Here is a 56,463-nt window from a genome sequence, read left to right on the forward strand (position 1 = left end):
TAGAGTGGCATTTCTGGTGCCAAATGCTGTAGTTGGGGAATAAAGTGTGGGAACAGGTAGGGCCCAATAGTAAAGATGGCGCCAACAGATAGGGGGCTAGCCAGCTGGTCCTTGCCGGCGCTGGCGATGTCTTTGATGGCTGCTGATTGTTCCAGAACCAGCTGGGCCTGGGCGACAATTCTCTCGCCCAATGGGGTTGCCTGCACTCGAGTTTTTGAGCGCTCAAACAGAGCGACACCGAGCTCTTTCTCCAGTTTCTTTACCGCGATAGAGAGTGTCGGTTGGCTGACGTAACAGCGCTCGGCGGCACGGCCAAAATGCTGTTCCTGGGCGAGAGTTACGATATAGCGCAGTTCATTGAGAGTCATGGTCGAGGCAATTAGATGGCCATTAGTAATAGTAATTATTCATAAATAATCGCCGCTGGCCAATACCCTGTCTCAATCTGTAAGCTGAGAGCGAATATTGGGAAAATTTACTAGTTTTGGGAATTCAGGTGGGATTGAGGCGCAAAATTTTGCTATATCTGTAAGGGGCACACCGAACGGAGATACGTCATGGGAGTTCTGTCCTGGGTCATTCTCGGGTTGATTGCCGGCGCTTTGGCAAAGTGGATTATGCCTGGGAGAGATCCTGGTGGTTGGATAGTCACTATGGTCATCGGCATTGTCGGTGCCTTTATTGGAGGCTGGCTGGGTGCCCTGATTGGGTTCGGTGGCCCAGTGACTGGTTTCGGAATTGGCGACATAATAACGGCTACGATTGGTGCGATAATTTTTCTTGCGATCTATCGCATGTTCAAAAGGCGTGGCAACTAGTCCGCCTATGGGGAGAGCCTCGGCGGCGAACTATAAGCATTCCGAATTTGAATTTGCCCAAATGACCCCAGCACCTTAGGACTGAATAGCACTGAATCAAGGGAATAAGGTGAGCAGCAAAGATTGTTCACCGGGAACTATATGACACAACAAGAAAAGCTTTGGATCCTTGGGTGTGGTGACCTCGGGGCGAGACTGGCACTGCATATAGACCGAAAGCAATACGCGGTTTATGGAATGCGGCGCAATCCCCTGGTAGCTCTGGCGAGTAAGCGCCGGGCAGATGTGGTGAATTGGCGCCGGGGGGATGCCACTAAGAAAGAGGATATTGAACGCTTGTTGTCTACGGGGGCGGATGTCATTCTCGCGACATTTACCCCCACTGAGCACACGCCAACCGGCTATCATCGCGCCTATGTGGAAACGGCAAAGGCAGTCGCTGAAGTTGTTCCGCACCTTCCATCCCCACCGCGTTTGGTTATTTGGGTTTCATCTACTCGTGTTTATGGCCAAAGCGGTGATGACTTTATCGATGAGCAAACCTTACCTCTGCCCAGTGGTTTTCAGGGAGATAGTTTGCTGGCAGCTGAAGAGATCATTCGCAACGCAATTCCCAACAGTTGCATTGTGCGCTTTGCGGGAATTTATGGGCCTGGTCGAGATCGCTTGTTGTCGCAGGTTCGCGCTGGTCGCTGCGCTCCTCCCCAGCCACCGCAATATAGCAATCGCATCCATGTCGATGATTGTATTGGTTTTTTATTGCACCTTATTGAAAGGCACAAACAGGGGTGGGTCCCGGAGCCTCTTTATATAGGCGCCGATAGCCAGCCTGTGCCGATGTACGAGCTGCAACAGTGGTTGGTAAAAGCGATGGGATATACCAGTGCCCACCTGCGCGAGATTGTGCAAACGAGCGAGCGCCGTTCGAAAAAGCTCAGCAATCAGTTGATGCTGTCCAGTGGTTACGAATTGAAGTATCCAGATTACAAGGTGGGCTATAGCGCTCTGTTGGAGTCGGAGGGCTGAGCTGCCCTCCTCAATTATTGCCACAGCATCGGCGAGAACTTCTTGCCTCAGGTCACCATAATCGCTTCGGCTTCAAAAAGGGCTCCCCGCGGCAACTCCTTGACGACGACGGTTGCCCTGGCGGGATAAGGCTCTTCGAAAAACTCTGCCATTATCTCATTTACAGCGGCAAAGTTGCTGCTGTCGGTAATGTAGAGATTGAGTTTCACAATATGCTGGAGCGATCCGTCTGAGGCCTCACAGACTGCGCTGAGGTTGCGAAAGACCTGGTGGACTTCATCGCTAAAACCTCCGCTAATCATCTGTTGTGTCTCTGGGTCCAGAGCGATTTGTCCCGACAGGTAAACAGTATTATCCACTTTTACTGCCTGGGAATAGGTACCAGCTGCGGCGGGTGCCCGGTCGGTTTTAATAACGGCTCGATTGGGCATGGGGTACTCCATTACTTATCAATATTGTTGAAAAGGAAGACCTATACGGAACTTCCGAATAATCCCTTACTTATTTGCGGGGCTTTCAGAAGTCGGTTAAATATATCGCGCTTTGAAGCCTAATGGCAGTTCCCAATGGGATTCCCTTGTGTTCCTCAAGGCCGAGCGATGCGTATGACAGAAGGGAGGTTGCGCAGGCGCTTCATAACCCGCGCCAAATGTACACGGCCACTGACTTCCAGGGTCAGGGAGATCACGCTGTTGTGAGCATCCTTCTCATCCACATTGATCTGCTCGATGCTGGCGCCCTCTTCCGTAATACGAGTAGCCAGTCGGGCAATAATCCCTCTCTCTGACTCGACTTCTACCCGCACATCACCGAGGAACTCCCCTGTCACATCCGGTGACCAGTTCACCAGCATGATGTTTTCTGGGTGCTCGCGAAAATCACCGGTATTGCGGCAGGTGTCGCGGTGTACTACTACGCCTTTGCCCGAGCTGATATGGCCGATAATGGCATCCCCGGGAATAGGACGGCAACAGCGAGCGAAGCTGATCATCATGCCCTCTTGGGCATCGATCGTTAAGGGAGAAGAGATATTGCTGGCTTCAGTCTCTTCACTGGTGACTGGCGCGAGTAATTTAGCGGCAGAGAAGGCCACTTTACTGCCCATACCTATCTCTTCCAGCAGCTTGTCCAAAGTTGCGCATTTCGCTTCTTTGAGGCCCGCTTCTAATTGCTCTGGCGATAGCGCGTCTAGGCTCGTGTCGAACTTACTGAGTGCTTTTTCCAGCAGGCGCCGGCCCAGGGTAATGGAATCGTGGTGACGCTGGTGCTTGAGGAAGTGACGGATAGCACTGCGCGCTTTGGCGGTTACTACAAAATTGAGCCAGTTAGGGTTTGGCTGTGCAGTTTTGCGCGTGAGAATCTCGACTTTTTGCCCGCTCTCCAGAGGTTGGGACAAAGGGGCCAGGCGCTGATTGATACGCACGGCAACACAGGAGTTGCCGATATCCGTGTGTACGGAATAGGCGAAGTCCACAGCAGTGGCTCCTGCGGGGAGGTCGACGATCTGTCCTTTAGGGGTAAAGACGTAAACTTCATCCGGGAACAGGTCAATTTTTACGTTTTCAATAAACTCTAGCGAGTCGCCGGCGCGCTGCTGCATCTCTAGCAGTCCCTGGACCCAGCGCCGTGCGCGCACCTGGCTGGTGCCACCGGTATTGATCACCTCATCGCCTGAGGCTTTGTACAGCCAGTGGGCAGCAATGCCACTGTTGGCCATTTCATCCATTTCCTTGGTGCGGACCTGAACTTCAATGGGCACCCCGTGCATACCCAGCAGCACTGTGTGCAGTGACTGGTAGCCATTGGATTTGGGGATAGCGACGTAATCTTTAAACTCGGAGATTACCGGTTTGTACAGGCTGTGCATAACACCGAGAACCCGGTAACAGGTATCCACACTGTCCACAATGATGCGGAAAGCGTAGACATCCATTATCTCCTTAAAGGACTTCTTCTTGGCGCGCATCTTTTGGTAGATGCTAAATAGGTGCTTTTCCCGACCAATCACCAGAGAGCTGATGCCCTCCCGCTGCAAGCGCAGTTCTATAGCATTCTGAATTTGTTCCAGCAGCTCTTTGCGATTGCCGCGGGCGGCGACCAGGGCGGCGCGCAAGCGGCTGGCACGCAGTGGGTAGATGGCAAAAAAAGCGCGATCCTCGAACTCGATACGAACGTCGTTCATACCCAGTCGGTGGGCGATGGGTGCGTAGATCTCCAGCGTCTCGCGGGCAATACGGGCACGCTTCTGCGGTTTCAGTGCGCCGAGAGTGCGCATGTTGTGCAGGCGGTCGGCCAGCTTGACCAGAATCACGCGGATATCGCGGGCCATGGCTAGCGCCATCTTCTGGAAGTTTTCCGCCTGCTTTTCTGCCGGGCTGTCGGTCTCGAACTGGGTTAGTTTCGAGACCCCATCGACCAGGTCGGCAACCTCTCCACCAAACTGCTCAGCCAGAGCTGCCTTGGGGATACCCGTATCCTCGATCACATCGTGCAACATGGCTGCCGCCAGGCTCTCGTGATCCATATGCATGCCCGCGAGAATAGTGGCAACTGCCAGCGGGTGGGTGACATAGGGCTCGCCGGAACGGCGCTGCTGACCATCGTGAGCCTGCTCCGCGTAAAAATAGGCGCGGCGAACGATTTGGATCTGGTCGGGGGGAAGGTATGAGGAGAGGCGGTGGGCCAAACTATCTATGGTGTGCAATGCCGCGCGCGCCTCTCGTAAAACTCAAAAAGTACCTAGTAAGAGACCTGATCAGACTTGCTGATCTGTTAGGTAGTTGGGGGTAACGATAGGAGCAGGTGCCTCTTCGCGTTCCGGCTCGTCGAGGATGGCGGCATCCACCAGGCCCTCTTCGATTTCGCGCAGGGCAATTACCGTGGGCTTATCGTTTTCTTCGGGAACCAATGGATCCCTGCCGCCTGTAGCGATCTGACGGGCGCGTTTGCTGCCGACGATAACGAGCTCGAAGCGGTTGTCCACATGCTCAAGGCAATCTTCAACGGTAATACGTGCCATAAACTTTCGTTTCCATTTGCTGTGCCCGAAGGCAAATTCTGTACAGGGGACCGGCTATTTTACCGGACCGGGAAATGTATGCAATTCGATCAATTGGTTCAGTGGCGCAACAGTGCCTGAAGTAGGTCGCCGTGGCGCAGTTGCTGCAGCTCTAAGCGCTGTCGCTGGGCAACGATAATCGCACGCAGCTCTGTTAACGCTTGGTCGAAGTTATCGTTGATTACCAGGTAATCTGCGGCGACATAATGGGTCATTTCGTCGATGGCCTGGTCCATACGGCGATCAATGACCGCTTGATCGTCCTGACCGCGTCCGGTGAGGCGCTCGCGCAGGGCTTCCTGGGACGGAGGCAAAATAAAAATACCCACTGCATCAGGTCGCAGGCGACGAACCTGTTCGGCCCCCTGCCAATCGATCTCTAGGATTACATCGCGACCACTGGCAAGAGTCTCTTCGATCTCAGCTTTGGCGGTGCCGTAGTAATTATCGCCATAAACTTGGGCGTGCTCAAAAAAAGCATCGCGCTCCAGCATTGCCAAAAACTCTTCCCGCTCGACAAAGTGATAGTCAATGCCATGGGTCTCACCTGGGCGCATGGCGCGAGTGGTATGGGAAACCGATACGGTAACCTGACTGTCGCTGTTTACCAGCGCTTTGACCAAGCTGGTTTTTCCTGCACCGGAGGGGGCGGAGACGGTGTAGAGAGTTCCTGTTTGCACAACTGATCCTGTTCGCGAGCAAAGAGCCCATTATAACCGAAGCTTGTGCCTGAAGATGAAAGAGTGTCGTGAAGGGACAAGGCTAGCCCCCGGCCGGAGTGGGGGTATCTGTTGGGAGATTCAGGGCACGTTACCACCTGCGCGCCTGAGCCCGGCCGGGATAGCCTCGCGGGAGTTTCTTAATCACCACCAACCACCTGTGATTAAGGGGACCTCCCTGTTGTTAATCGCTAACGAAAGTGACTCTATCCTCTTTGCGCCGGGTTGCCAACCACCACCATACCAAAGAGCTTGCGAGCAAGTAGGATATGAAGAGTGGTACATATGTATTGTTTAGTAGCGGAATAGCGCAGATGAGTGCTGCGAGTCTCAAAGTTTCGAGGCGCCCTGAAATAGGGTGACCATCCAGTATCCTTCCATTAATTGCCAGGCAAATAATCAAGGCAATAACCGAGCCCATAAGTTGCCAGAAACTCAATACGCTGGTGAACCAGAGGAGAGATAAGGTTGTGGCGGTGTAACAGAGGTGCTGTGCGAATGCGTAGTTGCGCAAACCAGGGCTAATTTCAGGGTTGAAACGTTTAAAGTTTGTCAGATCGGTAGAGGCTACTGGCATGGATTTTTCTACATCTGCGGGCCTGTAGCCGGTGGGGCGGAACCAAAGAGTGCACTTGTCCCACCAGCTTTTCGTGTGCCAGGCATCAATGGCCATGCGCTTTAAGTGTTGTAAATTGGCTGCTACAGGATCAAAGGTATTCAGGGGCTTACGCACACCGTAAAGACAGGGCTCAGTTTCGAGTTCCTGCTGGTAGGTGCCAAATAAGCGATCCCAAAGTATTAGTATTCCGCCGTAGTTTTTATCTACGTAGACAGCGTTCTGGGCGTGGTGTACCCGGTGATTCGAGGGGGTAATGACAAACCACTCCAACCAGCGGATCTTGGGTATTTTTTGTGTGTGAACCCAAAACTGGTAAATAAGATCAATTGCGCCGGCGACAATAACAATTTCTGCCGGCAAGCCAATCAATAGAAGCGGTAGATAAAATATCCAATCCAGCTGTAGCCCCCCCGAAGACTGGCGCAATGCTGTGCTCAGGTTGTAGTCCTCACTCTGGTGGTGCACCAGGTGTTCTGCCCAAAAGATGTTTACCTCGTGACAGATACGGTGCTTCCAGTAGTAGCAGAAGTCGTATGCGAGAACCGCCAGGGCCAGGTGCCAGACATTGTCGATAGACCAGTTGAAACCAACCCATTGATAGTAGGGTTGTAGCAACGTAAACAGCGGGATATAGATAACGAGGAATAAGCTTTTATAGGTAAGCCCGATAATACGATTGAGAATCCCCGTGCTGAGATTGCCAATAGTGTCATTCAGCCTGTAGAGCCCCCAGCCTTTCCAGCGATCCAGGGCGAACTCCATAAGCATGGCGGTCAGAAAAAATGGAATGGAGAAAGTAAGCAGGTCCACAGAAACCCCATATTTTTATTATTAGATAGCGTATCTATCGAACTCTGCCACACGGCTACTGGGCCGCATATGCCAGTGAAGCATGGATTCTGAAATCAGTCAGTATTCGCTAAAGGGATTTTGACGTAATTAACTTTCAGGTTTACAAAAGTGGTGCCTGATTGGCACTAATCAAAAGATTGGCAAGAGCATGCGATACGTCGAATTGGTACCACGGCTAGGTGTGACTTTTGATGTTTAGGCATGGTTTTCTTCGTGAAAGGATTTTCTTTGGAGTTTATAAATAGAAAGACCGGCAAATGCCGGTCTTTTTTTACTCTGAACGGGTCGTTATTTACTCGCTAGCTTCCGCTTCCAAAGTCACACCGCTGTAGGATTCATACCCATAGACACTGATGTACCAGGTGCCGGAATCCGGGTTGCTAATGGTGCAGCTCTCCTCGTTACCCCAGAGGTATGGACGACAGTCATATCGACGCAGAGTAGGATAGTTACCGTGGCGCACGTAGAGATCAACTTCGCCAGAGCCACCGGACATCTCTATAGTAAGGGTGGAAGTCCCCGACTCAACATCAATGGTGAAGTCATTCCAGCTGCCCTGGCTGCCAGAAAGGTTAGTTTCTGTCCAACCTGAACCATTGCTGCCACTGTCGTCATCGTCGTCGCCGCCATTACCACTATCGTCGCCGCTCGCCATAGCTACAGCTGCTGCCGCGTCCACAATACCGGAGCCGCAGTTGTTGCAAGAAGAGGGGAAGCTGCGAGCGGTGCTGGTGAGGATCGATTCAACTTCATCCGGAGTAACGTCGGGGTTAACCGAATAAATCAGCGCTGCTGCGCCGGCGACATGGGGGGCTGCCATACTGGTGCCCTGGCTGTAATAGTAGCTATCGCTACCCGCATCGGTAGAGCCGTTGTTGTAGGTGGAAAGGATACCGTCGGAATCGTTTGCGAAGCTCTGTGCGCCACCGGGTGCAGCGACATCAACCACATTGCCATAGTTGGAGTAATAAGAGCGGCCGCCGGTACGGTCAGTTGCCGCAACGGTAATAACCCCATCACAGCTGGCGGGCGAGTATTGGCTTGCGTTGGCACCACTGTTACCAGCGGCGACAACCACGGTAGCGCCGAGGCTGCGCGCAGTGTCGATAGCGCTTTGCGTGGTAGTGTCACAGCTACCGCCACCGCCGAGGCTCAGGTTCAATACTTGGGCTGGGTTTTGGTTGCTCGGTAATCCGCTGACAGAACCACCGGCACCCCAGATAATGCCGTCGGCAATATCAGAGGTATAGCCACCACAGCGTCCAAGCACACGAACGGGCACTATCTTCGCATCATAGGCTACACCGGCGATACCCATGTTGTTGTTAGTAACCCCGGCAATGGTGCCGGCTACATGGGTGCCGTGCCAGCTGCTGTCGCTCTCGGAGGGGATGCTCGGGTCGTCACCGCAGGCTTTATCTGTATACCAATCCCCTGGGTCAGTGGGATCGTCATCACGTCCATCTCCATCTACGGAGACGAAAGTGTCAGAAATCATATCGTAGCCTGGTAGGATATTGTCTACCAGATCGGCGTGGGGGAGATAACCGGTATCGAGTACGGCAACCACTACGCCATCGCCCTGGGTAACGTCCCAAGCTGAGGGCAGGTTCAAGCCGCCGGTGGACTCGTAGTAATGCCACTGGCTGAGATAGCTCGGGTCATTGGGCTCGGCCATCGCTTTCATAATCAGGTCCGGCTCTGCGTATTCCACATCCGGATCCTGTTTCAGGCTATCGATGATCGCGTTTACTTCAGCTCTACTTTTACGGCCTTCCAGGCGCATTACCTGAGCGCCAGTGGCCATACGGCGGAGGTGGCGCATCTTGTGGCCGGCGCGACGGGAAGCTTTTTCGACCGTCTCTGTGGCCATGGTGGCCGCCCTCCCAACTTTAGCGCTCTCCTTGTACTTTACGATGATGCGGTCGGTTAGCAGTGTTTTTTCCGCGTCCGCTGCGTGAGTAGCGAAAGGGGTAGCACACAGTAACGAAAACGCACTCGCCAGAGTCGTCTTTTGCAAAAGACTTTTCAATGATGATTTCATTATTGTTATATCTCCGAGATATTTTAAATCCGGCTATCAGTATTCCGATAGGCCGGAGACTCCTGAAAAACTCCGCACTAACAAAATAAATTTGCTTAACGGATAGGCCTAGAAACTGTCTTTCTCACAGTCGGTAAGTCAGTTTGACCAAAATTGGTACCAAAGTTTCAAAATGGTACTTCTTTATAACGTTCGTGAAATTATTATCCTCAGCTTAGGCCTTTAAATTTGTGTGGCTTTTGGCGACAAATTTATAAGTTTTGGGAAAAAAATCTGATAGTGAGAATTTATCTACGGGAGAGACGTGGAGGGGTTCACAGGAGGGAAATTGGATAATAAACGAATATTTTCAGATAAAAGAATTATCGTGCGTAGAAAAGGTGAATTGCTAAACGCTTCTTAGTGACGTGTACGTAGCATTTACGTAGCTTGGCTTTGGGGCCTGTTTCCTGAGGGTACCCCAGTAATGAAAACCTTTGCTGGCTACTACTGGGGTTTGAGGTTGAAAGGTTGGTGTTAGGACTTGTGTTTATCTGGCCTTGCTATAACTGGGAACTTTGGCCCACAGCTTTGCAGCCAGCAACCCAAAGATAAATCCAAATAGGTGGGACTCCCAGGAGATAAAACCACCCCGTGGTAAGACACCGAAAATAAGCCCTCCATAAAGGACGGCTACCACAATAGATATTAATAAACGGCTAAATTTCCTGCTGATAAATCCCGCAAGAAGCAAAAAGCCGAAATAGCCATAGATAACTGAGCTAGCTCCCAAATGATTACCCCTGCCAGCAAAAAGCCAAACGGCCACTCCGGTGGTGATCACAACGAACAGGGTCACTTTCAGGTAAGTTTTTACCCCGTACTGCAGCACTAAGAAACTGAAGATGCACAGAGTGAATATATTCGAGAAGAAGTGCCAGCTATTTCCATGCAGTAATGGTGCAGAAAAGATATGGGGGAGGTGGTTGATTGAGCGGGGAACAATACCAAAGTAATTAAGCGATCGGCCGCTCAGAATATTAATAATCTCAATTGCAGCAAGCACTAAAAAAATAGCGCCGACCCACTTCAGGTTTTGTCGCATAAATATTCCTTAAAGGGTGAGCTATCACAAATCCCTCTGTCTGGTGGTAGAGGGGCATCCGCAGTCTCGGTGAGAATGCCCCAGAGGGTTACTCGATGTTTTGTACTTGCTCGCGCATCTGCTCGATCAATACTTTGAGCTCTACCGCAGCCTGGGTTGTGTCGGTAACCACAGACTTTGAGGAGAGGGTGTTGGCTTCGCGATTAAACTCCTGCATCAGGAAATCCAGCCGCCGGCCGATTGATCCACCGCCGGCTAAAACCCGACGTGTTTCAGAAGTGTGCGCACTGAGGCGATCGAGCTCTTCATCCACATCAGCCTTCTGGGCCAACAGGACGATCTCCTGCTCGAGCCGGTCCTTGTCCAGCTCCACTTGCAACTCTTCCAGGCGGCTGCGCAGCTTGTCTCGCTGTGCCTCAAGAATTTGGGGAAGCAGTTCTCGAACCTTGGCCACCTGCTCTTCGATTCCCTTGAGTCGGGCCTCAATAAATTTGGCTAGCTCAGCGCCTTCTCGTTCACGGTTTGCGCGCAGCTGTCCCAGTGCCTCGCGAAAAGCCTCCAATATCGTTGCCGACTGTTGATCGGTATCCGCCTCCGGTTCACTGATAACACCGGGCCATTGGAGAATTTGCAAGGGATTGAGTGGTTGAACATCCTCGCCACCCGCTACCTGTTTTGCCGCTTGAATCAGTGCCTGGGCGAGGGGTTGATTGATTTCCAGCCCAGTGTCTTCGGCGCTATTGGTCTTCAGGCTCAGGGTCAGTTCAATTTTGCCGCGGGACAGTGTTTTGCGTAGCGTATCGCGCAGTTGTGTTTCCAGGGAGCGAGCCGCTTCGGGCAAACGGAAATGTGGTTCCAGGTAGCGATGGTTGACCGAGCGCAGTTCCCAGATAGCGGTGCCGTTTGCGTAATTGGCCTCGGCGCGTCCAAAGGCTGTCATGCTGCGCACTTTGTTCTGTTCCCGTTGACTGGCCATAGCTGATCCCCTACAGGCGTATTAATCGGCCCGGCATAATAACACAGCGTTTGGATCGCCATGCTGGGGTATATAATGCGGGGCTTTCATTCAATATTTGAGGTGGACTATGCAGCGTCCCAGTGGCCGCGCCCCTGCGCAATTGCGCCCGGTAAAAATTACCCGCAACTATACCCGTCATGCGGAGGGGTCTGTGTTGGTGGAGTTTGGTGATACCAAGGTTTTGTGTAATGCCTCTCTATCCAGTGAAGTCCCAAGGTTTTTACGCGGCCAGGGCAGCGGTTGGATTACTGCAGAGTACGGCATGCTGCCACGCTCCACAGGCTCTCGTATGCTCAGGGAAGCGGCCAAGGGCAAGCAGAGTGGGCGCACCGTGGAAATTCAGCGCTTGATCGGGCGCTCACTGCGAGCGGCGGTAGACCTGGAGAAGCTGGGTGAGAATCAAATCACCGTCGATTGCGATGTTATCCAGGCCGATGGTGGTACCCGAACTGCAGCAATAACTGGTGCCTGTGTGGCATTGGTTGATGCCCTGCGTCATATGCAGCGAGAGAAAATCATAGCCGATGATCCGCTCAAGAATATGGTAGCGGCGGTATCAGTGGGAATTTATGAGGGGGAGCCGTTACTGGACCTGGATTACCCGGAAGACAGTTCAGCGGATACCGATATGAATTTGGTGATGGCCGAAGATGGCGGCATGATCGAGGTTCAAGGCACTGCAGAGGGTGAGCCATTTACCGAAAAGCAGTTCGCTCAGATGCTGGGGTTGGGCAAGGCGGGTATTGATGAATTGATCGCTTTGCAAAAGCGGGCGCTGGACGAGTAAAGCAGCCGCCCCTTGGTTTGTATCCGGCCCTCTCCCAATAGGGAAGGGGCCGGAACTCCATGCGATTCAGACTTCGATTTCGTAGTCCATGATTACCGGCAAGTGGCTGGAGAATTTCACATTCTTATTGATTGCACCGTACTCAATGCGATTTTTCAGACCGTGAGAAACGATCTGCATATCAGTACGCCAGCCATCTCCTTCTCCGACAGTACCGCTGGGCCACCAGCTAAATTCGTCGGTATCTTTTACTACACGGCGAAAAGCATCGACATAGCCAACATCATTAAACAGCTGGTCCAGCCAGCGCTGTTCGTGACGCATAAAGCCGGGAGAATCCTGGTGATCTTGCCAATTCTGTACGTCTGCACGACGGTGAGCCATGCCCCAGTTACCACAGAAAATAAAGTCGCGGCGTTTGCGGCTTATTTTTAGCAAGTGCGCCTGCATGTCCTCAAAGAATTGGACTTTTTTCTCTAACGACGTCTCATCTGAGGCGACTGGCGCGAGCAGGGAGCCAACACTCAGTCGCTCGAAATCCGCCTGTAGATAGCGGCCGTACATATCCTCACCATTGGCGAAGCCCATGCCGAATATGATGGCTTTGGGCTGGCTTCGGGTGTAGATAGCCACACCGTTTTCGTGGGGAGTTCCCGAGTCGAAAAAGTAACTGTAATAACCGTCGGGGTGAAATATTGGGTGGTCCAATTCAGGCTCGAGAGAGCGCAGGTCCTGAAGGCAGATAATATCTGCGTCCTGCTCCGCCAACCAATCGTAGAGACCGCGTTGGGCGGCCTGATGAACGCCGTCTACCGACAAGCTTACTATTCGCATTATTAGCCCCTTACCAGCGGACTGTGTATCATTAGAAACATTATATGCATGCCTACCCCCGGGAATGCTACGGGGAGGTCTCCCTTCACCTTAGCCAATAGTTAACAATTTTCCATGCAGCAATATCAGCGCGATTTTATCCAACTTGCCCTGGATCATCAGGTTTTGTGTTTCGGCGACTTCACATTGAAGTCGGGCCGTCAAAGCCCCTACTTTTTCAATGCCGGCCGTTTCCACACCGGTGCTGCACTGGCAGCGCTGGGACAGGCCTATGCCGAGGCGATAATCGCTTCGGGAGTGGAGTTCGATGTCATTTTTGGGCCGGCCTACAAAGGTATCCCGCTGGGTGCGGTGACTGCTGTGGCTCTAGCCCAAAAGGGGATCGATAAGCCTTTCTGTTACAACCGAAAAGAAGCCAAGGATCACGGTGAAGGCGGAACCTTAGTGGGTGCGCCGCTTAATGGCAAGGTTTTGATTATCGATGATGTTATTACTGCGGGCACAGCCGTGCGCGAAGTGATGCAAATTATCGAATCTCATGGCGCAGAGGCGGCGGGAGTTGTGATTGGTCTCAACCGCCAGGAAAAGGCTAGCGAAGATTGTGAATTCTCCGCTATTCAGCAAGTTGAGAGACAGTACAATATTCCTGTGGTCGGCATCGTGCAGTTAGACGATGTGATTAGCTTTCTCGAGCAGGAGTCGAATGACAGCGATACTCTGCAGAAAATTGTGGACTACCGGCAGCGCTACGGTGTCGCGGGTCAATAAATTTTGTCCCTCCTAGCCGTGGGCCGGTTAATTTAGAGAGAAGAGCGATGCGAGTCGCCCCTTTAGTACCTCTATTGGTCAGCACCCTTTTGATGCTGGCTGTAGAGGCTTATGGCAACAATAGCCGGGTTTTGTATCGATACACTGATCACCAGGGAGTCCTGGTGATCAACGATGCTATTCCACCGGAATTTGTTCCAAATGGATATGAGATTCTCACTCTTACCGGTCGTGTAGTTGAAGTAGTTGCACCGCAGCTCAGTCCCGAAGAGTACCAAGCCGAACTTCAGCTAGAGGCCCAGCGGGAAGCGGATCGTAAGTTGCTCAAGCGCTATAACAGTATTGCGGATATTGAGAGTGCTCGGTCGCGCAAGTTGGCTGTCGTAGAGCAGGATATGGCTATCATGCGGTCAAATATCAGCAGTCTACGCCGGCAAATTGCCCAGGAAGAAGCCTCTGCTGCGCGCACGCAGCGGGGCGGCCGTGAGGTGGCTCCCGAATTGTTGCAGAGAATTGCTGATCTACAAAAAGAAATGGAAGTGCTTGAGGAGCGCCTCAGCCGGCGTGCGGCTGAAGCGGATACCATAGGGGTTGATTTCGATAAGGCGGTAGCCCGCTATACCGAACTTAATGCTGAGAGCTAGCTAATTTCTCAATGCCTGAATAATTTCGGAGGGCTGCCGCTAAACAGCCCTCATGAGGAAATGGTTATCTGGCTGCAGCCACTGTCTCACGGAAGAAACCAGCCGTTAATACGGGCCACTGTTCTGCCCAGTACTCTGTAGGCTTACGCTTAAAACCGCTGCGCACGTATTGGACGATGCGCCCCTCCGCGCTCGCCAAAAGCAGGTTGGCAGCACCACCGAGAGGAAGAGTCGGGCGCAGGTGTTCGCGCAATTCGGCTTCGCGCAAGATCTGTCTAATTTGGGTTTCCAGTCGATCAAACAACTGCAGGATTCGTCCATGCAGCCTCTCAGTTTCACCGGTAAGCGCGTCGCCTGTAAGCAGGCGAGTGATTCCTGGATTGCGTTCACAGAACGCCAGAAGAAGCTGCAGAATTTTCTGGCAGCGATTGAGAGCCGAGGGCTCCTCCTGCAGGATCATTGCGATACGGCTGAAAATGGTCTCCTCAATAAATTCGATCAGCCCTTCAAACATCTTGGATTTACTGGGGAAGTGACGATATAGCGCGGCTTCAGAGAAACCAACTTCCTTGGCCAGTGCTGCTGTTGTAATACGTGCGCCGGGACTGACTTCCAGCATATGTGCTAGAGCTTCCAGGATTTGTTGACGCCGATTGATTTTTTCGCTGCTCATTGACTGCCTTTGGTCCGCTTGGGGGGCGGAATTTAGTTTTGCTCTTGTCGTCTTATTTTGACGGCGGCGGAATCCTACCGATTCGCCGGGCTGTCTTCAATTGCCAAGGGCCTAGTGGTCCACAGTTTGCGCTTCGATGTTGGTAATCAGGGTACCCACGCCTCGATCTGTAAATATTTCGAGCAATATGGCGTGGGGCACACGGCCGTCGATGATGTGAGCGGAATTTACCCCATCCTGAACAGCGTCCAGAGCGCAGGTGATTTTTGGCAGCATGCCGCCATAGATGGTGCCATCCTGAATTAAGCCCTCTACTTCATTGGTAGTCAGTCCGGTGAGAACCTCCCCCTCCTTATCCTGCAGACCGGCGACGTTGGTAAGTAACATCAGCTTTTCTGCTTTCAATTCCTCAGCGATTTTTCCAGCGACGAGATCGGCATTAATATTGTATGAAACCCCATTGCCGTCGACTCCGATGGGCGCAATAACCGGGATAAAGTCACTGTGGACCAGCATATTGATCACATCAATATTAACTTTCTCGACTTCCCCAACCTGGCCAATATCAATGATTTCAGAGGCATGTAGTCCCGCGCTCTCATTTTTTCGGGTCAACTTTCGCGCTTTAACCAGTAATCCGTCTTTACCGGTGATACCTACCGCGCGGCCCCCATTTTTGTTAATCAAATTGACGATCTGTTTGTTGACGGTGCCCCCTAACACCATCTCCACAACATCCATGGTTTCGCTATCGGTGACTCTCATTCCGTCTACGAAGCGGGACTCAATACTGAGCTTATTTAGCAGCTGCCCGATTTGAGGTCCGCCGCCGTGCACCACCACTGGGTTCATACCTACCAGCTTCATCAGGATAATGTCTCGAGCGAAACTGTTTTGTAGTTGCTCATCCACCATGGCGTTGCCACCGAACTTGACCACAATAGTTTTGCCTGTAAAGCGCTGGATATAGGGCAGTGCTTCATTGAGGACCTGGGCACTTTTCAGCGCAGAGTTTAGATCTAGGGACATGGGCAGTTCCTTACACAGGGCGAAAGGGAATCAGGTTTGGGGTCCTGAATTGAGTCGCCAACGATTTAAAGCAAATGTGGTGGATTGTTTTCTAAGCAATAGGGGCAGTGGCCCGATGGCGGCGCAGTCTATTCCGCCGTTTTATCTTAATCGAGCAGCTGCCAGTCGGGTACAGTAATTGCGGGAGCAATCTTTCTGAGCTGTCCCATCACCTCAGTACGGATGCGCTCCAGGGCCTGTTCATTTTCAGCCTCAAAGCGCAGGGTTAGTGCGCTAGTGGTATTGGAGGCACGTACAAGCCCCCAGCCATCGGGAAACTCTATACGCAGGCCGTCGATAGTATTGATATCGGCATTGCCAAAATTCCCCTTATCGCGCAGCTGGTCTATCAGTGAAAACTTCTCAGTTTCCTCTACTGGTAGCAGGATCTCAGGGGTGCTGTGCATTTTCGGCAAGGTGTCGAGGAGTTCATCAAGACTTTGTTCGCGCAGTGCCATAATTTCTAGTACCCGCGCAGCAGCGTAGATACCATCGTCGAAACCAAACCAGCGGTCCTTAATAAAGATATGTCCGGAAAGCTCGCCGCCCAAAATGGCTTTGGTCTCCAACATCTTGGCTTTCATCGGAGAGTGTCCGGTCTTCCACATAATGGGGCGGCCCCCATACTGGCTGATTAGCTGGGATAAACTGCGACTGCTCTTAACGTCGAAGACAATATTTTCTCCCGGATTGCGCGCAAGGATATCCCTTGCCAGCAACATAACCAGTTGGTCTGCCCAAGCGATACGGCCGCTGCTTGAAATTAGGGTAACACGATCACCATCACCATCCAGGGCCACGCCCAGATCTGCTCCTGTAGCCAGAACCTTTTCAGTCAAGGCTTCGAGGTTTTCTGGCCTGGAGGGGTCCGGTGCGTGATTGGGGAAGTTGCCATCCACCTCACAATAGATCGGTGTTACTGCACAGCCGAGCTGCTCAAAGAGGCGGGGAGCCAGGTTAGAGGTGGCGCCATTGCCAGCATCGATAACCAAGTGCGGTTGCCCGGCGAGGGCGACATTATTGAAAACTTCATCGATATATTTATCGGTGATTTCTTGCTCCCGATTGGCGCCTTCCCCACTTTTGAATGGGCCTTTTTTCATCAACTGGTAGAGCCCCTGCAGTTTGTCTTCCGCCAGGGCGCGACCTTTCAGTACGATCTTAAAGCCGTTGTATTCCGCAGGGTTGTGGCTTGCGGTAACAATGACCCCGCTACTGGTATTTTTTCCTTTCGCACAAGCGTAATAGAGAAGTGGTGATGGAATCAGGCCGAGATTAATAGAGTTGCAGCCACTATCTAGAATTCCCTCAATCAGGCACTGGCTAAGTGTCTCACTGCTATTGCGTCCATCTCGGCCAACTAGTAAGAGATGTTCTCCAGCGTGCTGTGCCAGGGTGCCGAGCGCTCTACCTAGTTGATAGGCAAAAGGTTCGTTGATTTCCTGCCCGGCGATTCCACGGATATCGTAGGCGCGGAAAACATGCTGGGGATACTCAGAGGTCAGAGGCAGCTCGGGCTTGTCATCGTCACTTTCTGGCAAGTCCTTTGAACTATTTTCTTTTTCTTCGCTTTCTGAGTTCTCCGAATCAGAGTCCGAGATACTGGGTGCTGAGGCCAAGCTCTGCGGCAGAAAATCTGTATTGGAAGCCTGTGTAGTTCCTCCATCAGAGGCTTGTGGGTGCGCCTTATTAAGCTCGCTGCCACTAGCATCCTTACTTCTTTCCCATGGGGCTCTCGAATCGCGAGGTAGGAATTTCAGTAGGGCGAATAGGCTCACCAATATTCCAATACCGGCTCCGATGTAAATCCAGGATGTGGGCAGACTGTGCTGTTCGACAAAGGTTTGGGAGGGACTGAAGTGGAGGCTTAAATAGCTGTCCTCAAGTTGCTCTACAGTGTTGTAGCCTTTTCCTATGCCTGCGCGCCACAGTGTTTGTCGGTGGGCATCGGGAAACTTCTGCATTAACTGAACTTGTCCATGACTACCGCCCAGACTTTTTAAAATGTTTTCCAGCACGGAAAAGGGTTGGGTAGCCAGTAGTTGTTCATTTTCCAGGGTGATAACACTATGAAGTTGCCAGCTATTTTCCACACCTGTAGGCAGTACTTCCATCGGTTGCTCAGGTGTTTCCTGACTGCGCTTTAACAGATCGACCAAGGCAAAGTTCAGGGAGGGATTTTGCCCTGAGCCCACTCGAACCTGTTCGGAAGAAAAGGCCTGGAGGGATACCTGCTCAGGTAGTTTGGTAGATTCAATCAGTGTTGCTGCAGGGAGCTTCCTTGATCCAAGGGCCTGCAGGCGCTTCGAATAGTCTGCGACGTAAGACTGCACGACTTCAGCTAGTTCGGCAGTTTTTTGCTTGGCGGCTAGCTCAATCTGCGAATGATTGTGGGGTATTACAAGATACTGGATTAACAGATAGGCACCGCCCAGCCAAGCGACAACTACTAATAATAACGGTAAAAATAACCCTTTCTGCATGGTACCGCCTGGTTTCTTTTTGTTGTTGGAGCCCACAGATATCCCTGATTTGAGCGTAAATGTTGTCACTGAGCCTTGGAGGCGATGAGTTCAATGAGCTGTCGGGCTAGGTCGGTCTTTAATGCGGGAGCCAGTCGGCTCTGACCATCCGCATCTATCACAGTGACAGCGTTGTGATCGCTGTTAAATCCCGAATCCGATTGGCTCACATCGTTGGCAATGATCATATCGAGGTTTTTCCGCTGCAGCTTGCTCTGGGCGTGGGCGAGAACCTGTTCTGTCTCTGCGGCGAACCCGATAGTGAAAGGCCGTAGCTCAGTACGCGTGGCTATGGCTGCAACAATATCGGGATTTTTGATGAGGGCAATTGCATCATCATCTTGCCCGTCTTTCTTTTTGATTTTCTGCTCAGCGACTTGGGCCGGCCGGAAATCAGCAACGGCTGCTGCACTGATAAAGATATCGCAGTGATCGGCGGCACTTTTGGCGGCCTCATACATATCCTGGGCGCTGATAACATCGATACGATTGACCTTTGGCGGCGTATCCAAATTTACGGGGCCGGCAATCAACGTCACTTCGGCACCGGCACTCTGCGCCGCCGCAGCCAGGGCGAAGCCCATTTTTCCAGAGCTGTGGTTGCTGAGGAATCTCACTGGGTCAATGGCTTCCCTGGTAGGGCCGGCAGTGATTACTACTTTGCGGCCCTGCAGTGAGTGGCTTGTGTGAAACAGGGATTCAGTGTGTTCCGCCAGGTTTTCTGGTTCCAGCATACGGCCGGGGCCCACGTCGCCACAGGCCTGGCTACCCGCGCCTGGGCCCCAGAATATGACTCCGCGCTCCTTTAGGGTCTGAGCATTGGCTGAGGTAGCTGCGTGGCGCCACATGGCTTGGTTCATGGCTGGTGCCAGGGCCAGGGGGGCTTCGCTGGCCAAACAAAGGGTGGTTAAGAGGTCATCAGCCATACCGGCAGCCAACTTTGCCATTACCTGGGCACTGGCTGGAGCAATCAGGATAAGATCAGCCCATTTCGCCAGTTCAATATGACCCATAGCGGCTTCTGCCGAGGGATCCAACAAGTCTGTATGCACCGGGTTAGCGGATAGCGCCTGAAAGGTCAGTGGCTGTACAAACTCCTGTGCTCCGGCGCTCATTACCACTCGGACATCGGCACCGCGCTCTTTGAGCCGGCGAACCAGGTCGGCACTTTTATAGGCGGCAATTCCACCGCTGATACCTAAAAGTATGCGTTTGTCGGCCAGAGAGGACATAAATGCTGTTTCCGATTTGGTGCGAGCCGGTAAGATTAGCATTTCTGTGTCGTTTCTTATAAGACTGCAGTAGTGCTTCAAAGGTGCAGCGTGGAAGAGGTGTTCAGTAGATGTGCGATAGATAAGACACTGACTAACTGGGCTACAAATGAAAATAAAGGACTGGCCGGCAGGTGAGAGGCCTCGGGAAAAGCTGTTGGAGAGAGGGGCTGAAGCCCTGTCGGATGCAGAGTTGTTGGCAATTTTTCTGCGCGTGGGGCTACCCGGCCTCTCAGCAGTGGATCTGGCCAGGAGACTTCTCAATGATTTTGGTGGCTTGCGCCCTCTATTAGAGGCCGAGCGAGATGACTTTTGCCGCGCGCGAGGGCTCGGCGACGCCAAGTTTGCACAGTTGCAAGCGGCGCTGGAAATGGCCAAGCGGCACTTGGCGGAGACGATACAGCACGGCAGCGCACTGTGCAGTCCCGGAGCGGTCAGGGATTACCTGGCAATCCAGCTCAGGCACCGGCGCAGGGAAGTGTTCTGCTGCCTCTACCTGGATAATCAACACCGGGTGATCGCTTTTGAGGAGCTGTTCGAGGGAACTCTGAATGCAGCGAATGTCTACCCGCGCGAAGTAGTACAGCAAGCGCTGTTGAAGGGAGCTGCGGCGGTTATTTTGGCGCACAACCACCCTTCTGGTGTCAGTGAGCCCAGCCAGGCAGATATCTGGATTACCGAGCGGTTGACCCAGGCACTAGAGCTGGTGGATATCAAGGTTCTGGACCATTTGATCGTCGGTGAGGGCAAGGCGCTATCCTTTGCAGAGCAGGGATTGATGTAAAGGTGTCGTTCTCGGCGTTGAAATGTTGTACAAAACTTGCTCCCTACGGGCTCTTTTGGTATAAAACGCCGCTCTTTGCGGCCGGGCCAGATTCTGCACAGGTTCCGCCGCCATCCAGGAACCGGATTAGAATCCCGATTTTTATGTTCCCGCACTACCTTTTCCTCTTCAGGATTGGCGCCATGCGGGCACAAGCGTTTTGAAGAGGCCAACAGATGTCCAAGGTATGTCAGGTAACCGGTAAGCGTCCGGTCACCGGAAACAATGTATCCCACGCTAAGAACCGCACCAAGCGTCGCTTCGTGCCGAACCTGCACAGCCACCGTTTCTGGGTTGAATCCGAGAAGCGTTTTGTGAAGCTGCGTGTTTCCGCGAAAGGCATGCGCGTTATCGATAAGAAAGGTATCGACGCTGTCCTGACTGAGCTGCGCGCCCGCGGCGAAAAAGTGTAACGGCTGTAGCCCAGCTAATAGATTGGAGATAGAGCAATGCGTGAGAAGATTCGTCTGAATTCCAGCGCCGGTACTGGCCACTTCTACACCACTACCAAAAACAAGCGCAACATGCCTGAGAAAATGGAGATCAAGAAGTACGATCCCGTTGTACGCAAGCATGTAATGTACAAGGAAGGCAAAATTAAGTAATTGCCTACCGCTATTGTACAGAAAGCCCGGTTTTAACCGGGCTTTTTTGTGCGTATTGGAAATTGAGCAGCCAGTTTACACAGGGTAACTCCAGACGATGCCAGAGCTCCCAGAAGTAGAAACCACTCTCAGAGGCCTGCAACCTCACCTGGAGGGGCATAAAATTCGCTCCGCAAAAGTGCGCCAGCACCAGTTGCGCTGGCCCGTGGAAGCAGACTTTGAGCGCCGTGTCCGCAATGCCCGGATACTGAAACTGGAGCGTCGGGCTAAATACCTACTGGTACATACTGACAAGGGCTGCGCTATCTGGCACCTGGGAATGTCTGGCAGCCTGCGTATGGTCGAGGCTGCACAGGCACCGGAAAAGCATGATCATATCGACTGGCGCCTGGATAGTGGTCTCACACTGCGTTACCGCGACCCGCGCCGTTTTGGTGCCCTACTGTGGACAGTGGCGGACCCACTGGCCCACGACTTACTCAGCCATCTGGGCCCAGAGCCTCTCTCGGAAGAATTTAGTGGTGACTATCTGTTCGAGGCTTCGCGCAAGCGTAAGCAGTCTGTCAAAACCTTCGTCATGGATGGCCGTATCGTTGTGGGGGTGGGTAATATTTACGCCAGTGAATCTCTTTTCCTGGCGGGCATTCGCCCAGATCGACAGGCCGGTTCTATTTCCAAAGCCCGATACCAGCGCTTGGCTGAGTCCATAAAGCAGGTTCTCAGTCAGGCAATCGCCCAAGGTGGGACTACCTTGCGGGACTTTATTGGCGGCGATGGCAAACCTGGCTATTTCGCCCAACAGCTAAATGTTTATGGCCGTGCGGGTGAGTCCTGTCCCTCTTGCGGCCGAGCAGTCAAAGATATGGTTTTGGGCCAGAGAAATACCTTTTTCTGCTCTAGCTGCCAACGTTAAATCGCATCCTTCTGGCAGCTTTAGACAATACTAATATCATCGTATTGTCGATAAGGAGCTGCTTAGTGGTCATGATATTGCCTTTTCTTACGGTCACCCTGTCGATTTGGGCCGTTTGGAATGGTCGTCGCCGCTCTGCAATGGGCTGGTGGTTGTTGACCTTGCTGATCTTCATTATGTGGTGTGGATATCATATGACGCGAGCACTGTCGCTGTCTTTCTAGGGGCCGTGCCCATGATGGTGTTTATGGTCAGAAGGCTGGATAGCTTGGCGCTGTTAGCGGTAAGCATAATCCTATGGATTGCCTTGATCATGGAGTTGGTATCTCACCAACACCCCTGCCCTCTCTGTCTCTTACAACGTGTTGCCTTTGCCATGATTGGCATGGGATTGATGTTGAACCTGCGCTTTAGTATTCGTGCAGAGCATTACGGCGTTGTTATTCTTTCGTGTCTGGCCGGTCTGGCTGCTGCTGTCAGGCAGGTATTGCTGCATATCACCCCTGGCGATCCAGGGTTTGGCAGCCCAGTATTTGGCTTACATTTATACACTTGGTCTGCGCTGATTTTCTTTGTCTTACTGATCTACTGTGGCGTTGCATTAATGTTTGGCTTTAAGCGGCGAAGTTTTGCCACGAGAGAGTTTACTTTGATTGAAAAGTGCATTGCCATCTCGTTCTTCACTGTCGTGTTGGCCAATTTAGTCGCGGTTCTCCTCGAGTGCGGTCTGGGTCCCTGCACCAGTGGGTCATTTGGGTATCACTGGTTGTGGTCTCGAGGTTAGGCACACAAATGTGTCCGAGCTTTCTACACTTTTCCTGATAAGACCCGAGTCCCGGGGAATTGCGGAAAACTGTGAGGTATCCCTATGCGCCTGGCCTGCCTGCTCATTTCACTATTGTTAATTGCTTGTGAACGAGCTGAATCCCCCTCGCCGGCCACCAGTGTTGAAACCGCCCAGCACGTTTTAAGGAATGCGTATATCTATACCGTCGACCCGGCCCGCAGTGTTGCCTCGGCAATGGCTATCCGCGATGGGCGCATTGTTTATGTGGGTACAGATCGGGGGGCAGAAGCCCTTGTAGGAGAGGGAACAAAGGTCACTGATCTCAGTGGAAAAATGGTATTGCCCGGTTTTATTCAGCAAATACCTGATGTTGGTATCAGTGACAGTTTGGATTTATCCACATATAAAACTGTAGAGGGGTATGAGAATAGCGTTCGTAAATTTATTCAGGCCAACCCCGAGAAGCAGCTTGTCGTTGGCAGCGGCTGGCGTCATGTCATTTTTGCACCACACAGACCACATAAAGCAATATTGGATCAAATAAATGATTTGATCCCCATTATTCTTTTCTCAGAAGATGGCGCCAGTGTATGGACTAACTCTGAAGGTATTGCCGCAGCTGGGATTGATATGGAGTCTAATTTTTCTGAGGGCGGTAGAATCGAAAAAGATGAAGATGGTCTTCCCATCGGTATTTTTCATGGTCGTGAAGCAGTGGAGGTTTTTTCCCGTCTGATACCCGTAAATAATGAGGGTGAAAAACCAACACGAAGTTTTTCAGAGATTAAGAATATTGCGGCTCAGAGAGGCGTAACTACTTTTTTTCAGGCTGTAATGCCGCTCAATGATTTAAATAAATATCTCAGCGCCTTCGATCGCCCACTATCGTCAGAGAAATTGAGTTTGCGTATCCGAGCATCCTTTGAAATAGCGATGGATGTCACTGGTAAAAAACTTAGAGAATTGCAGAAGGTTGCAGAAAAATATTCCGACGATGATTTCAAGATCAATTCGGTTAGCTTGAAAGCTGACAAGGTAGGTTTAGGTGATCAACGTGATTCAGGCCTATCGAGTGAACTTATTTCCAAGATAATTACTCATGCTAATTCACATAATTTCCAGTTTTACCTGGATGCTAAGAGTAATAAAGAGTTGGCAGCTCTACAAAAACTCATACAGATATCCCTGGATGGTGGCAGGGAGTTGGGATTGCGTAACACCCTGCTTAATATCAGTTCGGATAATGCTGGGAGTGTATTGTCAGCTGATAAGGAAAAACCGATTTTATTGCTGTCAGTAGCAGCGCGCTCAAAAGTTTCTCCAGATGATAAAAGTTACTTAACTGAAAGTCGAAAATCTAGTACAGAGCCTCGTCATATAGCCGTGGTTATGGACTCGGGATATGTTGCCGGGAGAGAGGTGTCACCAATCCAGAACATCCATGCTGGAGTCAGTAACCAGATATCATTGGAGACAATGATTGAAATGTTCACCTTTACCGGTGCTGTTACGAATCACCTGGAGCAGGATACCGGTAGTTTGGAGGTGGGAAAGTGGGCGGACTTTATTGTTTTGGACAAAAACCTGTTTTTAATTCCGCAGCGAGATATTGGTAATGTCCAGGTGATACAGACTTATTACAAAGGTCAGAAAGTCTATGACCGCAGGCGCTAAGGAGAGGAAAAAACCGAGGGGAAGTGCGCCCCTCGGCTGATCAAAGTTAACGCCCTTGGGCGCTGCCCTCGCGGCGGGGGTCGGCCCCCCCGTACAGCTTGTTATTTTGCAAAGCGATGGCATGGATACCACTGTTGAGGCCCCTTTCGACAACCTCGTGTCCACGGGCTTCGAGTTTCTCGATAGTATCGGGGCTGAAAAAGCCGGGCTCCAATTCGACCCTCTTACCGATTGCACCGATATTTCCCGCAGAAATCGCTTCGGCAATCGGCATATTCAAGCCCAGGTGGTAGAGAATGGTGCGCGCGGTGTAGTCAATAATTCGTGAGCCGCCGGGGGAACCCACCAGAAGGCGCATGCTGCCATCTTTGTTGAAAACGATGGTGGGGGACATGGAAGAGCGTGGTCTCTTGCGCGCTTGAATGCGGTTGGCCACCCGCTCCCCACTACTGTTTTTTGGAGTGAAGGAAAAATCGGTGAGCTGGTTGTTGAGCAGGAAGCCCTTTACCATCAGGCGCGACCCGAAGCCGGTTTCAATACTGGTCGTCATACTGACGCCATTACCGTAGCGGTCGACAATCACTAAATGACTGGTGTTGGGCAGCTCTGGCGATTGGGCCATCACCCGCTTCACCCCGAGTTCGGCTGGGGTACCCGGAGTCGCAGCTGTGGCGGAGTCCGGGTCGATTAACTGCGCGCGGCGAGCCAAATAATCCCTGGACACCAGCGATTTACTGGGTACTTGGACAAAGTCGGAATCACCGGAGTAGGTGTTGCGATCGGCAAATGCCAGTTCCGAAGCTTCGATAAATAAGTGGGTGAGCAGATCACCGCCAGGCTCGAAGCGCTCCAGTGGGAATTGTTGCAGCATGCCCAGAATGCCGCCTACTGTGGTACCTCCGGACGACGGGGCATCCGCACCGCACACACGATATTCGAGAAACTCCGAACACAGGGGCTGGCGCTCCTTGGCCCGGTAGCTAACCATATCTTCGAGGCTCAGGAGCCCAGGGTTGGCACTGTCATAGCGCACAGCTTTGACGATAGCCTTGGCAATGTCGCCGTGATAGAAGGCATCCGCACCGCCCTGGGCAATGGCCTCCAGAGTTTCCGCGTAAGCTGGATTTTTCAAGTTGTGACCCACCGGCAGGGGCTTGCCATCACTGTTGAAGAAGTAGCTGGCAATTTCCGGTCGAGCAGCCACCTTCGGCATGCGCAGTAACAGCTGGTGAAGGCGCGGTGATATCTGAAAGCCGGATTTGGCCAGGTGTATGGCCGGCTGAAATAACTGCTCCCAGGGTAACTTGCCATCGCGCTCGTGAGCCATTTCCAGCATTCGCACAACACCGGGAACGCCGACCGAGTAGCCGCCGATTACAGACTCAAAAAATGAACGCGGCTTGTTGTCGCGGATAAAGTAATTTTCGTCTACCTGAGAGGGGGCTGTCTCGCGCCCGTCGTAGTACTTGAGCTTCTTTGCCGCAGCGTCATAGCTAAGCATAAATGCCCCGCCACCAATCCCGGAGGATTGTGGTTCTACCAATCCCAATACCATCTGAGCGGCAATGGCGGCATCCACAGCACTGCCGCCCCGGGCGAGAATCTGCTCGGCAGCCCGGCTGGCATGGGGGTTGGCAGTGACAGCCATATAGAAGTTGGCCGTTGAGGACTTAACGGCTGTGCGACCGGTATCAAACTCCGGTTGTGGTTCATCGGCAAAAGCGAAAGCGGGACTCAGAACCAGTGCAAAGGCGGCGAGAAAGTTGCGCACGTAACACTCCGCGGATTGTGGATAAATCCGCTCGAGTGTATCAGAAATAGCCAGATTCAGGCTTAACGAAATTTCTCTTCCAGCGCGCTTTGTACAGCAGCCGGAACAAACTTGGTGACATCGCCGCCCAGGGAGGCAATTTCACGTACTAAAGAGGATGAAATGTAGGACAAATGTTCTGCCGGTGTCAGGAACAAGCTTTCCATATTGGGCGCTAACTGGCGGTTCATATTGGCCAGCTGGAACTCGTATTCAAAGTCGGACACCGCGCGCAGACCGCGCAGTACGCCATAAGCATCTACCTGGCGCACCAGGTCGGCGAGCAGGATATCGAACCCAATGACTTCGACATTGGGCAGGTGACCGAGAACTTTTTGTGAAAGTTCTACCCGCTCCTCTAAGGTGAACAGGGGGTTTTTGCGATTGCTGGCAGCCACAGCCACGATAACGTGGTCAAACAAGCGGCATGCGCGCTCCACCAAGTCCAAGTGACCATTGGTGATGGGATCGAAGGTTCCGGGATAGACGACTTTTTTCATACGCCAGGGCTTAAATGCGGGCCGAATGGGATGCGAATGGTAAACAATTTACGGCTAAGGTCAAAACCGAATCTTTTTATTCTTTCCTAACCTGCCGGGCCAGCACGGCGAAACAAGCGCATACACACCTGTCCCGCACGTTTTTCTTTTTCCTGTTCCCAGCCAGGTACTGATGCGACCACTGTGTCTCGCGGTGTTTCCACATAGATTAATGCATCCTGCGAAAGATGGCCGGACAGGGCGCCTAGAGTTGCCTGCCAAAGATTGTCGGCAAAAGGGGGATCGATAAATACGAGGTCGTATTTACTTCCATTACTTCCGAGGAACTCTTCTGCACTACAGTTATGGACTTTGGCTTCCCGGGCGTTTAACTGTTTTAACTGTTCCGCCAGGGTTCGCGCAGCGCGAGTATTCAGCTCGACAAAATCTACCGAGCCGGCGCCTCGGGATAGCGCCTCCAGACCCAGGGCACCTGAACCGGCAAAGAGGTCCAGGCAGCGGGCGTCGGGCAGGTAGAACTGCAGCCAGTTAAACAGAACCTCCCGCAGTCGGTCGCCGGTAGGTCTCAAGCCCTCCACTGGGGCAAACTGTAATTTTCGCCCGCGCCACTGTCCGCCAATGATGCGTAACTGTGAAAGGTTTTGCGGGCTTTGCTTTCGGGATGAACTTCTGGCCAAGGTAACTCTCTACTGGGGGCTTAGCGATGCTAAGATTAGCGTCTTTCTGCAAGCGGTACATCCGGACATACGAATGATTTTTGACTTCCTGCGCAAAAAGAAGAAGCGCAAGCCCGAACAAAGTGAGCCCCAGCAATCCCAGGCGGAGGTCACTGCTGCGTCTGAAGAGGAATCATCGGCGCAGAGCCCAGAGCCTTCAGCGCTAGATAAAGAGCCCTCGGCGCTGGACAAAATGCCCTCAGACATAGAGGAAAAGTCGTCTGCCCAGGGAGAAACCTCCGCACTGGAGGAGGCAAAGGCCCCTATCGATAAACCCACTGCCCCAGCTTCTGTCCCCCAAGAGGAAAGTGCCGGCTGGGCGCAGCATGCTGATGCGGCGGGCGAGCCGGAGGCCGTTGTCGAAGCCCCCCAGGTGGTTGCAGCAGAGCCTGTAATAAAAGAAGAGGCCGAGAAGCCAGCCCCGATTCAACCCGAGCCAGCTCCAAAACCCAGAGCTAAAGAGCAGCCGAAACCGGAAGCCAAAAAGAAAGAGGGCTTCTTTGCGCGTATTCGTCGCGGCCTCAGCCGCACCAGCAACCAGTTTGTCGAGGGGATGGGAAACCTGTTCCTAGGGGCCAAGGAAATCGATGAAGATCTGCTGGAAGAACTTGAGACACAGCTGTTGATGGCAGATGTGGGAGTTGAGGCCACCAGCGAGATCGTCGAGCGCCTGACCGAACGGGTATCCCGTCGGGAATTGGCCGATGGCGATGCACTTTACAAGGCACTGCAGCAGGAGCTGGCTGACTTACTCGATAGTGTTGATGCTCCCCTGGAAATCGATATTAGCAAGAAGCCTTACGTCATTCTGGTAGTGGGCGTAAACGGTGTGGGTAAAACCACAACAATCGGCAAGCTGGCCCACCGCTTTCTCGGTGAAGGTAAGTCGGTGATGTTGGCTGCCGGTGATACATTCCGTGCCGCAGCAGTTGAGCAGCTACAGGTTTGGGGGCAGCGCCACGATGTACCGGTTGTAGCGCAGCATACCGGTGCCGATAGTGCGTCAGTTATTTTCGATGCGGTTCAGTCTGCCCAGGCGCGCGGCGTCGATGTGGTAATTGCCGATACCGCCGGGCGCCTGCACACCAAATCCAACTTGATGGAGGAGTTGTCCAAGGTGCGCCGGGTGATGGGCAAGCTGGACCCCAGCGCGCCCCACGAGGTGCTGTTGGTACTGGATGCTGGCACTGGCCAAAATGCGATTAACCAGGCCTCTCAGTTCCGTGAGGCGGCCGGCGTTACCGGCTTGGTGCTGACCAAGTTGGATGGTACTGCCAAAGGCGGCGTTATCTTTGCCCTGGCTCGTCGCTTTGGCATCCCGGTGCGTTTTATCGGTGTGGGTGAGCAGGCGGAAGATCTACAGCCATTCCGCGCTCGTGAGTTCGTATCCGCCCTGTTTGGCCGCGATAAGGCCTGATAATTCGCCTAGGAAATAACAAGAACAACAGAAGCCGTGATCACTTTCGATAATGTGAACAAGCGTTACGCATCGGGGCAGGATGCCCTGGTGCGAGTCAGTCTGGAAATCCCCCGTGGCGATATGGTGTTTCTCACCGGTCACTCCGGTGCGGGTAAAAGTACTTTGCTGAGACTCCTGACTGCGATTGAACGCCCTACGAAGGGCAGTATTCTTGTCGCCGGACAGAATCTCAACCGTCTGCGCAATGGCCAGATCCCCTACTACCGCCGCAATCTGGGTATTGTCTTCCAGAATCACCAGCTGCTATTTGACCGCAGCGTTTTTGACAATATTGCCCTGCCCTTGTCTGTTGCGGGTTGCAATAAGCGCGAGGTGGGGCGTCGGGTTCGCGCAGCCCTGGATAAGGTCGGCTTGCTGCACAAGGAAAAGCAAAATCCCATTATGTTGTCTGGTGGTGAGCAGCAGCGGGTTGGGATTGCCCGCGCAGTCGTTAACAAGCCCGCGATACTGGTTGCCGATGAGCCCACCGGCAACCTGGACCCAACACTCTCTCAGGAAATTATGCAGTTGTTCGCCGACTTTAACGCAGTGGGAGTTACGGTGCTGGTGGCGAGCCACGACTTGGAACTGATTGCACGGATGCGCCGACGGGTATTGACCCTACAGGCTGGCCAACTGATATACGACGGAGTTCCGAGCCGTGAAGTACACCCAAGCTAAAGCGCAACGACAGGCCAACCCTGCCGCAGACAAACGTGTGCGCAGCACCGGCGCTGTTGTTGCACAAACAGGGTTGGGCGATCGATGGAATAGCTGGTTGGGGCATCACCGTGAGATGGCCGCCGACTCTGTCAGTCGATTTTTTAGCGCACCGATGGCCAGTGCAATGACGGCGCTGGTGATTGCTATTGCCCTGGCCCTGCCGGCGGCATTGCAATTGGGCCTGTTGAATTTCCAGCGCGCGGTGGCTGGTTGGGATGGGCAGCCACAAATTTCTGTTTTTCTACACAAAGATGCGAGACAGGCTGCGGTTAATTCCCTGGCCGACAAATTGCGCAGTGACCCCGCTATCGCGGAGGTAACTTATGTCTCCCCGGAAGATGCCCTGGCAGAGTTTGAACAGGCCTCGGGGCTTGGGGATGTATTGGTTGGCCTGGATGCCAATCCCCTGCCGGCAGTGCTGTTGCTGCGGCCAAGGGATGCGAAGGACGGCGATAAACTACAGGCTTTGGTGGAGAATCTGAGAGCCCAGGCACTGACGGATTCAGTGGTCTTGGATCTTGCCTGGGTCCAGCGCCTCGCCCAGATCACCGAACTGGGACAGCGTCTCTCCGCAGGTCTAGCCCTGTTATTGGCGCTGGGAGTGGTATTGGTGGTGATCAATACCATACGACTGCATATCGAAAGTCGTCGGGAGGAGATCCTGGTAGTAAAGCTCGTTGGCGGCACTAATGCGTTTGTGCGACGGCCGTTCCTTTACAGTGGCATTTGTTATGGGCTATTTGGCGGGTTGTTGGCGTGGCTGTTGCTTACAGGTGGTGTGGCTATGTTGTCTGGGCCAGTTGAGAGTCTGTCATCAAGTTATGGCAGCAGCTTCGAACTGAGAGGGCCGGGCGCCAGTTACTTCTTTCAATTAACTTTGGGGGCCTCCTCGCTGGGCCTATTAGGGGCTTGGCTTGCGGTAGCGCGACACACTCGCAAGATAGAACCCCGCTGACCAATGAGTCTGATCAAGAAGGGTAAAGTGTTCTGGCAAAGGGAACCTGAGGCGTAAAAAGCCCCTCTAATTTCGCGAAATACAACAGAATACGGTAGTTGTTGGCGGGCTTTCTTATCTGCCCGTGCAAGTGCTACACTGAGTCCAGCTTGTCGCCGGATACAGTATCCGCCGGCAGCGGCCGGTAATATCGGCCGACTAATAATGACAGGAGAGACCTGAATGGGAACCAGCCTACAGCCAGTGCATACGCTGTCTCCGGGCGCCAACCTGGGAGCTTATATCCAGACCGTCAGTGGTTTTGACGTACTGACCGCTGAACAGGAAAAGCACCTGGCAGAAGACCTCTATTACCGCGAAAATCTCGATGCTGCACGCCAGCTGGTCATGTCACACCTGCGCTTTGTAGTGCATATCGCCAAATCTTATTCCGGCTACGGGCTCAATGAAGCCGACCTGATTCAGGAAGGTAATGTCGGTTTGATGAAGGCCGTCAAACGCTTCAATCCCGAAAAGGGAGTGCGCCTGGTATCCTTTGCGGTACATTGGATTAAAGCTGAAATCCACGAATTTATTCTGCGCAACTGGCGTATTGTCAAAATTGCCACCACCAAGGCGCAGCGCAAATTATTCTTCAACCTGCGCGGTCAGAAGAAAAAACTCGCCTGGTTGACCAATGCAGAAGCTAAAGCCGTCGCCAAAGACTTGAATGTGGATGTCACCCAGGTCCATGAAATGGAAGGCCGCCTGGCTGCACACGATGCGGCTTTTGATGCGGGTGTCGATGACGATGACGATACCGCCTGGCAGGCACCGGCTCACTACCTGGAAGACCGCAGTTTTGATCCGGCCGCCCAGCTTGAGCGGGATAACTGGCAGGAAACCAACTTGACCAGCCTCGCCAGTGCCATGGCACAACTGGATGATCGCAGCCGCGATATTATTCAGGCCCGCTGGCTCAGTGAGGAGAAATCCACATTGCATGAGTTGGCTGATAAGTATGGTGTTTCCGCTGAGCGAATTCGCCAGCTGGAAAAAAATGCCATGAAGAAAGTGCGTGCTGCTATGGAAGCCTAAATCGGCATTCTGGTACACGGGTAGAAAACCGCGCAGTAGCGCGGTTTTTTTTGTCCCGCCTGTTACAGACATACCTGTCACCACAGGGTAAAACAAAAAGGGAAGGTAATGGCCAAACTCTATCTGCTACTGTGTGCACTCTTTGGCGCTAGTGGTGTGGCTCTGGGGGCGTTTGGGGCTCACGGCCTGCGCGGTAAAGTGGCAGAGAACCTGCTAGAGGCCTATAAAACCGGAGTCCAGTACCAGATGATTCATGCCCTGGCGCTGTTTGGTGTGGTGCTGCTAATGCAAAACTGGGGAAACCGTTTATCGCTGACCCTGAGCGGTGCTCTTTTTACTTTTGGTATTATCTTCTTCTCCGGCAGTCTCTATGCCCTGGCACTGGGAGGCCCCCGATGGCTAGGTCCAATCACTCCTCTCGGTGGGCTGATGATGATTGCCGGTTGGGTAGTCCTGTTTTTTGCCGCATTTAATTTCTCTAAGTAGCCACCTTCACTGGGCTTACACTCAGATACCGAGCCCGAACAGAATATCAAGATATAAACCGCTTCGCATAAGAGGTCGCGAACAATGCAAGACGAATCTGCGGAAGATTTTCCCTACCGCACAGAATTTAAGAAGAAATCTATCCGCAGCTATGTGATTCGCGCGGGGCGAATGACAGAGGGGCAGCGCAATGCCTTTGACAATTATTGGGGGCAGTATGGGCTCTCCCTATTTGATGGACCTCTGGATCGCCAACAGGTCTTTGGCCGCGAGGCGCCACTGGCGTTAGAGATCGGTTTCGGTATGGGGGATTCCCTGCTGGCCATGGCTGAAGCCGAGCCAGATAAGGATTTTATTGGTATTGAAGTACACCCACCGGGCGTTGGCCGGTTGATCAATAATGCCGGCAAGGCAGGTATCAAAAACCTGCGTGTTTACATGGCCGATGCGGTCGATGTCCTAAACGATTGTATTGCCGATGGGAGCCTGGATCGTTTCCAGCTGTACTTCCCTGACCCCTGGCACAAGAAGAAGCACCACAAGCGCCGGATAGTGCAGCCGGAATTTGTTCGCCTGATTTGCAGCAAGTTAAAAACCGGCGGTCTTATGCATATGGCGACAGATTGGGAGAATTATGCCGAGCATATGCTGGAAGTATTGCAGGGTGAAAACCTGCTAGAAAATACCGCCAGTGAGGGTGATTATGTTGCCCGGCCAGAATGGCGCCCAGAGACCAAGTTTGAGCGTCGAGGGCAGAGACTGGGGCACGGTGTTTGGGATCTGGTATACCGCAGGTTACCTGGTGAAGCGCCGCCGCTAACTACCACTGACGTAGATGCGTCAACTGTTGAAGAGTCCAAAGGCGAATAATTCGCACTGACGATCGATGTTTGCCACCGGTGCTAACATGGCACCAGTGGCATGCAACAGCCCACCTCTATTGTTAGAAAAACTCATTCCAGTTTTTCTTGGCCGCTTCCCATCGGCGCTTGTCTTCGACAACATTCAGGTTGCGGATGGTGTTACTGTCATAGGACATCCAGTCCGACAGTTCAATATTATTTTGGGTGCCCGCAAAATAACGCATGCGAAAGCGGCGAATAAATTGGTTGGGAATAGCCATAAAGGCAACTTCACGTCCCTGGGTGACAGTGGAAACCTCTACGCATTGGTGGTTTCTTTTATCGAGCTCATAGATAAAACCGGTAGTGGCTAAGTCACCCTCATTTGTTCCATGCACAAAATAATACCTTTTTGGGCAATAAGTTTTGTTGTGCCAGGCAAAGCGCGCAACAATATTTGCATTGGTAGTGGTTGAGATGACTTGGTTAGATGCTCCGGTACCCAGGTGCGGATCAAAGCGGCCATTTTGATTCATCCAGGGAAAGAATCCCCCGGCTTGCCACAGCTTCTGTGGTGGGCGGGTATCGCCACGGTATAACAGCGTTGTCACTGTGTGCAGATTAAAACCACTGCGGCTAAATCGGTAATTAAATAGTGAGAAAGGGACGTCCAAATGGGCTTCGATGTTGGATATTGCTCTCCTCTCAGAGCTGAAAGCTTCACTGGCCTGTCGATACCAGCAGTAAGCTCCACCGAGTAAAGCTAAAACGGCATCTTTACGGCGTGTTATTCCATCGCTATCGAGTAGCTTGGTGGGTGTGGAGGGATCAAATCCAGTAAGCCAGGTATATAGGGTTTCCACTAGTACTTTGGCGACACGGGTAATCCTTCCATAATCATTTGTTTGAATTTGTACTGCCTGGCTTACTAATTGGTCGATCCGGGTTAGCCCATCACTACTGCGCTTGTGATACCACTTACTGTTGCTATTGGAATTATTTTGGAAGTCCTGTGCGTACTCACGGATACTTTTGGGGACATAGCAGGTGGTTTGTATGTTTTGTGGGTGAACCAAGTTCCTAACATAGTTATCGATATTGGGTGCCAGCAAGGGTTAACTCTCCTGTCTTTATTACTGTTTTTCGCCACTAGCCGTCTATGCTTCTAGTGGTGCTGTGATTATCGAATTTTATTTCCAATAAGAACCGGATTCAGGAAGCATCGCGAAAACAAAACCGAATTATTTTTATTAATAGATATTGATGTTAATAATAATTTGGGGGGTTGATCAAGGAAGGAATCTTGGTGTTTCTAATGAGAAGGCGTGATCCTCTGCTTTCATTTCTCTATAGCCTGCCGTTTATCTTACTCTTTACAGTTTCTGAAGTCCGTGCTGATTTTGTTGGAACTTTAAACCTATATGTTAACGGGGGTAAGCATTGGTTTGATGGCGACCGCCTACAAGGCACACCATTTCGCGGTTTTGAAATGCGAGATACCTCAGGTGTCGGTGCCGGTTTTGGCTTTAACATGACAAATCATTGGGCGATGGAAGGGGTTGTCGACTATTTCGTCGTGAGTGTTGCGGATACGCCCGAGAAAGTAGATGTGTATAACTACCGTATAGATCTCCTATATCAATTTGGAGGGCAGTTCTGCGGTAATTTTTGTTGGCAGCCCTATGTCGCGTTTGGCCTGGGTGAAATGCGTATTAATTACGACCGGCGTTACCGTAAAAAACACTGGCATCCAGATGACCCAAAGTATGTCTATGATCCGGATCATCCCTACGACCCATACTATCCCTATCCTTGGGATTGTCGTAAGAAATTCTATGTCCCTGAGGATCGGCCAGACGGCCACCATTATCCCTACCCGCCTTACCATTGTGACTGGCATGACCGGCAAAATATGGTGAATGTGGGAATGGGAATTAAATATCACCTGGGGCCCCGTTGGCAGGCCCGCGCAGATATACGGCTTTTCCAGGGGGTCGAAGAAGGTGGTGTCGATGGTTTTGCCAGCTTGGCGGTCGGCTATCAATGGCTTGAATATCCGGATTTTTGGTATGACGAAGATGCCGATGGTGTTATTGATGCCACTGATCAATGTCCGCAGACCCCAGTGGGAATCGATGTGCAATTAGATGGCTGCCCGCTGGATACAGATTTTGATGGTGTACCCAGCTATATCGATCAATGCCCAAATACACCGATTGGTATTGCAGTGGATGAATACGGTTGTATTCGTTAAGGGCAACTAAAATCGATTTCTTCAGCGGGCGGCAGAAAAGTTCTGAAGCCCGCTGAAGATATTGTTTAAAATGATTTTCTATAAAATTACTCGCCGCGAATTTCTTCGAGCTTCTCAGAAATTTCCAGCCATTCCATTTCCAGTTCTTCCATTAATTCCTGCTGCTCCGACTGCTCTTTATTAAGTCGAGCGATTTCTTCCTGCTGGCCGCCGCTATATATCGCTTCATCGGCAAGTTTTTCCTGTACTGCGGCCAATGCCTTTTCTGCCGTAGCCATCTGTCGCTCAATATTTTTGAGTTTGTTGGTCAGGGGCTTCAGTTGTTCGCGTAGAGCGGCGGCGGCGCGCCTTTGGGCCTTCTTATCCTCAGGGGCTTTTTCCTCTGTGCCAGAAACAGTGGAGGGGCTCTCCTCTTTGCGTTTCTTTTCCCGGTTAAAGCCGAGCAGCCACTGTTTGTAGTCATCAAGGTCGCCGCTATAGGGTTCGGCGCGGCCATTGGCCACCAGAATAAATTCGTTGGCAGTATTGGCCAGTAGATGACGATCGTGGGAAACCAATATGACGGCACCGGGAAACTCCGCCAGCGCCAGGGTCAGGGCGTGGCGCATTTCCAAATCAAGGTGGTTTGTCGGTTCATCGAGAAGCAACAGGTTAGGTTTTTGCCAGGCCAGTAGTGCCAGGGCTAAACGGGCTTTTTCACCGCCGGAAAAGCCCCCTACCGTTTCGAAAACCCGATCGCCGATAAAACCGTAGCCGCCGAGAAAATCCCGCAGCGATTGCTCCGAGGCATCGGGGCTCAGCCTTTGCAGGTGCAGCAACGGGGAACCGTTGCTATCCAGTGCTTCCAGCTGATGCTGGGCGAAGTAGCCGATGGCCAAGTGTTCGCCACATTGGCGCTCGCCGCTGAGGGGGGCGAGTGTGCCAGCCAGGGTTTTGATTAGAGAGGACTTGCCAGCACCATTGGGGCCGAGCAGGCCGATACGGCGACCCGGCTGAATACCCAGCTGAACGTTCTTCACCACTATTTTTTCGGCATAGCCAATATCCGCCTCGCGTAGGTCGATTAACGGATTAGAGGTTTTCTCTGAGGATGGCAAAGTAAAATGAAAAGGGGAATCCACATGGGCCGGGGCAATCAGAGCCATCCGATCCAGGGCTTTCAGGCGGCTTTGTGCCTGCTTGGCCTTGCTCGCTTTGGCGCGAAAGCGCCGCACAAAGTCTTCCATATGTGCGCGTTCGGCCTGCTGTTTTTCAAACTGTATTTGCTGCTGGGCCAGGCGCTCAGCGCGAGCGCGCTCGAAGGCACTGTAATTGCCGCTGTACAAGACCAGTTTTTGCTGTTCAAAACTGACAATGCCGTCGACCACTGCATCGAGAAAGTCGCGGTCGTGGGAAATAATCAGCAGGGTACCGGGGAAGCGTTGCAGCCACTGTTCCAGCCAAAGGGTGGCATCCAGATCCAAGTGGTTGGTGGGCTCGTCCAATAGCATAAGATCTGCGGGGCACATCAGGGCACGGCCCAAATTGAGGCGAATACGCCAGCCACCTGAGAAGCTGCGAACGGGGCGCTGTTGCTCTTCGTGGGAAAAGCCGAGCCCGTCGAGGAGTTGCGCGGCGCGCGCTGGGCCACTATAGCCATCAATACTGGCCATGCGCTCGTGCAGTTCTGCCAGTTTGTGACCGTCGGGATCGCCGCTCGCTTCGGCCTCTGCCAGTTGCTTTTGCAATAGCCGCAACTCGCTATCGCCGTCTAAAACGTAATCCAGTGCTGACTGCTCACTAGCTTCTACCTCTTGAGCCATATGGGAGATACGCCAGGTGCTGGGGAGGTCTACCCGCCCTGCATCGGTTTCCAGTTGTCCAAGCAGCAGTTTGAACAGAGTTGACTTGCCACAGCCGTTGGCACCGATAATTCCGACTTTGTGGCCGGGGAAGATTCTGCAATCTGCGCTGTCAAGCAAGTCGCGCTCACCTCGGTGCAGAGAAACCCCTTGTAAATTGATCACTGGAAAAACCTCATATGAATAGGCCGATGAATGCTAGGCTATTGAACAGACCCGGACTCCACAGAGACTGGGGCACTATGCCGATCAGCAAAGGGTCGGGATTCTAACGTGACAAATACTTCACCTCCATCTTCCCCCAAGGAAAACCCCCTCTGGCAGTTCAGCTTGGACTTTTATACCTATCAGGATGTCGAACAGTTCCTACTCGACTGCCAAGACAGAAATGGCGCTGACGTGTGTCTTCTACTGTGGGCGAGCTATACAGCCGTTTGTGGCAAGGAAATCAGTGAAGAGGGATGGAGAGTCGCAGATCGAGGCGTTGCGCCGCGCAGGCGAATGATTCGCAGTGTGCGACACCTGCGTCGTTGGTTGGGGAGTTTGCGCCCCCATACCCAGCGGGCCTACGCACTGTGTAAACGCTATGAATTGAAGCTGGAGCAGTTACAGTTGGCTGCGCTGTGGAAAATTTATGCTGAGGACTGGCCGGGGGATCGTTCTGCACTGGAGCTAGCATCCCAGCAATATGGTTTGCAGCAAAAAGATCAGGCCCGCTGGGCGGGCCTGATCGAAAGCTACTTGGCTCACAGGGGGGCAGCGGGTTAAGCCACTGTTACACCCCTCTGGGCACTGTACTTTTCTGGGGTCGCCGGTAATACAGTCGTGAAAAGTACAGTGCTCAATTAAGCAGCACTATATTTGGCTGCGAGGAGTCCCGAGACTACTCGCCGCTGGGTTGCTCCGAAGAAAACAGGCTGTTTGCCGGAGTGCTAGGAGTAATCGTTGCTGCTGGGCGCGGAGTATCCATCGGTTTCTGCTGCTCAGCTGGAGCCATGGTTTTTGAATCGTCTTTGGGCTTCTCTACGGTTTCTGGCTTGCTGGCAGCCTTCACCTTCGGAGTTTCTGCGCTTGGCTTGACTGTTGCAGGCTTAGCTTCCGTAGAGGGTTTGCTCGCCGCTGGTTTTTTGGCCGCAGTAGTTTTAGCTGGAGCTTTCTTCGCTGGAGTTTTTTTCTCGGCAGTAGAAGCTTTCTTGGCTGGCGCTTTTTTTGCAGCAGTGGAGGCTTTCTTTGCGGGAGTTTTCTTTACAGCTTTAGTGGCAGCGGCAGTTTTTGCCGGCGCTTTCTTGGCACTAGTTTTCTTTTCTGTGGCTTTTTTTGCCACTGTCTTTTTCGCTGTTTTGGTGGTGCTGGTAGTGCTTGCTTTAGTGCGACTCTTTGCTGCGGTTGCTTTAGGAGCGGCTACTTTTTTTGAGGTGGTAGCTTTACGGGCTTTTGGCTTGGATTTGTTCAGCAGTTTTTCTGCTTTTACACCGGCCTTACGTACAGCTTCGGCAGCTTTCAGCTCGGCTTTTGCCTGGGACTCAGTACCCTTTGCTTCGGCGTGTGATGCCTTTGCTTGCTGGAGTACTTCGTTATGCTTTTCTACATTGGCCTTGGCGGTTTCTACACGCTTTTGAGTGGCAGCTGTCTTTCGTGTCTTGGCTGCAGTTCTAGCGTCTACTAGTTTGGTTTTCGCTTTAGCTAATTTTTCTTTTGCGGAAGTCAGTGCTTTTCCGGCTTTTAAAACACTTTTGCCGGCATCGGTAACTTTCTTGTTGCGGGCTTTGTCCAGCTTGACGGTTAGCTTGGAAATTTGTGCTTCCAGTTCTGCGACTGAATTGACAGCTCTTTGTTTGGCAGCCATGAGTAAATGTCCTGACGTTTATTATCAATTGGAACATCCGGACAGTGTACGGATCAGATCTATATGTAATAGACATATTTAAATCGGGGATCTGAACACTGTAAATTGTTCTGAAACTGAAAAGCACCTCAAACAGTCCGGAACAATAACCGGCGACTGGTCGATAATAGCGCTGTTTTTAAAAAAAATGTATGCCGTAAGCAGCGAAAATAGTGCTGTAAATGTATTTTTTTCTCGCTGGTCCCTGGAACCTTAAGGTGGAATGTGGTGTCCTGCACAGTGTGCGCGTCATCGGTATGCACTTGCAGTCGCCTTAGGTTAGACTTGAGCGGACTGGCGGAAAAGGTGCGCCTGGAGGCTAAGGGCCGAATCAGGATTACTTGATAAGCCGCCGCAGGCATTGACCCAGGGTCAAGCGCGAATCATTCAACGCAATACGGACAAAGAGACAACACCCATGAATAAATACCCTTTGGCTGCAGCAATTGCCCTTGGCCTGGCGCTGACCGGCTGTAACGAACAGGGATCTAAGCAGGAAAAAGAAGTTGCCCTGGACACCCAGGAGAAGAAGGTCAGCTACATCATTGCCGAAGATATGGCGAAGCGCCTTGAAGCTCAGGATGTGAAATTAGATCCCCAAGTGGTGATGATGGCTCTTAAGGATGTCTCCAGCGGCCATGAATCCCGTTTGACTGAAGAAGAAAAGCAGCAAACTATCGCTGCCTTCCAAGAGCAAATGCAGAAGAAGCAGCAGGAAATGCTGGCTCAGCAAGAGAAAGAATTCAAAGAGACTGCTGATAAAAACCTGCAGGAAGGAAAAGCCTTCCTCGAAGAGAATGCCAAGAAAGATGGTGTTGTTACCACTGATTCCGGCCTGCAGTACAAAGTGATTACTGAGGGTTCCGGCGGCCAGCCCAGCGAGAACAGCACTGTTGAAGTGGACTACAAGGGTACCCTGATTAATGGTGAAGAGTTTGATAGCTCTTACGCCCGTGGTGAGCCGGTCCAGTTCCCGGTTAATGGTGTTATCAAGGGTTGGACCGAAGCGTTGCAACTGATGAAAGAGGGTTCCAAGTGGGAGCTTTACATCCCCTCCGAGCTGGCATATGGCCCGGGTGGTGCAGGCGGTAAGATCGGCCCTAACGCAACGCTGATTTTTGAAGTGGAACTGCACAAAGCCAATGTTGGCAAGGAAGATGGCGCCGAGAAAAAAGAAGAGAAAAAAGAAGAGCCCAAAAGCGAGTAATTAAATTTACTACTTTGGATTCAATAAAGGCGCCCAGTGGGCGCCTTTATTTTTTACCCTGAAAAATCAACAGCAAAAATATTCGATTAAAGGCGCCGGCTTCCCATCGCCTTTACAATGATGAATTCAGTTTTTTAGACCAGCTGGTTTTTATGGGCTGTGTGCAAAAGTGCGATCATTCGATCCTCGGAACTAAAGCGGGTTTCCAGTGCTTCCCCCAGCTGTGACAAGTCCGGGTTCAGGCTGGATAGATCGTCGGTTTCCTGGTACTTATCATTGAAATCGACAGCGACATCAGTGGTCACATCAATATCCCGATAGAGTTCCCGCGCTTGTTGCAGCCCCTGTTTATCATCAAAAGCCTGGCCTTCAAGTATGAGCTGTTCGTATACCTCAAAGTGTCCCGCAGAGACGTAGTCCACCAGCAACTGGCAAAGATGACGAACACCGTTCTCGGTCTCCGAATCCCCATCGTTAAATTCTTTCTTCTCAGATAGATGGTAGTAACTTACCAGCAGGATTTGTCGGGACTGTAGCCAGCGGTCAATGATTTCACTGACGCCACCCCAGCGCTCGCGCGCAGATTTACAATTTTCCAGCATCTCCAAGAATCCTTTGGTTACTGTTGCCGTGATAGCCAGCTTTATTGCTGATCCCGAAGGCCCTAAGAAGATAGGAGATTCCCCCGCCGACGGCAAGGTGCAGAGTGTGATCTACGCCAGAATACAACGATGCCTGCGGCGATCTTCGGTGGAGGAAATCTAGGGTGTTTTATCCACTGATAATGAGCGGCAAAATCAGCGCTGTGAGCGCACCGCAGGTACCCATCGCCAACGCTGCACAGGCGCCGCACAGGGCGCTGATTTCTAATGCCCGCGCGGTCCCCACCGCGTGGGCATTGATGCCGAGTACGATACCGACAATGCGCTCATCGTGAATATTGAGCCTACTCATTAGAGCTGGGCCAGCGATAGCACCGACCACCCCGGTCAAGACCACAATTGCCGCAGTGAGGCTGAGAGAAGCGTGGATTGTTTCCGCCAGGGCCAATGCGATGGGTGTGGTAATAGATTTGCCGCTCAACGCCAGTAGCACTGACTTGCCTGCGCCAATTACCAAGGCGATTAATACCGCTATAACCGGGGCCAAAATCGCACCCACAAAAATAGTGACAAGTAGCGGCCAGCCGGCTTTGCGGATAATCACTAGATTTTGTTTGAGAGGGACAGCCAGGGCAACAACTGCTGGACCTAACAAACTGTACAGTAATGCACTGGAGCCCTGATAACTCTCATAGGGGATATGGAGAACACTCAATGTTATTGCGGTCAAAATGCTAGCGCTGATGATAGGGTGCAGCAGAACAGTCTTGTAGCGCCGGTAAAGGGTAACGCCGACAAGAAAAGCTATGACATTCAAGGGCAATACAAAGATTGGGCTCGCCAGAAATTCATTCACTCTCTATTACCCCCAGAGCGAATCAGCAATTTCTTTAGTAGCTGTGCGCAAATAGCGATACTGATCAGTGTGCCAATCACAATAGCGGCGATTAAGGCTAGCCAGTCGGATAGAGTCAGGCCCTGGAAAAAAAATACCCCGACAGCCGCCGGTAGCAACAACAGCGGCAATAGGTAAAGCAGTTGTGAGCTGACTTTGGCAAGGCCTGCGGGAGCCCCACCATTGAACACGAGAATCACCAGTAGCATCAGCATCCCTATGACAGATCCCGGAATGGGTAGTGACAGGCTTGAGCTGGTGAAATTGCCCAGCCAGGTACAGGCAACCAGAATGGCAGCTCCCCCCAGCCAACGGAGTATGTTGTGCAGCGTGGATTTTGACATGTAGGAGATGGCGGCCGTTAAAGCCGCCGGAGATTGTTAAGCTCTGCGGAATGCTTGCCAGCCACCGAACAGGATCAGACCGGCAAAACCGATAGCGGCCCAACCGGGGATACTCAGGCCCATCATGGTCCACTGTACTTCAGCACAATTGCCATCGCCGCTCAGCAGTGCCTTGAGCACATCGGCCATCGGGAAAACTTCAATCATATAGCTGACGCTTGGACCACAGGCCGGTACTTGGTCTTCCGGCAGGCTTTGCAGCCACAGTTGGCGACCGGCAAAGTAGAGACCGCCCATTGCCCACAGGGATACCAGCAGGCCGTAGACACGACGGCCAATGGTGGCAGGGTTGTGCAGGAATGCGATCAACGAAACTACACCAACACCCAATAGCATTACCCGCTGGGTAATACACAATTTGCAAGGCTCCAGCCCCTGCACGTACTCGAGATAAAAGGCGGAGCCGAGTAAAAAGGCCACCATTAGGAAGACCAGCAGAAAAGTGATGCGCGGGTTGGGTAAGGTCATGGTAATTCGGGTCCTGAATAGTGCTGTCGAAAGCGGTTCGCTTCGAGATTCAAGTCGGTTAATAGTTTATTGAAATTGCTTTCCAGTTTGTTCCGCCCGGCGATAAGTTCAGGCAGTAGCTCCTGCAGTGCTACCGGGCGGCGCAACCGCTGTCCAACCCGCTCCAGGGTCAGCTCGATTACCCGCTCCTCGCGGTAACTTTGCAGCAGTTTAATTTGCTCGGCGCGCTCAATAAATGCCATTGCGCGTGGCGGAATATACCGGCTGTCGAAATGAAAGTCTCTCCAACAGCGCCGGCAAAACTCATCCAGCGCTTCAGGGTGCCACTGCTGCCAGTTTTCTGCCAACAGGTGATCAAACCATATATCCAGTGCGATACCGGCATAGCGACGCCAGCGCGGGTCCAGTTGTGACAGGGCATCCCGGTAGGCCGGGTGAGCATCGGTGATGGCATCGATGCGACGGTGCAGGCGAATACCATGCTCAATATCCGTTGGCCAACTGTCATCCAGGGGGCCTTTAACAAAGTCCCCCAGGAGCCCGCCCAGTCGCCAGCGCGGATTGGGCCCGGACAGTAACAGGTGTGCCAGATAGTTCATAAGCCTCGCTCAGGCTGCGGCACTGTATCAGCCGCTAGTCCTGGCAGCAGTTGTATTGGGCATAGTAACGGCTCAGGAATGTTTCAAAAGTACCGCTATCCTGCGCTTCAATTTCTTTTTGCTTGAGCAGTGAGGTTTCTGCCTGCTGTAAGAAGTCTTGCAGATAGTCGCTGTCCAGAGGGCGTTCCAGGAAGTAGCGGCGGTGCTGTTCGGCTTTATCCATAGCCCACTGGGAAAAGGTAATGTTTTGTTCGCGCATCTCTGCCAGTATCTGCTGTGCCGGTGTGAGGATATCCCCTTTCACCTTGGCCTTCTGCACGCCCACTGAGCCGCGGTATTGCGAGCCGCCCCAGGCGTTATCCAGCAGTTCTGCCACTGAGTCGACCTCTTCCAATAACTGGGTGGCCCAGTCGCTCAGTTTACGCTCGCCACCGTTATCCAGCAGTGTTAGTTCCGGTTCGTGACCCCGGTAGACGATACGCTGTTGGTTCTCCTGGGTACTGCGGTAATCGGCATCACTGGTTTTGGGGCTGTCGGTGAGAAGGCAGTGCAATAGGAAGCTATCGAGAAAGCGCATCTGCTGGGCATCAATTCCCAGGGGGGCGAAGGGGTTCAGGTCGAGACAGCGCACTTCAACATATTCAACACCGCGATTATCCAGGGCAGACAGCGCTGTTTCGCCGCGTTTGGCGGGGTTTTTGGGACGGATCGGTGAGTAAAACTCATTCTCGATTTGCAGTATGCCTGTGGACAATTGCTGGTAGTCGCCGCCTTCATTTTTAACCCCCATTTCCTGGTAGGGGCCGTAGGAACTGCTGATCGCTGAACAGAGCGTCGATAAATAGCTGCGCAGGTCGTTGTAGCAAACCACCAGTGACTGCTGCACGTTGCTGTTGTAGCCCAGGTCGCCCATACGCAGGGACGTAGCGTGGGGCACGTGCAGAGTGTGGTCATCCCCATTGAAGGGCTCAAGACTGTGCTCGCGGCCATCGACAAAAGAAGCGCATACCGCAGGTGCGGCGCCAAACAGGTAAATCAGCAACCAGTAATTGCGGCGGAAATTACGAATTAGATCGAAGTAGCGACGGGTTTTAAAACTTTTTAAATCCTCACTGCTGCCTTCGATTTCATGCAGCCATAGCCAGAACTCTTCAGGAAGCGAAAAGTTGTAGTGGATACCGGCGATAGTCTGCATGGCGCGGCCGTAGCGCAACCCCAGGCCCAGCCGGTAAATAGTTTTCATTGTGCCGCTGTGAGAGCTGCCGTAGCGGGCAACGGGAATATCTTTATCTTCGCCAATCGCACAAGGCATGCTGTTAACCCACAGGCGCTCGTCACCGATCTGGTTGTAGGTGTAGCGGTGGATACGGTCCAAGACCTGTAACGCTTCCTCTGGGGTCGCTACTGGTGGCGTTATAAATTCCAGTAGGGCCTCGGAGAAGTCGGTAGTAATACTTTCATGGGTAAGTGCGGAGCCCAGTGCTGTGGTATGCGGCGTTTGCGCAAGGGCACCATCGGGAGCGACACGCAGGCTCTCTTTCTCGACACCGCGGAGGATGCCTTTGAGCAGTTGGGCTGGTTTGGCTTGCGATAGCGCGGCCAGGTGGGAAATGGGCACTCGAATCTCCTTGGTACTACCGGAACGCTTCTTTATCGCTGCCATCTCGGGCGACTCTCTGTGCCGGTGCTGAATGTTCTGGCGCTCAGGCGGCGGATTCAGATTTGTTTTCGTCAGGCTGTGCGGGCGTTTCAGCGGGCGCTTGTTCCGGGGCAACCTCAGGCGCTTCTTCCGGTGCGACTTCAGGCGCAGGCTGGGGTTCTATCTCCGGGTTGGCCTGCTCTGGCAGTTCCTCAGGTGTTGAGGGGGTGATTTCAGGGTCACCCTGACTCTCATCACTGGATACCGGTGCTAGAGCTTCCTCGGGGATCTGGGGGTGCCCCTTAATGCTGAGTTCGCACAGTAGCAATTCAATGCGTAGGCTCACATTGCGAGTATTGGCCTCGAACATCTGGTTGATAGCGACGTCTTTATGCTCGCTGCGAAACAGTTTGTTCGGCTCGCGGCCATCGGTCCATTCGCCGCTTTTACTCAGGAACTGCTGGTGCTGATTGGTCAGCACGTACACATGACTCATTATGTTGGGCAACTTTGATGCTGTGACAGAAAGGCAGTTTAGCGACGGGGGCTTTATGGCTCAAGAACTCCGTTAGAGCGAAAGCGGTAAATGCCTGCTCTAACGGGTTAAGTGAGGAAATCTGTGATCTTTACAGGGTTTCCAGGGGATAGTTGTCCGGGTAGGGCAGGCGCGCACAGCCACTGTCTACGGCTGCCCGAGCTACGGCCGAAGCCACCTCAGGCAGTAAACGCGGGTCGGTTGGCTTGGGCAGGATATAGTTGGGCCCGAAGCTGAGTTCGATACCGCCATAACCTTCGCGCACTGAATCCGGTACCGGCAGGTGGGCAATTTTGCGGATCGCCTCGATCGCTGCCAGCTTCATTTCTTCATTAATGCGCGCAGCGCGAACATCCAGGGCACCCCGGAAAATAAACGGGAAGCAGAGGACGTTGTTAACCTGGTTTGGGTAGTCGGAACGGCCTGTGGCCATAATCAGGTCGTCGCGCACACTGTGAGCCAACTCGGGCTTAATCTCCGGGTTGGGGTTAGAGCAGGCGAAGACCACCGGTTTTGGGGCCATGCGCTGTAGCTGCTCGGCGGAGAGCAGGTCCGGGCCGGATACCCCGAGGAATACATCCGCACCGGCGATGGCATCGTCGAGGGTGCGCATATCGGTATCCCGTGCCCACTCACCTTTGTAGGCGTTGATATCCGTTCGACCCGAGTGGATAACCCCACGGCTGTCGAGCATGGTGATCTGCTCTTTGCGCGCTCCGGCAGCCAGCAGCAGTTTGCAGCAGGCGGTCGCAGCGGCACCTGCGCCCAGGCAGACCATATGCACTTCACTAATTTTCTTACCCTGAATCTCCAGAGCATTGAGCATACCGGCAACGGTCACAATGGCGGTGCCGTGCTGATCGTCGTGAAAAACCGGTACCGGGCAGCGCTCGATCAGGGTCTCTTCAATATGGAAACACTCTGGCGCCTTAATATCTTCGAGGTTGATACCGCCGAAGGTGTTGGCGATTGAGGCCACGGTCTGAATAAACTGCTCCGGGCTGCTGGCATCAACTTCGATATCTACTGAGTTGATATCGGCAAAGCGTTTAAACAGCAGTGACTTGCCTTCCATCACGGGTTTTGAGGCCAGCGGGCCCAGATTGCCGAGACCGAGAATGGCACTGCCATTGGAAATGACTGCTACCAGATTACCTTTGCCGGTGTATCGATAGGCTGCTTCTGGGTCCTTGGCAATTTCTCGCACCGGTTCGGCGACGCCGGGACTGTAAGCCAGGGACAGGTCTTCCTGGGTTTCGGCAGGGGTCGTCAGCTCTACTGAAAGTTTGCCGGGACTGGGGAGCGCGTGGTAATCGAGCGCTGCCTGGCGCAATGAATCCGTCATTTGGGGGCTTATCTCTCGAATACTGTGGGCAACACTTAAGTGTTATCCCGGTTACTGCGGGGGCCAGAGAATAACCGAGGGAAGCTTGGCGCTACAAGCGTGAAAATCTGCAATAAGTGGTACGGACTTCTATTTTTATCGTGCCTATCGACGATTTTCAGGATAAATAGCCGCAGTATTCTGATTTATAAGGATAAAGTTATCGCCATTGGCGGAAAGGTTAAGCGATTCAAGTCGATTTTGATTTTACATACAGAGGATTACAGCAGCGGGGTATGAAACGCTGAGAATAGATACAAAAAAGGCACCATCGCAGCGCGAGATGCCTTTTTGGAATGGACCCTGCCGCAAGCGGCGGGTCCATTCGAGCGAAGAGCCCGGATTATTTGCCGATACGGCTGCCGAAACGCTTCTTGAAACGGTCAACACGACCACCAGTGGTAGCCTGCTTCTGCTTGCCAGTGTAGAAAGGGTGGCACTGGGAGCAAACGTCGATTTGCAGGTCTTTGCCCAGAGTGGAGCGGGTTTTTACAACATTGCCGCAGGAACAGGTAGCGGAGATGTCGGTGTAGTTAGGATGGATATCTGCTTTCATGATTGCCTCTTTTCGAAACCGCCACTCGATCTTTTGCCGAGCACGGCATCGTCATTGGTGCAGGAACCAGTATGGTTCCAGGCTGTTTAAAAAGTCGGCGCATACTATCAGATTAATGTCGCGGTTCAAGCATAATTGGGTAGCGAAATAACTGAGGATGGCCACTTGTTAGCATTGCACAACAGCTTTGATAACAATTGACCTCACTAATTCCTCTGTGACGCCTAAGTCGCCAATTCGGCCTTAAGGAGCCTCTGAATAACTCCGTAATGCCTCTGCGGGTCTTGAAGGCTGCAGATGTTAGGCGCAGCTCGCCGCGAATGGCCGTAGCCCTTGGCAAGAGCTGCAACGCAGCAGCTGTGGCCTTCAAGGCCCGCCCTTCGGGGCGTGCAGAGCGATTCACACTCCGCGTTGCGACTTCTTGAAAGGTCTAGACATTCCAGCGAAGCCGCGCCTTGATTGTGAACCGCTCTGCATGCCAGAGGTATCACGGAGTTATTCAGAGGCTCCTTAACAGTCATTATCCCCGACGAAGCCCTGCAACTTGCCACATCTGCCATTACACTAGCGCCTTTTGCTTGAGTGAGTGGGGGCCAGGTGCAGGAGTCAGTCCAACAGAGAGTCATTTTAAGGCTGGCAGTGCCCGTGCCCCTGAGGCGCTTGTTTGACTATTTGCCGCCGGAGGGACTTTCGCCGGAGTCATTGCGGCCCGGCCAGCGCCTCTGGGTGCCCTTTGCCGGGCGCAAGTTAGTGGCAGTACTGTTGGATATAGTGCAGGAGTCGCCGCACAGCAGTTTGAAGCCAGCGCTGGAACTGGTGGATTCGGAGGTTCTGTTTGGTGATGGCAGCCGCAAGCTGCTGTCCTGGATTGCCGACTATTACCAGGCGCCCCTCGGCGAGGTCTACGCCGCTGCCCTGCCCGTGGCACTGCGCAAAGGTAAGCCGTCTGATCATTGGGCGGAGCAGTGGCTTCAGCTCACGACAGAGGGAAAGGGCTTACCGAAAACTGCACTGGCACGCGCCCCCAAGCAGCAGGCTCTGTTCCAGTTGCTGTTGAGTGATGGCAAGCAGAGCCGAACCCATCTTAAGACCCTCGGCCACAATACCCCCGTGATTCGCGCCTTACAGGATCGCGGCCTGGTGGAGTGGATTCCAGGCCCTACCGTACCTGCGCCGCTACCCGCAGCAGAGAGTACACCGGCTCCGGAGCTGAATAGCGAACAGCAACAGGTGCTCGACAGTATCGATTGCAGCGGCTTCTCTGCTTCATTACTGGAGGGCACCACCGGCAGTGGCAAGACCGAAGTTTATCTGCGCCTGATGCAGCGGGTTCTGGATAGCGGTCGCCAGGCATTGTTATTGGTGCCGGAGATTGGACTTACGCCGCAAACGTTGAGGCGTATTGCCGCACGATTTCCCAAGCACAGTATTGCGGCGTTGCACTCTGGCTTGGCCGACGGCGAGCGCGCTCAATCCTGGTTGGCGGCAGCGGGTGGGCAGGCAGACATTGTGATCGGCACCCGCTCAGCCATTATGACCCCCCTGCCCAGGCTCGGCGTTTTGATTGTCGATGAAGAGCACGATGCCTCTTTTAAACAGCAGGACGGTGTGCGCTATTCGGCCCGGGACTTGGCCGTGGTTTTGGGGCGCAATAATAATGTGCCGGTGGTTTTGGGTTCGGCCACGCCCTCTCTGGAGACCTTGCACAACGCTCTGAATGGGCGCTATCAACACCTGCGTATGCGCTATCGCGCCGGTGATGCCAAGCCGCCGCAAATTCACGTAGTACCGACACTGCGGGAGCCTTTGGAAGAGGGATTTTCTCCCCAGGTGCTGCGCCATATCGGCGATACACTTGCGCGAGGTGAGCAGGCCCTGGTGTTTATCAACCGGCGCGGCTTTGCCCCCGCGCTGACTTGTGATGATTGCGGCTGGCTGGCGGATTGCCCGCACTGCTCGAGCAAGCTGACTATGCACCGGCGGCAACGCCAGTTGCGCTGCCATCACTGCGATTACCGCCGCCCGCTGGTTGATAGCTGTCCACAATGTCACAGCCGTTCGATCTCGGCCCTGGGTGCCGGCACGGAACGCAGCGAGGAACTGTTGGCCCGTCGCTTTGCCGACTACCCGGTGATACGTGTGGACCGGGATACCACGGCGAGCAAACAGGCGCTGGATAAATTGTTAGCACCGGCGCGAGAGGGGGAGCCCTGCCTGTTGCTGGGAACCCAAATGCTGGCCAAGGGGCACCATTTGCCCAAGGTCACTTTGGTAGTGATCCAGGATGCCGATGGTGGCTTGTTCAGTGCAGATTTCCGCGCGCCAGAGCGTACCGGCCAGTTATTGGAACAGGTGGCGGGTCGTGCGGGACGCGGCAGTCTCAGTGGGCGGGTATTGGTTCAGAGCCGCTTCCCCGAGCACCCGCTTTTACAATTGCTGCTGGAAAAAGGCTATGGCGCTTTTGCGCGCCAGTTGCTGAGGGATCGCACGGTTGCACAGTTGCCTCCCGCGAGTGCTATGGCACTGGTGAGAGCGGAGTGTGAAGAGCCTGGTTGGGCCGAAGAGTTTCTACAAAATGCGCGACTCTTTATGCAGTCCCTGGCACCCCCATCGCCGCAGATCCAATATCTGGGGCCGGTGCCGGCACTACTGGAACGCAAATCCGGGCGCTTCCGATTTTATATTCAGGTCACCGCACAAAACCGAGCCCACTTACAGCCGCTGCTGGCGCGAGTGTGTGCCTGGGCGGAGGGCAATAAAAATCGCCGCCTGCGCTGGGCTGTGGATATGGATGCGCAGGAATTATCGTGAATATGCGCTGGGTTACGCGCCCGGCACTAAATTGGCGGTACAATTCACAAACCGCTAAAACTTTGCAGGGAAGAAATTTTCGATGAGCCGTCGCACCAGTAATCGCCGCAGTAAAAAAGCCGCAGGCAAACCCGCATGGGTTTGGTTTGTCCTGGGGAATTTTGTCGGTGGCTTTGCGGTGGCCGTACTGTTTCTTCAGGGCATGGACAAGGACAGCCGGGGAATAAGCAGCATTAAGCCAAAGGCGGTGCAGCAGCGAGAGGAAACATCGCCTCAACCGCGTTTTGATTTTTATACAAAATTAAAAGAAAACGAAGTCACGGTACCCCCGCCCAAAGTGGCACAACCGGCGCGCCGCAGTGACTCCACCAACAGTTCCCAGAACAGTAGCTCATCGGAACCCGATCGCAGCACCCCGGCACAGGTATATATCCTGCAGGCGGCATCGTTTCGCGATGCCTCTGAAGCGGAGCGCTTGCGCGTTGAGCTGACCCTGGCCAACCTGGATGTCAAAGTGGAATCGGCCACCGATAGCCGGGGTACCTGGCACCGGGTATTGGTGGGCCCTTACAGCAACCGCTCCCGGATGGCCAAAGCGCGCCAAACATTGGCTGAGCATCGCCTGATGCCGCTGGTGCTAAAACGCCCGGCGACCCAGTGACCATCAATTCCGTTTATTAAGGTGTGTTGCCCCACTCAGTAATTGTGACCTCTCTTATTGAAATCGGCGCGTACCGTCCTCACTTACCTAGTCTGAAGACAATTCCCCGGCGCGGGCACTTCGATGCCCGCTGCCAGAGTACACGCGCAATCCGAGAGGTCTCCATTGGAACAGTATCGCGGAACTACTATTTTATCCTGTCGCCGCAACGGCAAAGTTGTGATTGGCGGCGACGGCCAGGTGTCCATGGGCAACACCGTTATGAAAGGCAATGCGCGCAAGGTGCGTCGCCTGTACAAAGATAAGGTTATTGCCGGTTTTGCCGGTGGTACTGCAGACGCTTTCACCCTGTTCGAACGTTTTGAAGCCAAGCTTGAGGCCCACGGTGGCCAGCTGACCCGCGCCGCTGTGGAGTTGGCCAAAGATTGGCGTACCGACCGCGCCCTGCGCCGCTTGGAGGCCCTGCTGGCGGTTGCCGATTCCACTGCCAGTTTGATTGTGACGGGTAATGGCGACGTGATTCAGCCGGAAGACGACCTGATTGCTATCGGTTCCGGTGGCCCCTTCGCCCAGTCGGCAGCCCGCGCGCTGCTGGACAATACCGATATGGATGCCCGCTCTATTGTGGAGCAGGGACTGAAGATCGCCGGCGATATCTGTGTTTACACCAACCAGAACCACACCATCGAAGAACTGGCTTATTGATTACCGGGTACACCCTAGAGTGACCGGTTGGCGGGCTGTTTAGGCCCCCGCAAGAATTTTTGCAGGAATTTGTATGTCCCAGATGACACCCAGAGAAATTGTCCACGAACTCGACCGCCATATTGTCGGCCAGCAGGAGGCCAAGCGTGCGGTAGCCATTGCGCTGCGCAACCGCTGGCGCCGTATGCAGGTTAGTGAAGACCTGCGCGCCGAGATCACGCCGAAAAATATTTTGATGATTGGCCCTACCGGCGTGGGTAAGACGGAAATTGCCCGCCGCCTGGCTAAACTGGCGAACGCGCCCTTTATCAAGGTAGAGGCGACTAAATTTACCGAAGTGGGCTATGTCGGTCGGGATGTAGAGTCGATTGTCCGCGATCTTGTCGAGATGGCAGTGAAGCAGGAACGCGAGCAGGCCATGGCTGGTGTTGAGCAGCGCGCTATGGACGCAGCAGAAGAGCGCATCCTCGATGCCCTGCTGCCGCCGGCGCGCTCCACCGAGCCCACCGATAAGGATTCCAGCACTCGCCAGCTATTCCGCAAGAAGTTGCGCGAAGGTGATCTCGATGACAAAGAGGTTGAGGTGGATCTGGCCGCTGCGCCTATGGGCGTTGAGATTATGGCCCCTCCCGGTATGGAGGAAATGACTAACCAGCTTCAGGGCATGTTCTCCAATATGTCCCAGGGCAAGACCCGCAAGAGCAAGCTGCCGGTGAAACAGGCCCTCAAGCAGCTTACCGACGAGGAAGCGGCCAAGCTGGTCAATGACGAAGACGTTAAGACCCGTGCGATCCGCGCTGCTGAGCAGAATGGCATCGTATTTATCGATGAAATCGATAAGGTTGCCAAGCGCCAGGAGAGCGGCGGTGCCGATGTTTCCCGCGAAGGGGTACAGCGCGATCTGCTGCCACTGATTGAAGGCAGCACGGTTAACACCAAGTACGGCATGATCAAAACCGATCACATCCTGTTTATTGCCTCCGGCGCCTTCCACCTTTCCAAGCCCTCGGACCTGATTCCCGAGTTGCAGGGCCGCCTGCCAATTCGCGTGGAATTGAATTCGCTGAGCTCCGCAGATTTCGAGCGCATCCTCACCGAGCCGTCCGCTTCCCTTACCGAGCAGCAAAAAGCATTGCTGGCCACTGAGGGGCTGGAACTGCAATTTAGTGAAGACGGTATTCGCCGCATCGCGGAAGTGGCTTTCGAGGTGAATGAGCGCACCGAGAATATCGGTGCACGCCGTCTGCACACGGTATTGGAGCGCTTGCTGGAGGAAATTTCCTTTGATGCGGGCGATGGCAATACTTCGCTGAACATTGATGCCGCCTATGTTGACAGCCATCTGGGCGAGTTGAGCCAGAACGAAGACCTGTCGCGTTTTATTTTGTAAATATAATGAAACCGCAAAAAATCCGATTAAATCGCGCAGAGAAAAGCCTGCATCTGGTATTTGGCGGTGCTGAATTTACCTTGCCGGCAGAGTACCTGCGCGTCTACTCCCCCAGCGCTGAGGTGCGTGGCCACGGTGCCAGCGAACCGGTGCTGGTCAGTGGCAAAATGCATGTGGGTATCGATACGGTGGAGGCGGCTGGCCGCTATGCGCTAAAAATCGATTTCGACGATGGCCACGACACCGGTATTTTTACCTGGGAGTATTTGCACGAACTAGCTGAAAACTATTCGTCCAACTGGGAGGCTTACCTTCAGCGCCTGCGCGATGCCGGCCAGGGCCGCGACCCGGATGAGAGTGTGGTGAAGTTTATCGGCTAGTGGCAATTGATCGGTAATGACAACCGCTCCCCAGGGGGCGGTTCCACCCTTTTCTCTCTTAATATCTCCCCACTCTTCTCAATAATTTATTACCGAAATAATTAATTTTTGGTACGACTGCGCCAAATATTGTCGCCCCTAGGTAATTCTTTGATATTCATTGATTTTCAGAGCAAAGATATTAACAACGTAACCGGCGCGTAATTCTTTTGTCACATTTTGGAACTCTAATGCTCGCCAAATTAACGAGTTTCGGAGGCCCCCATGGCAAAAACAATTGTCCGCGCACTGAGCGCCTTTTGTCTGATTCCTCTCGCTTCTGCTGTTTCAGCGGCAACCCTGCCCGACTACCAAACCAATAGTGCCTGGTACACGGAAAGTGCTGACCGATTGGAAGAGCGCGCTTCGCTTTCCCGCGAGGCAAAAACTGCGAAGAATGTAATTCTGTTCGTCGGCGATGGAATGGGCATTTCCACACTAACCGCCGCCCGTATTCTTGAAGGCCAGCTAGTCGGTGAGAGCGGCGAAGAAAATGCACTCTCTTTTGAAGAGTTTCCGCATACCGCACTGATCAAAACCTACAACACCAATCAGCAGACCCCGGATTCTGCCGGTACCATGACCGCTATGATGACCGGTGTAAAAACCCGCGCCGGTGTAATTAATATCGACGGCGATGCACTGCGAGCTGATTGCGCCAGCACTGAGGGTAAGGAATTAAACACCTTCCTGGAAATGGTGGAGAGCCGTGGCAAGGCCACCGGCATTGTTTCCACCGCGCGTCTGACCCACGCCACGCCTGCAGCCACTTACTCGCGCAGCCCGGAGCGCAACTGGGAGTATTCCGCCGAGGGTGATTGTTCCGATATCGCCTCGCAGATGGTTGAGATGTCTGCCGGCGACGGTATCGATGTCATGCTCGGTGGTGGCCGCCGCAACTTTGTTACCACCGACAACGACGGTAGACGTGAAGACGGCCGCGACCTGACCAGTGAATGGCTGGAGCGCTATGACGGCGAGCAGACTGCTGTGTACGTGGAGAGTGGCTCCGAGCTGGAAGGCGTCGATATTGCCTCCACCGATAAGTTATTGGGGCTCTTCACCAGCAGCCACATGAGTTACGATGCGGACCGCATCGCCAAGGACAGCGATGAGCCGAGCATTGCCGAGATGACCGATACCGCCATCGAGCTGTTGGAAAAAGACAGCGATGGCTACTTCCTGATGGTAGAGTCCGGGCGTATCGACCACGGCCACCATGCCGGTAATGCCTACAACGCGTTGCACGATGCCATTGCCTTTGCGGATGCGGTACAGGTTGCTTTGGATAAAGTGGATCTTGAAGACACCTTGATCCTGGTGACCGCCGACCACAGCCATGTGATGACTATCGCCGGCTATCCGACTCGCGGTAACCCGATACTCGGTAAAGTGGTTGAGAATGACAGCAGCGGTGCCGCAGAAGCGGAAGAAGGTCTTGCTGCGGACGGTAAACCTTACACCACCCTGAGCTATGCCAATGGCCTGGGTTATGCCGATTTAGGTGAAAATACCGACGCGGATGAGCGCTACGATATCGCCGCCGATACCGGACGCAAGGATCTCTCCGGCGTGGATACCGAAGCGCCGGGCTTCCACCAGGAAGCAATGGTGCACCTGGAGTCTGAGAGCCATGCGGGCGAGGATATCAGTTTGCACGCTATCGGTGCCGGCGCCGAGCGGGTACAAGGTAGCCTGGAGCAGAGTGCAGTCTTCCACGTGATGACTGCTGCGACCGACCTGTCGCTGACAGAAGAATAACTGGGGGTAATTCACCATGAGACATTTTAAGAAAACAGTACTGGCTTTCTCTGTCGCCCTACTGGCCACCGCCTGTAGCGACGACAACTCAAACTCTGACGACGTAGTGGAATTACCCGAAGAGGAGCATGTCGGTGTTTCCTCTGCGCAGAGCAACAGCAGCTGGTTCCAGGAAGCCCAGCAGGCGATCGAAGAAGCGAGCGCTGTAGAAATCAACAACACCCCTGGTGCCGCCAAGAACATTATCCTGTTCGTTGGCGATGGTATGGGTATCTCCACAGTGACCGCCGCCCGTATCCTGGCGGGTCAGCAGCAGGGCCTCGATGGTGAGGAATACCAGCTGAGCTTTGAGAAGATGCCGTTTGCCGGTCTGGTCAAAACCTACAACACCAACCAGCAAACCCCGGATTCTGCCGGCACCATGACTGCACTGGTAACTGGTGTTAAAACCAAGGCCGGTGTATTGAGTGTTGCTGAAAATGTTGCGCGTGGCGATTGTGCCGCCAGCCTCGAGTACCCGCTGACGACGGCAATTGAGCTGGCTGAAGACCTGGGCAAGAGCACCGGTATTATCAGCACCGCGCGTATCACCCACGCTACCCCGGCGGCTACTTATGCCAAGGTGCCTGAGCGCGGCTGGGAGGAAGCAGCCCCGGATGGCTGCACCGATATCGCCGCTCAACTGATAGAGTTTGAAGCCGGTGATGGTATCGATGTGGTAATGGGCGGTGGTCGTCGCAACTTCCTGCCCACCGATATTACCGATATCGAAGGTGAAGCGGGGCGCCGTGAAGATGGGCGCAACCTGGTGGATGAATGGAAGGCCCGTTACGACGACGGTGTAAATAATATTGCTTACGTTGAAGACACCACTGCTTTTGAAGCCGTAGACGCTTCTGCAACTGACAAGTTGTTCGGCCTGTTTAATTCCTCACATATGGAATTCGAGGCTGTTCGCGAGGACGACAAAGCCGGTGAGCCCTCCCTGTCAGAGATGACCGCCAAAGGTCTCGAGATGCTGCAGAAAAATGAGGGCGGCTACTTCCTGATGGTGGAATCCGGTCGTATCGACCACGGTCACCACGCCGGCAACGCCTATCGCGCCCTGACCGATGCGGTGGAATTTGCAGAAGCGATTCAGTACGCCATGGATAATACCAGTGCAGAAGACACCCTGATTGTTGTTACTGCGGACCACAGCCACGTGATGACTATCGCCGGCTACCCCACTCGCGGTAACCCCATTCTCGGAAAAGTGATTGGCAATGACGG

57 protein-coding genes (2 of these 57 running past the window's edge) are annotated in these 56,463 nt (G+C 53.2%); 28 read left to right on the forward strand and 29 right to left on the reverse strand.

The window, feature by feature from the left end; translation table 11 throughout:
- Positions 1–368: the beginning of a hydrogen peroxide-inducible genes activator gene (locus ACJJI6_RS17065; protein ID WP_282930624.1), read on the reverse strand. 556 nt of this gene lie to the left of the window's left edge; 368 of the gene's 924 nt are visible here — the first part of the coding sequence; the start codon lies at positions 366–368; its stop codon lies off the left edge, out of view.
- Between the two features lie 189 nt (positions 369–557).
- Between ACJJI6_RS17065 and ACJJI6_RS17070 the strand changes: the two genes are divergently transcribed.
- The gene (locus ACJJI6_RS17070) at positions 558–818 is read left to right on the forward strand and encodes a GlsB/YeaQ/YmgE family stress response membrane protein (protein WP_108735039.1); all 261 of its coding nucleotides are present in this window, start codon (positions 558–560) and stop codon (positions 816–818) included.
- 141 nt (positions 819–959) lie between these two features.
- Positions 960–1,844 (forward strand): sugar nucleotide-binding protein, encoded by an 885-nt coding sequence (locus tag ACJJI6_RS17075; protein WP_282930625.1) that lies wholly within the window; start codon positions 960–962, stop codon positions 1,842–1,844.
- A gap of 47 nt (positions 1,845–1,891) precedes the next feature.
- On the opposite strand, the gene ACJJI6_RS17080 is transcribed toward ACJJI6_RS17075, so the two are convergent.
- The 8 genes from ACJJI6_RS17080 to ACJJI6_RS17115 form a co-directional block, all read right to left on the reverse strand.
- On the reverse strand, positions 1,892–2,275 hold the full coding sequence (locus ACJJI6_RS17080) for a Rid family detoxifying hydrolase (protein ID WP_282930626.1): 384 nt from the start codon (positions 2,273–2,275) through the stop codon (positions 1,892–1,894).
- Positions 2,276–2,430: 155 nt separating this feature from the next.
- Complete coding sequence (spoT, locus tag ACJJI6_RS17085; protein WP_282930627.1) at positions 2,431–4,548, reverse strand: bifunctional GTP diphosphokinase/guanosine-3',5'-bis pyrophosphate 3'-pyrophosphohydrolase; 2,118 nt, start codon at positions 4,546–4,548, stop codon at positions 2,431–2,433.
- Between the two features lie 51 nt (positions 4,549–4,599).
- Positions 4,600–4,863 carry a DNA-directed RNA polymerase subunit omega gene (rpoZ, locus tag ACJJI6_RS17090; RefSeq protein WP_282930628.1) on the reverse strand — a complete coding sequence of 88 codons (264 nt, stop codon included), beginning with the start codon at positions 4,861–4,863 and terminating at the stop codon, positions 4,600–4,602.
- Between the two features lie 98 nt (positions 4,864–4,961).
- A complete protein-coding gene (gene gmk, locus ACJJI6_RS17095; protein WP_282930629.1) occupies positions 4,962–5,582 on the reverse strand; it encodes a guanylate kinase in 621 nt (206 codons plus the stop codon).
- A 223-nt stretch (positions 5,583–5,805) separates the two neighbouring features.
- On the reverse strand, positions 5,806–7,050 hold the full coding sequence (locus ACJJI6_RS17100; protein WP_445355379.1) for a sterol desaturase family protein: 1,245 nt from the start codon (positions 7,048–7,050) through the stop codon (positions 5,806–5,808).
- Between the two features lie 334 nt (positions 7,051–7,384).
- Positions 7,385–9,136, reverse strand: coding sequence for a S8 family peptidase (locus tag ACJJI6_RS17105; RefSeq protein ID WP_445359210.1), 1,752 nt, complete (start codon positions 9,134–9,136; stop codon positions 7,385–7,387).
- Positions 9,137–9,665: 529 nt separating this feature from the next.
- Positions 9,666–10,220 carry a rhomboid family intramembrane serine protease gene (locus ACJJI6_RS17110; protein WP_445359209.1) on the reverse strand — a complete coding sequence of 185 codons (555 nt, stop codon included), beginning with the start codon at positions 10,218–10,220 and terminating at the stop codon, positions 9,666–9,668.
- Positions 10,221–10,308: 88 nt separating this feature from the next.
- On the reverse strand, positions 10,309–11,196 hold the full coding sequence (locus ACJJI6_RS17115) for a YicC/YloC family endoribonuclease (RefSeq protein WP_444915163.1): 888 nt from the start codon (positions 11,194–11,196) through the stop codon (positions 10,309–10,311).
- Positions 11,197–11,305: 109 nt separating this feature from the next.
- On the opposite strand from ACJJI6_RS17115, the gene rph reads away from it, so the two are divergent.
- On the forward strand, positions 11,306–12,025 hold the full coding sequence (gene rph, locus ACJJI6_RS17120) for a ribonuclease PH (RefSeq protein ID WP_444934498.1): 720 nt from the start codon (positions 11,306–11,308) through the stop codon (positions 12,023–12,025).
- A gap of 66 nt (positions 12,026–12,091) precedes the next feature.
- Here the strand turns inward: rph and ACJJI6_RS17125 are convergent, their stop codons facing one another.
- Entirely contained in the window at positions 12,092–12,859 is a 768-nt protein-coding gene (locus ACJJI6_RS17125) for an exodeoxyribonuclease III (RefSeq protein WP_413663823.1), read from the reverse strand.
- A gap of 114 nt (positions 12,860–12,973) precedes the next feature.
- Here ACJJI6_RS17125 and pyrE point away from each other — a divergent pair, with 114 nt between their 5' ends.
- Together pyrE and ACJJI6_RS17135 are read left to right on the forward strand one after the other, a co-directional pair.
- Positions 12,974–13,627, forward strand: a complete 654-nt coding sequence (gene pyrE, locus ACJJI6_RS17130; RefSeq protein WP_413663822.1) for an orotate phosphoribosyltransferase — start codon at positions 12,974–12,976, stop codon at positions 13,625–13,627.
- A 47-nt stretch (positions 13,628–13,674) separates the two neighbouring features.
- On the forward strand, positions 13,675–14,271 hold the full coding sequence (locus ACJJI6_RS17135; protein WP_444915164.1) for a hypothetical protein: 597 nt from the start codon (positions 13,675–13,677) through the stop codon (positions 14,269–14,271).
- 64 nt (positions 14,272–14,335) lie between these two features.
- Here ACJJI6_RS17135 and slmA read toward each other — a convergent pair whose 3' ends face one another.
- The 4 genes from slmA to coaBC all read right to left on the reverse strand — a co-directional run bounded on the left by slmA (position 14,336) and on the right by coaBC (position 19,766).
- The gene (gene slmA / locus ACJJI6_RS17140; protein WP_108735025.1) at positions 14,336–14,944 is read right to left on the reverse strand and encodes a nucleoid occlusion factor SlmA; all 609 of its coding nucleotides are present in this window, start codon (positions 14,942–14,944) and stop codon (positions 14,336–14,338) included.
- A 111-nt stretch (positions 14,945–15,055) separates the two neighbouring features.
- The gene (gene argB / locus ACJJI6_RS17145) at positions 15,056–15,973 is read right to left on the reverse strand and encodes an acetylglutamate kinase (RefSeq protein ID WP_444915165.1); all 918 of its coding nucleotides are present in this window, start codon (positions 15,971–15,973) and stop codon (positions 15,056–15,058) included.
- 146 nt (positions 15,974–16,119) lie between these two features.
- Positions 16,120–18,495, reverse strand: coding sequence for a phosphomannomutase/phosphoglucomutase (locus ACJJI6_RS17150; protein WP_475711373.1), 2,376 nt, complete (start codon positions 18,493–18,495; stop codon positions 16,120–16,122).
- Between the two features lie 65 nt (positions 18,496–18,560).
- Entirely contained in the window at positions 18,561–19,766 is a 1,206-nt protein-coding gene (coaBC, locus tag ACJJI6_RS17155; protein WP_413665903.1) for a bifunctional phosphopantothenoylcysteine decarboxylase/phosphopantothenate--cysteine ligase CoaBC, read from the reverse strand.
- Positions 19,767–19,914: 148 nt separating this feature from the next.
- Here coaBC and radC point away from each other — a divergent pair, with 148 nt between their 5' ends.
- From radC to ACJJI6_RS17190, 7 genes are all read left to right on the forward strand, one after another.
- Complete coding sequence (gene radC / locus ACJJI6_RS17160) at positions 19,915–20,589, forward strand: RadC family protein (RefSeq protein WP_413663818.1); 675 nt, start codon at positions 19,915–19,917, stop codon at positions 20,587–20,589.
- A gap of 215 nt (positions 20,590–20,804) precedes the next feature.
- Entirely contained in the window at positions 20,805–21,041 is a 237-nt protein-coding gene (gene rpmB / locus ACJJI6_RS17165; protein WP_020413982.1) for a 50S ribosomal protein L28, read from the forward strand.
- 36 nt (positions 21,042–21,077) lie between these two features.
- Positions 21,078–21,233 carry a 50S ribosomal protein L33 gene (gene rpmG / locus ACJJI6_RS17170; protein WP_020413983.1) on the forward strand — a complete coding sequence of 52 codons (156 nt, stop codon included), beginning with the start codon at positions 21,078–21,080 and terminating at the stop codon, positions 21,231–21,233.
- Positions 21,234–21,330: 97 nt separating this feature from the next.
- A complete protein-coding gene (gene mutM, locus ACJJI6_RS17175) occupies positions 21,331–22,146 on the forward strand; it encodes a bifunctional DNA-formamidopyrimidine glycosylase/DNA-(apurinic or apyrimidinic site) lyase (RefSeq protein ID WP_413663817.1) in 816 nt (271 codons plus the stop codon).
- A gap of 71 nt (positions 22,147–22,217) precedes the next feature.
- Positions 22,218–22,370: a DUF5993 family protein gene (locus ACJJI6_RS17180; protein WP_282934619.1), complete on the forward strand. Its 153-nt coding sequence runs from the start codon at positions 22,218–22,220 to the stop codon at positions 22,368–22,370.
- Between the two features lie 11 nt (positions 22,371–22,381).
- A complete protein-coding gene (locus tag ACJJI6_RS17185) occupies positions 22,382–22,930 on the forward strand; it encodes a disulfide bond formation protein B (protein ID WP_413663816.1) in 549 nt (182 codons plus the stop codon).
- An 84-nt stretch (positions 22,931–23,014) separates the two neighbouring features.
- Complete coding sequence (locus ACJJI6_RS17190) at positions 23,015–24,607, forward strand: amidohydrolase (RefSeq protein ID WP_475711375.1); 1,593 nt, start codon at positions 23,015–23,017, stop codon at positions 24,605–24,607.
- Positions 24,608–24,653: 46 nt separating this feature from the next.
- Here the strand turns inward: ACJJI6_RS17190 and ggt are convergent, their stop codons facing one another.
- The 3 genes from ggt to rsmD all read right to left on the reverse strand — a co-directional run bounded on the left by ggt (position 24,654) and on the right by rsmD (position 27,594).
- Positions 24,654–26,378 (reverse strand): gamma-glutamyltransferase, encoded by a 1,725-nt coding sequence (gene ggt, locus ACJJI6_RS17195; RefSeq protein ID WP_475711377.1) that lies wholly within the window; start codon positions 26,376–26,378, stop codon positions 24,654–24,656.
- 62 nt (positions 26,379–26,440) lie between these two features.
- Positions 26,441–26,917: a pantetheine-phosphate adenylyltransferase gene (coaD, locus tag ACJJI6_RS17200; protein ID WP_282930647.1), complete on the reverse strand. Its 477-nt coding sequence runs from the start codon at positions 26,915–26,917 to the stop codon at positions 26,441–26,443.
- Between the two features lie 86 nt (positions 26,918–27,003).
- Positions 27,004–27,594 carry a 16S rRNA (guanine(966)-N(2))-methyltransferase RsmD gene (gene rsmD / locus ACJJI6_RS17205; RefSeq protein WP_444915169.1) on the reverse strand — a complete coding sequence of 197 codons (591 nt, stop codon included), beginning with the start codon at positions 27,592–27,594 and terminating at the stop codon, positions 27,004–27,006.
- A gap of 232 nt (positions 27,595–27,826) precedes the next feature.
- Here rsmD and ftsY point away from each other — a divergent pair, with 232 nt between their 5' ends.
- The 6 genes from ftsY (at position 27,827) to trmB (ending at position 33,203) form a co-directional block, all read left to right on the forward strand.
- Entirely contained in the window at positions 27,827–29,050 is a 1,224-nt protein-coding gene (gene ftsY, locus ACJJI6_RS17210; RefSeq protein WP_444935144.1) for a signal recognition particle-docking protein FtsY, read from the forward strand.
- Between the two features lie 36 nt (positions 29,051–29,086).
- On the forward strand, positions 29,087–29,773 hold the full coding sequence (gene ftsE, locus ACJJI6_RS17215; protein ID WP_282930649.1) for a cell division ATP-binding protein FtsE: 687 nt from the start codon (positions 29,087–29,089) through the stop codon (positions 29,771–29,773).
- The gene (gene ftsX / locus ACJJI6_RS17220; protein WP_444915170.1) at positions 29,754–30,770 is read left to right on the forward strand and encodes a permease-like cell division protein FtsX; all 1,017 of its coding nucleotides are present in this window, start codon (positions 29,754–29,756) and stop codon (positions 30,768–30,770) included. Before ftsE ends, ftsX begins: the two co-directional genes overlap by 20 nt.
- A 222-nt stretch (positions 30,771–30,992) precedes the next feature.
- Entirely contained in the window at positions 30,993–31,847 is an 855-nt protein-coding gene (rpoH, locus tag ACJJI6_RS17225) for an RNA polymerase sigma factor RpoH (protein WP_282930650.1), read from the forward strand.
- Positions 31,848–31,955: 108 nt separating this feature from the next.
- Positions 31,956–32,333 (forward strand): DUF423 domain-containing protein, encoded by a 378-nt coding sequence (locus ACJJI6_RS17230; protein WP_444895670.1) that lies wholly within the window; start codon positions 31,956–31,958, stop codon positions 32,331–32,333.
- Between the two features lie 84 nt (positions 32,334–32,417).
- Positions 32,418–33,203: a tRNA (guanosine(46)-N7)-methyltransferase TrmB gene (trmB, locus tag ACJJI6_RS17235; protein ID WP_282930652.1), complete on the forward strand. Its 786-nt coding sequence runs from the start codon at positions 32,418–32,420 to the stop codon at positions 33,201–33,203.
- Positions 33,204–33,276: 73 nt separating this feature from the next.
- On the opposite strand, the gene ACJJI6_RS17240 is transcribed toward trmB, so the two are convergent.
- Positions 33,277–34,287, reverse strand: coding sequence for a hypothetical protein (locus ACJJI6_RS17240; protein WP_413663809.1), 1,011 nt, complete (start codon positions 34,285–34,287; stop codon positions 33,277–33,279).
- A 203-nt stretch (positions 34,288–34,490) separates the two neighbouring features.
- On the opposite strand from ACJJI6_RS17240, the gene ACJJI6_RS17245 reads away from it, so the two are divergent.
- Entirely contained in the window at positions 34,491–35,429 is a 939-nt protein-coding gene (locus ACJJI6_RS17245) for an outer membrane beta-barrel protein (protein ID WP_282930654.1), read from the forward strand.
- An 86-nt stretch (positions 35,430–35,515) separates the two neighbouring features.
- Here the strand turns inward: ACJJI6_RS17245 and ACJJI6_RS17250 are convergent, their stop codons facing one another.
- Positions 35,516–37,435: an ABC-F family ATP-binding cassette domain-containing protein gene (locus tag ACJJI6_RS17250; RefSeq protein WP_475711379.1), complete on the reverse strand. Its 1,920-nt coding sequence runs from the start codon at positions 37,433–37,435 to the stop codon at positions 35,516–35,518.
- A 108-nt stretch (positions 37,436–37,543) separates the two neighbouring features.
- Here ACJJI6_RS17250 and ACJJI6_RS17255 point away from each other — a divergent pair, with 108 nt between their 5' ends.
- Positions 37,544–38,038 (forward strand): TIGR02444 family protein, encoded by a 495-nt coding sequence (locus ACJJI6_RS17255; RefSeq protein ID WP_475711381.1) that lies wholly within the window; start codon positions 37,544–37,546, stop codon positions 38,036–38,038.
- 115 nt (positions 38,039–38,153) lie between these two features.
- Here ACJJI6_RS17255 and ACJJI6_RS17260 read toward each other — a convergent pair whose 3' ends face one another.
- Entirely contained in the window at positions 38,154–39,116 is a 963-nt protein-coding gene (locus tag ACJJI6_RS17260) for a histidine kinase (protein ID WP_444911802.1), read from the reverse strand.
- A 457-nt stretch (positions 39,117–39,573) separates the two neighbouring features.
- Between ACJJI6_RS17260 and bamJ the strand changes: the two genes are divergently transcribed.
- Positions 39,574–40,362 carry an FKBP-type peptidyl-prolyl cis-trans isomerase gene (gene bamJ, locus ACJJI6_RS17265; RefSeq protein WP_444906864.1) on the forward strand — a complete coding sequence of 263 codons (789 nt, stop codon included), beginning with the start codon at positions 39,574–39,576 and terminating at the stop codon, positions 40,360–40,362.
- Positions 40,363–40,496: 134 nt separating this feature from the next.
- On the opposite strand, the gene rsd is transcribed toward bamJ, so the two are convergent.
- The 9 genes from rsd to rpmE all read right to left on the reverse strand — a co-directional run bounded on the left by rsd (position 40,497) and on the right by rpmE (position 47,444).
- Positions 40,497–40,964 (reverse strand): sigma D regulator, encoded by a 468-nt coding sequence (gene rsd / locus ACJJI6_RS17270; protein WP_413663804.1) that lies wholly within the window; start codon positions 40,962–40,964, stop codon positions 40,497–40,499.
- Between the two features lie 169 nt (positions 40,965–41,133).
- Positions 41,134–41,820 (reverse strand): LrgB family protein, encoded by a 687-nt coding sequence (locus tag ACJJI6_RS17275; RefSeq protein ID WP_475711383.1) that lies wholly within the window; start codon positions 41,818–41,820, stop codon positions 41,134–41,136.
- A complete protein-coding gene (locus tag ACJJI6_RS17280; protein WP_413663802.1) occupies positions 41,817–42,203 on the reverse strand; it encodes a CidA/LrgA family protein in 387 nt (128 codons plus the stop codon). Before ACJJI6_RS17280 ends, ACJJI6_RS17275 begins: the two co-directional genes overlap by 4 nt.
- A 36-nt stretch (positions 42,204–42,239) precedes the next feature.
- Positions 42,240–42,731, reverse strand: coding sequence for a disulfide bond formation protein B (locus ACJJI6_RS17285; RefSeq protein ID WP_282930663.1), 492 nt, complete (start codon positions 42,729–42,731; stop codon positions 42,240–42,242).
- The gene (locus ACJJI6_RS17290; protein WP_444892361.1) at positions 42,728–43,330 is read right to left on the reverse strand and encodes an acyl carrier protein phosphodiesterase; all 603 of its coding nucleotides are present in this window, start codon (positions 43,328–43,330) and stop codon (positions 42,728–42,730) included. Before ACJJI6_RS17290 ends, ACJJI6_RS17285 begins: the two co-directional genes overlap by 4 nt.
- 34 nt (positions 43,331–43,364) lie before the next feature.
- Positions 43,365–44,993 carry a glutamate--cysteine ligase gene (gene gshA, locus ACJJI6_RS17295; protein WP_413663800.1) on the reverse strand — a complete coding sequence of 543 codons (1,629 nt, stop codon included), beginning with the start codon at positions 44,991–44,993 and terminating at the stop codon, positions 43,365–43,367.
- Between the two features lie 40 nt (positions 44,994–45,033).
- A complete protein-coding gene (locus ACJJI6_RS17300; RefSeq protein ID WP_475711385.1) occupies positions 45,034–45,465 on the reverse strand; it encodes a hypothetical protein in 432 nt (143 codons plus the stop codon).
- A 130-nt stretch (positions 45,466–45,595) separates the two neighbouring features.
- Entirely contained in the window at positions 45,596–46,849 is a 1,254-nt protein-coding gene (locus tag ACJJI6_RS17305; protein WP_108734997.1) for a malic enzyme-like NAD(P)-binding protein, read from the reverse strand.
- Between the two features lie 382 nt (positions 46,850–47,231).
- Positions 47,232–47,444, reverse strand: coding sequence for a 50S ribosomal protein L31 (rpmE, locus tag ACJJI6_RS17310; RefSeq protein WP_108734996.1), 213 nt, complete (start codon positions 47,442–47,444; stop codon positions 47,232–47,234).
- Positions 47,445–48,041: 597 nt separating this feature from the next.
- On the opposite strand from rpmE, the gene ACJJI6_RS17315 reads away from it, so the two are divergent.
- From ACJJI6_RS17315 to ACJJI6_RS17345, 7 genes are all read left to right on the forward strand, one after another.
- Positions 48,042–50,255, forward strand: coding sequence for a primosomal protein N' (locus ACJJI6_RS17315; RefSeq protein ID WP_475711387.1), 2,214 nt, complete (start codon positions 48,042–48,044; stop codon positions 50,253–50,255).
- An 82-nt stretch (positions 50,256–50,337) separates the two neighbouring features.
- Positions 50,338–50,916 carry an SPOR domain-containing protein gene (locus ACJJI6_RS17320; protein WP_413663797.1) on the forward strand — a complete coding sequence of 193 codons (579 nt, stop codon included), beginning with the start codon at positions 50,338–50,340 and terminating at the stop codon, positions 50,914–50,916.
- A 165-nt stretch (positions 50,917–51,081) separates the two neighbouring features.
- Positions 51,082–51,621 carry an ATP-dependent protease subunit HslV gene (gene hslV / locus ACJJI6_RS17325; RefSeq protein ID WP_108734993.1) on the forward strand — a complete coding sequence of 180 codons (540 nt, stop codon included), beginning with the start codon at positions 51,082–51,084 and terminating at the stop codon, positions 51,619–51,621.
- A gap of 73 nt (positions 51,622–51,694) precedes the next feature.
- Positions 51,695–53,011, forward strand: a complete 1,317-nt coding sequence (hslU, locus tag ACJJI6_RS17330; RefSeq protein ID WP_282930670.1) for an ATP-dependent protease ATPase subunit HslU — start codon at positions 51,695–51,697, stop codon at positions 53,009–53,011.
- Positions 53,012–53,016: 5 nt separating this feature from the next.
- Positions 53,017–53,391: a gamma-butyrobetaine hydroxylase family protein gene (locus ACJJI6_RS17335; RefSeq protein WP_475711389.1), complete on the forward strand. Its 375-nt coding sequence runs from the start codon at positions 53,017–53,019 to the stop codon at positions 53,389–53,391.
- 264 nt (positions 53,392–53,655) lie between these two features.
- Positions 53,656–55,191, forward strand: coding sequence for an alkaline phosphatase (locus ACJJI6_RS17340; RefSeq protein ID WP_475711391.1), 1,536 nt, complete (start codon positions 53,656–53,658; stop codon positions 55,189–55,191).
- A 16-nt stretch (positions 55,192–55,207) separates the two neighbouring features.
- A protein-coding gene (locus ACJJI6_RS17345; protein ID WP_475711393.1) for an alkaline phosphatase crosses the window boundary here: on the forward strand, positions 55,208–56,463 show its 5' portion. The gene runs 307 nt beyond the window's last position; only the first 1,256 of its 1,563 coding nucleotides appear in the window; it begins with the start codon at positions 55,208–55,210; the stop codon falls past the right edge of the window.

This window comes from Microbulbifer maximicatervae (SeqCode), from assembly GCF_056232625.1.

Excerpts from the sequence above, each read along its gene's own strand:
- ACJJI6_RS17070 (WP_108735039.1), top strand. The coding sequence starts at position 558 with ATGGGAGTTCTGTCCTGGGTCATTCTCGGGTTGATTGCCGGCGCTTTG.
- ACJJI6_RS17075 (WP_282930625.1), top strand. The coding sequence starts at position 960 with ATGACACAACAAGAAAAGCTTTGGATCCTTGGGTGTGGTGACCTCGGG.
- ACJJI6_RS17080 (WP_282930626.1), bottom strand. The coding sequence starts at position 2,275 with ATGCCCAATCGAGCCGTTATTAAAACCGACCGGGCACCCGCCGCAGCT.
- rpoZ (WP_282930628.1), bottom strand. The coding sequence starts at position 4,863 with ATGGCACGTATTACCGTTGAAGATTGCCTTGAGCATGTGGACAACCGC.
- ACJJI6_RS17105 (WP_445359210.1), bottom strand. The coding sequence starts at position 9,136 with ATGAAATCATCATTGAAAAGTCTTTTGCAAAAGACGACTCTGGCGAGT.
- ACJJI6_RS17110 (WP_445359209.1), bottom strand. The coding sequence starts at position 10,220 with ATGCGACAAAACCTGAAGTGGGTCGGCGCTATTTTTTTAGTGCTTGCT.
- ACJJI6_RS17115 (WP_444915163.1), bottom strand. The coding sequence starts at position 11,196 with ATGGCCAGTCAACGGGAACAGAACAAAGTGCGCAGCATGACAGCCTTT.
- rph (WP_444934498.1), top strand. The coding sequence starts at position 11,306 with ATGCAGCGTCCCAGTGGCCGCGCCCCTGCGCAATTGCGCCCGGTAAAA.
- ACJJI6_RS17125 (WP_413663823.1), bottom strand. The coding sequence starts at position 12,859 with ATGCGAATAGTAAGCTTGTCGGTAGACGGCGTTCATCAGGCCGCCCAA.
- pyrE (WP_413663822.1), top strand. The coding sequence starts at position 12,974 with ATGCAGCAATATCAGCGCGATTTTATCCAACTTGCCCTGGATCATCAG.
- ACJJI6_RS17135 (WP_444915164.1), top strand. The coding sequence starts at position 13,675 with ATGCGAGTCGCCCCTTTAGTACCTCTATTGGTCAGCACCCTTTTGATG.
- slmA (WP_108735025.1), bottom strand. The coding sequence starts at position 14,944 with ATGAGCAGCGAAAAAATCAATCGGCGTCAACAAATCCTGGAAGCTCTA.
- argB (WP_444915165.1), bottom strand. The coding sequence starts at position 15,973 with ATGTCCCTAGATCTAAACTCTGCGCTGAAAAGTGCCCAGGTCCTCAAT.
- ACJJI6_RS17150 (WP_475711373.1), bottom strand. The coding sequence starts at position 18,495 with ATGCAGAAAGGGTTATTTTTACCGTTATTATTAGTAGTTGTCGCTTGG.
- coaBC (WP_413665903.1), bottom strand. The coding sequence starts at position 19,766 with ATGTCCTCTCTGGCCGACAAACGCATACTTTTAGGTATCAGCGGTGGA.
- radC (WP_413663818.1), top strand. The coding sequence starts at position 19,915 with ATGAAAATAAAGGACTGGCCGGCAGGTGAGAGGCCTCGGGAAAAGCTG.
- rpmB (WP_020413982.1), top strand. The coding sequence starts at position 20,805 with ATGTCCAAGGTATGTCAGGTAACCGGTAAGCGTCCGGTCACCGGAAAC.
- rpmG (WP_020413983.1), top strand. The coding sequence starts at position 21,078 with ATGCGTGAGAAGATTCGTCTGAATTCCAGCGCCGGTACTGGCCACTTC.
- mutM (WP_413663817.1), top strand. The coding sequence starts at position 21,331 with ATGCCAGAGCTCCCAGAAGTAGAAACCACTCTCAGAGGCCTGCAACCT.
- ACJJI6_RS17180 (WP_282934619.1), top strand. The coding sequence starts at position 22,218 with ATGATATTGCCTTTTCTTACGGTCACCCTGTCGATTTGGGCCGTTTGG.
- ACJJI6_RS17185 (WP_413663816.1), top strand. The coding sequence starts at position 22,382 with ATGATGGTGTTTATGGTCAGAAGGCTGGATAGCTTGGCGCTGTTAGCG.
- ACJJI6_RS17190 (WP_475711375.1), top strand. The coding sequence starts at position 23,015 with ATGCGCCTGGCCTGCCTGCTCATTTCACTATTGTTAATTGCTTGTGAA.
- coaD (WP_282930647.1), bottom strand. The coding sequence starts at position 26,917 with ATGAAAAAAGTCGTCTATCCCGGAACCTTCGATCCCATCACCAATGGT.
- ftsY (WP_444935144.1), top strand. The coding sequence starts at position 27,827 with ATGCCCTCAGACATAGAGGAAAAGTCGTCTGCCCAGGGAGAAACCTCC.
- rpoH (WP_282930650.1), top strand. The coding sequence starts at position 30,993 with ATGGGAACCAGCCTACAGCCAGTGCATACGCTGTCTCCGGGCGCCAAC.
- ACJJI6_RS17230 (WP_444895670.1), top strand. The coding sequence starts at position 31,956 with ATGGCCAAACTCTATCTGCTACTGTGTGCACTCTTTGGCGCTAGTGGT.
- trmB (WP_282930652.1), top strand. The coding sequence starts at position 32,418 with ATGCAAGACGAATCTGCGGAAGATTTTCCCTACCGCACAGAATTTAAG.
- ACJJI6_RS17245 (WP_282930654.1), top strand. The coding sequence starts at position 34,491 with ATGAGAAGGCGTGATCCTCTGCTTTCATTTCTCTATAGCCTGCCGTTT.
- ACJJI6_RS17260 (WP_444911802.1), bottom strand. The coding sequence starts at position 39,116 with ATGGCTGCCAAACAAAGAGCTGTCAATTCAGTCGCAGAACTGGAAGCA.
- bamJ (WP_444906864.1), top strand. The coding sequence starts at position 39,574 with ATGAATAAATACCCTTTGGCTGCAGCAATTGCCCTTGGCCTGGCGCTG.
- rsd (WP_413663804.1), bottom strand. The coding sequence starts at position 40,964 with ATGCTGGAAAATTGTAAATCTGCGCGCGAGCGCTGGGGTGGCGTCAGT.
- ACJJI6_RS17280 (WP_413663802.1), bottom strand. The coding sequence starts at position 42,203 with ATGTCAAAATCCACGCTGCACAACATACTCCGTTGGCTGGGGGGAGCT.
- ACJJI6_RS17285 (WP_282930663.1), bottom strand. The coding sequence starts at position 42,731 with ATGACCTTACCCAACCCGCGCATCACTTTTCTGCTGGTCTTCCTAATG.
- ACJJI6_RS17290 (WP_444892361.1), bottom strand. The coding sequence starts at position 43,330 with ATGAACTATCTGGCACACCTGTTACTGTCCGGGCCCAATCCGCGCTGG.
- gshA (WP_413663800.1), bottom strand. The coding sequence starts at position 44,993 with ATGGCAGCGATAAAGAAGCGTTCCGGTAGTACCAAGGAGATTCGAGTG.
- ACJJI6_RS17300 (WP_475711385.1), bottom strand. The coding sequence starts at position 45,465 with ATGAGTCATGTGTACGTGCTGACCAATCAGCACCAGCAGTTCCTGAGT.
- ACJJI6_RS17305 (WP_108734997.1), bottom strand. The coding sequence starts at position 46,849 with ATGACGGATTCATTGCGCCAGGCAGCGCTCGATTACCACGCGCTCCCC.
- rpmE (WP_108734996.1), bottom strand. The coding sequence starts at position 47,444 with ATGAAAGCAGATATCCATCCTAACTACACCGACATCTCCGCTACCTGT.
- ACJJI6_RS17320 (WP_413663797.1), top strand. The coding sequence starts at position 50,338 with ATGAGCCGTCGCACCAGTAATCGCCGCAGTAAAAAAGCCGCAGGCAAA.
- hslU (WP_282930670.1), top strand. The coding sequence starts at position 51,695 with ATGTCCCAGATGACACCCAGAGAAATTGTCCACGAACTCGACCGCCAT.
- ACJJI6_RS17335 (WP_475711389.1), top strand. The coding sequence starts at position 53,017 with ATGAAACCGCAAAAAATCCGATTAAATCGCGCAGAGAAAAGCCTGCAT.
- ACJJI6_RS17340 (WP_475711391.1), top strand. The coding sequence starts at position 53,656 with ATGGCAAAAACAATTGTCCGCGCACTGAGCGCCTTTTGTCTGATTCCT.